This is a genomic window from Spirillospora sp. NPDC048823 (assembly GCF_043198445.1).
Taxonomy (GTDB): Bacteria; Actinomycetota; Actinomycetes; order Streptosporangiales; family Streptosporangiaceae; genus Spirillospora.
In genome coordinates this window covers 1-53,975 of the sequence record NZ_JBICUT010000023.1, presented here as the reverse complement: position 1 = coordinate 53,975, position 53,975 = coordinate 1, and the positions used below count along the sequence as shown (strand labels likewise).

Annotated in this window: 56 protein-coding genes (1 of these 56 running past the window's edge); 30 read left to right on the top strand and 26 right to left on the bottom strand. The window is 71.5% G+C overall.

Annotation, left to right across the window (positions count from 1 at the left end):
* Both ACGFK0_RS35170 and ACGFK0_RS35165 read right to left on the bottom strand, forming a co-directional pair.
* A protein-coding gene (locus ACGFK0_RS35170; RefSeq protein ID WP_392912836.1) for a DEAD/DEAH box helicase crosses the window boundary here: on the bottom strand, window positions 1-437 show its 5' end (the start). The gene continues 1,129 nt to the left of window position 1, outside the view; 437 of the gene's 1,566 nt are visible here — the first part of the coding sequence; its start codon is at window positions 435-437; its stop codon lies beyond the left edge, outside the window.
* Window positions 438-717: 280 nt separating this feature from the next.
* Window positions 718-921 carry a cold-shock protein gene (locus ACGFK0_RS35165; protein ID WP_024936225.1) on the bottom strand — a complete coding sequence of 68 codons (204 nt, stop codon included), beginning with the start codon at window positions 919-921 and terminating at the stop codon, window positions 718-720.
* Between the two features lie 256 nt (window positions 922-1,177).
* Between ACGFK0_RS35165 and ACGFK0_RS35160 the strand changes: the two genes are divergently transcribed.
* A complete protein-coding gene (locus ACGFK0_RS35160) occupies window positions 1,178-1,405 on the top strand; it encodes a hypothetical protein (protein ID WP_392912835.1) in 228 nt (75 codons plus the stop codon).
* A 151-nt stretch (window positions 1,406-1,556) separates the two neighbouring features.
* On the opposite strand, the gene ACGFK0_RS35155 is transcribed toward ACGFK0_RS35160, so the two are convergent.
* From ACGFK0_RS35155 to ACGFK0_RS35140, 4 genes are all read right to left on the bottom strand, one after another.
* On the bottom strand, window positions 1,557-2,177 hold the full coding sequence (locus ACGFK0_RS35155) for a GAF domain-containing protein (RefSeq protein WP_392912834.1): 621 nt from the start codon (window positions 2,175-2,177) through the stop codon (window positions 1,557-1,559).
* 41 nt (window positions 2,178-2,218) lie between these two features.
* Entirely contained in the window at window positions 2,219-2,605 is a 387-nt protein-coding gene (locus ACGFK0_RS35150) for an STAS domain-containing protein (protein WP_392912833.1), read from the bottom strand.
* A gap of 421 nt (window positions 2,606-3,026) precedes the next feature.
* Window positions 3,027-3,698 carry a response regulator gene (locus tag ACGFK0_RS35145; protein ID WP_392912832.1) on the bottom strand — a complete coding sequence of 224 codons (672 nt, stop codon included), beginning with the start codon at window positions 3,696-3,698 and terminating at the stop codon, window positions 3,027-3,029.
* The gene (locus ACGFK0_RS35140) at window positions 3,695-4,807 is read right to left on the bottom strand and encodes a sensor histidine kinase (protein WP_392912831.1); all 1,113 of its coding nucleotides are present in this window, start codon (window positions 4,805-4,807) and stop codon (window positions 3,695-3,697) included. The genes ACGFK0_RS35145 and ACGFK0_RS35140 overlap by 4 nt, the downstream gene beginning before the upstream one ends.
* A gap of 146 nt (window positions 4,808-4,953) precedes the next feature.
* Between ACGFK0_RS35140 and ACGFK0_RS35135 the strand changes: the two genes are divergently transcribed.
* Both ACGFK0_RS35135 and ACGFK0_RS35130 read left to right on the top strand, forming a co-directional pair.
* Window positions 4,954-5,910, top strand: a complete 957-nt coding sequence (locus tag ACGFK0_RS35135; protein WP_392912894.1) for an ABC transporter ATP-binding protein — start codon at window positions 4,954-4,956, stop codon at window positions 5,908-5,910.
* Window positions 5,907-6,668 carry an ABC transporter permease gene (locus ACGFK0_RS35130; RefSeq protein WP_392912829.1) on the top strand — a complete coding sequence of 254 codons (762 nt, stop codon included), beginning with the start codon at window positions 5,907-5,909 and terminating at the stop codon, window positions 6,666-6,668. Before ACGFK0_RS35135 ends, ACGFK0_RS35130 begins: the two co-directional genes overlap by 4 nt.
* A 59-nt stretch (window positions 6,669-6,727) precedes the next feature.
* Here ACGFK0_RS35130 and ACGFK0_RS35125 read toward each other — a convergent pair whose 3' ends face one another.
* Window positions 6,728-8,269: a methyltransferase domain-containing protein gene (locus tag ACGFK0_RS35125; protein ID WP_392912827.1), complete on the bottom strand. Its 1,542-nt coding sequence runs from the start codon at window positions 8,267-8,269 to the stop codon at window positions 6,728-6,730.
* A gap of 380 nt (window positions 8,270-8,649) precedes the next feature.
* Window positions 8,650-9,549, bottom strand: coding sequence for a helix-turn-helix domain-containing protein (locus ACGFK0_RS35120; RefSeq protein WP_392912826.1), 900 nt, complete (start codon window positions 9,547-9,549; stop codon window positions 8,650-8,652).
* A 98-nt stretch (window positions 9,550-9,647) separates the two neighbouring features.
* Between ACGFK0_RS35120 and ACGFK0_RS35115 the strand changes: the two genes are divergently transcribed.
* The 4 genes from ACGFK0_RS35115 to ACGFK0_RS35100 are packed head-to-tail and all read left to right on the top strand — an operon-like array spanning window position 9,648 to window position 12,427.
* On the top strand, window positions 9,648-10,253 hold the full coding sequence (locus ACGFK0_RS35115) for a UbiX family flavin prenyltransferase (RefSeq protein ID WP_392912825.1): 606 nt from the start codon (window positions 9,648-9,650) through the stop codon (window positions 10,251-10,253).
* A 16-nt stretch (window positions 10,254-10,269) separates the two neighbouring features.
* Entirely contained in the window at window positions 10,270-11,694 is a 1,425-nt protein-coding gene (locus ACGFK0_RS35110; RefSeq protein WP_392912824.1) for a non-oxidative hydroxyarylic acid decarboxylases subunit C, read from the top strand.
* A gap of 29 nt (window positions 11,695-11,723) precedes the next feature.
* Complete coding sequence (locus ACGFK0_RS35105) at window positions 11,724-11,969, top strand: non-oxidative hydroxyarylic acid decarboxylases subunit D (protein ID WP_392912823.1); 246 nt, start codon at window positions 11,724-11,726, stop codon at window positions 11,967-11,969.
* Complete coding sequence (locus ACGFK0_RS35100) at window positions 11,966-12,427, top strand: pyridoxamine 5'-phosphate oxidase family protein (RefSeq protein ID WP_392912822.1); 462 nt, start codon at window positions 11,966-11,968, stop codon at window positions 12,425-12,427. Before ACGFK0_RS35105 ends, ACGFK0_RS35100 begins: the two co-directional genes overlap by 4 nt.
* A gap of 27 nt (window positions 12,428-12,454) precedes the next feature.
* On the opposite strand, the gene ACGFK0_RS35095 is transcribed toward ACGFK0_RS35100, so the two are convergent.
* Window positions 12,455-12,949: a hypothetical protein gene (locus tag ACGFK0_RS35095; protein WP_392912821.1), complete on the bottom strand. Its 495-nt coding sequence runs from the start codon at window positions 12,947-12,949 to the stop codon at window positions 12,455-12,457.
* Between the two features lie 136 nt (window positions 12,950-13,085).
* Here ACGFK0_RS35095 and ACGFK0_RS35090 point away from each other — a divergent pair, with 136 nt between their 5' ends.
* Both ACGFK0_RS35090 and ACGFK0_RS35085 read left to right on the top strand, forming a co-directional pair.
* The gene (locus ACGFK0_RS35090; protein WP_392912820.1) at window positions 13,086-13,361 is read left to right on the top strand and encodes a hypothetical protein; all 276 of its coding nucleotides are present in this window, start codon (window positions 13,086-13,088) and stop codon (window positions 13,359-13,361) included.
* Window positions 13,362-13,842: 481 nt separating this feature from the next.
* Window positions 13,843-14,844, top strand: coding sequence for a glycoside hydrolase family 11 protein (locus tag ACGFK0_RS35085; protein WP_392912893.1), 1,002 nt, complete (start codon window positions 13,843-13,845; stop codon window positions 14,842-14,844).
* Window positions 14,845-14,917: 73 nt separating this feature from the next.
* Here ACGFK0_RS35085 and ACGFK0_RS35080 read toward each other — a convergent pair whose 3' ends face one another.
* The 3 genes from ACGFK0_RS35080 to ACGFK0_RS35070 form a co-directional block, all read right to left on the bottom strand.
* Window positions 14,918-16,171 carry a hypothetical protein gene (locus ACGFK0_RS35080; protein WP_392912819.1) on the bottom strand — a complete coding sequence of 418 codons (1,254 nt, stop codon included), beginning with the start codon at window positions 16,169-16,171 and terminating at the stop codon, window positions 14,918-14,920.
* Between the two features lie 184 nt (window positions 16,172-16,355).
* Window positions 16,356-17,501: an NDMA-dependent alcohol dehydrogenase gene (locus ACGFK0_RS35075; protein ID WP_392912818.1), complete on the bottom strand. Its 1,146-nt coding sequence runs from the start codon at window positions 17,499-17,501 to the stop codon at window positions 16,356-16,358.
* A 131-nt stretch (window positions 17,502-17,632) separates the two neighbouring features.
* Entirely contained in the window at window positions 17,633-18,106 is a 474-nt protein-coding gene (locus ACGFK0_RS35070) for a DUF5994 family protein (RefSeq protein WP_392912817.1), read from the bottom strand.
* A 213-nt stretch (window positions 18,107-18,319) separates the two neighbouring features.
* On the opposite strand from ACGFK0_RS35070, the gene ACGFK0_RS35065 reads away from it, so the two are divergent.
* The 4 genes from ACGFK0_RS35065 to ACGFK0_RS35050 all read left to right on the top strand — a co-directional run bounded on the left by ACGFK0_RS35065 (window position 18,320) and on the right by ACGFK0_RS35050 (window position 21,423).
* Window positions 18,320-18,580 (top strand): hypothetical protein, encoded by a 261-nt coding sequence (locus ACGFK0_RS35065; RefSeq protein WP_392912816.1) that lies wholly within the window; start codon window positions 18,320-18,322, stop codon window positions 18,578-18,580.
* A gap of 287 nt (window positions 18,581-18,867) precedes the next feature.
* Entirely contained in the window at window positions 18,868-20,034 is a 1,167-nt protein-coding gene (locus ACGFK0_RS35060; RefSeq protein WP_392912815.1) for an NAD-dependent epimerase/dehydratase family protein, read from the top strand.
* 16 nt (window positions 20,035-20,050) lie between these two features.
* Entirely contained in the window at window positions 20,051-20,818 is a 768-nt protein-coding gene (locus ACGFK0_RS35055) for a class I SAM-dependent methyltransferase (RefSeq protein WP_392912814.1), read from the top strand.
* Window positions 20,818-21,423, top strand: coding sequence for a GtrA family protein (locus ACGFK0_RS35050; protein WP_392912813.1), 606 nt, complete (start codon window positions 20,818-20,820; stop codon window positions 21,421-21,423). The genes ACGFK0_RS35055 and ACGFK0_RS35050 overlap by 1 nt, the downstream gene beginning before the upstream one ends.
* On the opposite strand, the gene ACGFK0_RS35045 is transcribed toward ACGFK0_RS35050, so the two are convergent.
* Complete coding sequence (locus ACGFK0_RS35045; RefSeq protein ID WP_392912812.1) at window positions 21,321-22,139, bottom strand: glycosyltransferase family 2 protein; 819 nt, start codon at window positions 22,137-22,139, stop codon at window positions 21,321-21,323. The genes ACGFK0_RS35050 and ACGFK0_RS35045 overlap by 103 nt on opposite strands.
* 29 nt (window positions 22,140-22,168) lie before the next feature.
* Complete coding sequence (locus ACGFK0_RS35040) at window positions 22,169-23,113, bottom strand: NAD-dependent epimerase/dehydratase family protein (protein ID WP_392912811.1); 945 nt, start codon at window positions 23,111-23,113, stop codon at window positions 22,169-22,171.
* A 128-nt stretch (window positions 23,114-23,241) separates the two neighbouring features.
* On the opposite strand from ACGFK0_RS35040, the gene ACGFK0_RS35035 reads away from it, so the two are divergent.
* Window positions 23,242-24,447, top strand: a complete 1,206-nt coding sequence (locus tag ACGFK0_RS35035) for a hypothetical protein (RefSeq protein ID WP_392912810.1) — start codon at window positions 23,242-23,244, stop codon at window positions 24,445-24,447.
* Here ACGFK0_RS35035 and ACGFK0_RS35030 read toward each other — a convergent pair.
* From ACGFK0_RS35030 to ACGFK0_RS35020, 3 genes are all read right to left on the bottom strand, one after another.
* The gene (locus tag ACGFK0_RS35030) at window positions 24,395-24,529 is read right to left on the bottom strand and encodes a hypothetical protein (RefSeq protein ID WP_392912809.1); all 135 of its coding nucleotides are present in this window, start codon (window positions 24,527-24,529) and stop codon (window positions 24,395-24,397) included. The genes ACGFK0_RS35035 and ACGFK0_RS35030 overlap by 53 nt on opposite strands.
* 27 nt (window positions 24,530-24,556) lie before the next feature.
* Window positions 24,557-26,089, bottom strand: coding sequence for a sodium-dependent transporter (locus ACGFK0_RS35025; protein ID WP_392912808.1), 1,533 nt, complete (start codon window positions 26,087-26,089; stop codon window positions 24,557-24,559).
* Window positions 26,090-26,264: 175 nt separating this feature from the next.
* Window positions 26,265-27,065, bottom strand: a complete 801-nt coding sequence (locus tag ACGFK0_RS35020) for a hypothetical protein (protein WP_392912807.1) — start codon at window positions 27,063-27,065, stop codon at window positions 26,265-26,267.
* 96 nt (window positions 27,066-27,161) lie between these two features.
* Here ACGFK0_RS35020 and ACGFK0_RS35015 point away from each other — a divergent pair, with 96 nt between their 5' ends.
* Window positions 27,162-27,953: a crotonase/enoyl-CoA hydratase family protein gene (locus tag ACGFK0_RS35015; protein ID WP_392912806.1), complete on the top strand. Its 792-nt coding sequence runs from the start codon at window positions 27,162-27,164 to the stop codon at window positions 27,951-27,953.
* On the top strand, window positions 27,950-29,500 hold the full coding sequence (locus tag ACGFK0_RS35010) for a class I adenylate-forming enzyme family protein (RefSeq protein ID WP_392912804.1): 1,551 nt from the start codon (window positions 27,950-27,952) through the stop codon (window positions 29,498-29,500). The genes ACGFK0_RS35015 and ACGFK0_RS35010 overlap by 4 nt, the downstream gene beginning before the upstream one ends.
* 19 nt (window positions 29,501-29,519) lie before the next feature.
* On the opposite strand, the gene ACGFK0_RS35005 is transcribed toward ACGFK0_RS35010, so the two are convergent.
* The gene (locus ACGFK0_RS35005) at window positions 29,520-30,533 is read right to left on the bottom strand and encodes a LacI family DNA-binding transcriptional regulator (RefSeq protein ID WP_392912803.1); all 1,014 of its coding nucleotides are present in this window, start codon (window positions 30,531-30,533) and stop codon (window positions 29,520-29,522) included.
* Between the two features lie 166 nt (window positions 30,534-30,699).
* Between ACGFK0_RS35005 and ACGFK0_RS35000 the strand changes: the two genes are divergently transcribed.
* Genes ACGFK0_RS35000 through ACGFK0_RS34980 form a run of 5 tightly spaced genes read left to right on the top strand, consistent with a single transcriptional unit; the run spans window position 30,700 to window position 36,505 of the window.
* Window positions 30,700-31,698 carry a zinc-binding dehydrogenase gene (locus ACGFK0_RS35000; RefSeq protein ID WP_392912802.1) on the top strand — a complete coding sequence of 333 codons (999 nt, stop codon included), beginning with the start codon at window positions 30,700-30,702 and terminating at the stop codon, window positions 31,696-31,698.
* Complete coding sequence (locus ACGFK0_RS34995) at window positions 31,695-32,273, top strand: TRAP transporter small permease (protein WP_392912801.1); 579 nt, start codon at window positions 31,695-31,697, stop codon at window positions 32,271-32,273. The genes ACGFK0_RS35000 and ACGFK0_RS34995 overlap by 4 nt, the downstream gene beginning before the upstream one ends.
* Window positions 32,270-33,544, top strand: a complete 1,275-nt coding sequence (locus ACGFK0_RS34990; protein WP_392912800.1) for a TRAP transporter large permease — start codon at window positions 32,270-32,272, stop codon at window positions 33,542-33,544. The genes ACGFK0_RS34995 and ACGFK0_RS34990 overlap by 4 nt, the downstream gene beginning before the upstream one ends.
* Before the next feature lie 59 nt (window positions 33,545-33,603).
* Window positions 33,604-34,611, top strand: coding sequence for a DctP family TRAP transporter solute-binding subunit (locus tag ACGFK0_RS34985; RefSeq protein ID WP_392912799.1), 1,008 nt, complete (start codon window positions 33,604-33,606; stop codon window positions 34,609-34,611).
* A gap of 40 nt (window positions 34,612-34,651) precedes the next feature.
* Entirely contained in the window at window positions 34,652-36,505 is a 1,854-nt protein-coding gene (locus ACGFK0_RS34980; RefSeq protein ID WP_392912798.1) for a bifunctional sugar phosphate isomerase/epimerase/4-hydroxyphenylpyruvate dioxygenase family protein, read from the top strand.
* A 54-nt stretch (window positions 36,506-36,559) separates the two neighbouring features.
* On the opposite strand, the gene ACGFK0_RS34975 is transcribed toward ACGFK0_RS34980, so the two are convergent.
* Complete coding sequence (locus ACGFK0_RS34975) at window positions 36,560-37,162, bottom strand: DNA-binding response regulator (protein WP_392912797.1); 603 nt, start codon at window positions 37,160-37,162, stop codon at window positions 36,560-36,562.
* Window positions 37,159-38,421 (bottom strand): sensor histidine kinase, encoded by a 1,263-nt coding sequence (locus ACGFK0_RS34970; protein WP_392912795.1) that lies wholly within the window; start codon window positions 38,419-38,421, stop codon window positions 37,159-37,161. Before ACGFK0_RS34970 ends, ACGFK0_RS34975 begins: the two co-directional genes overlap by 4 nt.
* 106 nt (window positions 38,422-38,527) lie before the next feature.
* Between ACGFK0_RS34970 and ACGFK0_RS34965 the strand changes: the two genes are divergently transcribed.
* On the top strand, window positions 38,528-38,950 hold the full coding sequence (locus tag ACGFK0_RS34965) for a hypothetical protein (protein ID WP_392912794.1): 423 nt from the start codon (window positions 38,528-38,530) through the stop codon (window positions 38,948-38,950).
* The gene (locus tag ACGFK0_RS34960) at window positions 38,943-39,539 is read left to right on the top strand and encodes a hypothetical protein (RefSeq protein ID WP_392912792.1); all 597 of its coding nucleotides are present in this window, start codon (window positions 38,943-38,945) and stop codon (window positions 39,537-39,539) included. The genes ACGFK0_RS34965 and ACGFK0_RS34960 overlap by 8 nt, the downstream gene beginning before the upstream one ends.
* 12 nt (window positions 39,540-39,551) lie before the next feature.
* Here the strand turns inward: ACGFK0_RS34960 and ACGFK0_RS34955 are convergent, their stop codons facing one another.
* The 3 genes from ACGFK0_RS34955 to ACGFK0_RS34945 all read right to left on the bottom strand — a co-directional run bounded on the left by ACGFK0_RS34955 (window position 39,552) and on the right by ACGFK0_RS34945 (window position 41,934).
* Window positions 39,552-40,127, bottom strand: coding sequence for a class I SAM-dependent methyltransferase (locus ACGFK0_RS34955; protein ID WP_392912892.1), 576 nt, complete (start codon window positions 40,125-40,127; stop codon window positions 39,552-39,554).
* A 103-nt stretch (window positions 40,128-40,230) separates the two neighbouring features.
* The gene (locus ACGFK0_RS34950) at window positions 40,231-40,569 is read right to left on the bottom strand and encodes a TraR/DksA family transcriptional regulator (RefSeq protein ID WP_392912791.1); all 339 of its coding nucleotides are present in this window, start codon (window positions 40,567-40,569) and stop codon (window positions 40,231-40,233) included.
* Window positions 40,570-40,941: 372 nt separating this feature from the next.
* Window positions 40,942-41,934, bottom strand: coding sequence for a LacI family DNA-binding transcriptional regulator (locus tag ACGFK0_RS34945; RefSeq protein WP_392912789.1), 993 nt, complete (start codon window positions 41,932-41,934; stop codon window positions 40,942-40,944).
* Window positions 41,935-42,166: 232 nt separating this feature from the next.
* Between ACGFK0_RS34945 and ACGFK0_RS34940 the strand changes: the two genes are divergently transcribed.
* Both ACGFK0_RS34940 and ACGFK0_RS34935 read left to right on the top strand, forming a co-directional pair.
* On the top strand, window positions 42,167-43,561 hold the full coding sequence (locus ACGFK0_RS34940) for a glycoside hydrolase family 16 protein (protein WP_392912788.1): 1,395 nt from the start codon (window positions 42,167-42,169) through the stop codon (window positions 43,559-43,561).
* Between the two features lie 180 nt (window positions 43,562-43,741).
* Window positions 43,742-45,286 (top strand): Nramp family divalent metal transporter, encoded by a 1,545-nt coding sequence (locus ACGFK0_RS34935; protein ID WP_392912787.1) that lies wholly within the window; start codon window positions 43,742-43,744, stop codon window positions 45,284-45,286.
* 147 nt (window positions 45,287-45,433) lie between these two features.
* Here the strand turns inward: ACGFK0_RS34935 and ACGFK0_RS34930 are convergent, their stop codons facing one another.
* Both ACGFK0_RS34930 and ACGFK0_RS34925 read right to left on the bottom strand, forming a co-directional pair.
* A complete protein-coding gene (locus tag ACGFK0_RS34930) occupies window positions 45,434-46,606 on the bottom strand; it encodes a sensor histidine kinase (RefSeq protein WP_392912786.1) in 1,173 nt (390 codons plus the stop codon).
* An 8-nt stretch (window positions 46,607-46,614) separates the two neighbouring features.
* Complete coding sequence (locus tag ACGFK0_RS34925) at window positions 46,615-47,271, bottom strand: response regulator transcription factor (protein WP_392912785.1); 657 nt, start codon at window positions 47,269-47,271, stop codon at window positions 46,615-46,617.
* 116 nt (window positions 47,272-47,387) lie between these two features.
* Between ACGFK0_RS34925 and ACGFK0_RS34920 the strand changes: the two genes are divergently transcribed.
* The 5 genes from ACGFK0_RS34920 to ACGFK0_RS34900 all read left to right on the top strand — a co-directional run bounded on the left by ACGFK0_RS34920 (window position 47,388) and on the right by ACGFK0_RS34900 (window position 52,377).
* A complete protein-coding gene (locus tag ACGFK0_RS34920) occupies window positions 47,388-47,897 on the top strand; it encodes a hypothetical protein (RefSeq protein WP_392912784.1) in 510 nt (169 codons plus the stop codon).
* Between the two features lie 12 nt (window positions 47,898-47,909).
* Window positions 47,910-49,076, top strand: a complete 1,167-nt coding sequence (locus tag ACGFK0_RS34915) for an efflux RND transporter periplasmic adaptor subunit (RefSeq protein ID WP_392912783.1) — start codon at window positions 47,910-47,912, stop codon at window positions 49,074-49,076.
* Between the two features lie 71 nt (window positions 49,077-49,147).
* On the top strand, window positions 49,148-49,819 hold the full coding sequence (locus ACGFK0_RS34910) for an ABC transporter ATP-binding protein (protein WP_392912782.1): 672 nt from the start codon (window positions 49,148-49,150) through the stop codon (window positions 49,817-49,819).
* A complete protein-coding gene (locus tag ACGFK0_RS34905; RefSeq protein ID WP_392912781.1) occupies window positions 49,816-51,018 on the top strand; it encodes an ABC transporter permease in 1,203 nt (400 codons plus the stop codon). Before ACGFK0_RS34910 ends, ACGFK0_RS34905 begins: the two co-directional genes overlap by 4 nt.
* Before the next feature lie 63 nt (window positions 51,019-51,081).
* Window positions 51,082-52,377, top strand: a complete 1,296-nt coding sequence (locus ACGFK0_RS34900) for a tetratricopeptide repeat protein (protein ID WP_392912780.1) — start codon at window positions 51,082-51,084, stop codon at window positions 52,375-52,377.
* Window positions 52,378-52,546: 169 nt separating this feature from the next.
* Here the strand turns inward: ACGFK0_RS34900 and ACGFK0_RS34895 are convergent, their stop codons facing one another.
* Window positions 52,547-53,833, bottom strand: coding sequence for a PucR family transcriptional regulator (locus tag ACGFK0_RS34895; protein WP_392912779.1), 1,287 nt, complete (start codon window positions 53,831-53,833; stop codon window positions 52,547-52,549).
* Window positions 53,834-53,975: the final 142 nt, after the last annotated feature.

Genomic DNA, 53,975 nt, shown 5'->3' with positions numbered 1-53,975 from the left:
GCGTCCGCGTACGGGGTGAGCGCACCGGTGACCTGCTGGGCGAGCTCCCGCGTGGGGGCGAGGACCAGGGCCAGGGGACGGTGGGGTTCGGCGCGGCGGCCGGCGATGCGGCTGAGCAGCGCCAGCCCGAAGGCGAGGGTCTTGCCGGAGCCGGTGCGGCCCCGGCCGAGGACGTCGCGTCCGGCGAGGGCGTTCGGCAGGGCCGTGGCCTGGATGGGGAAGGGGGCCGACACGCCTTCGCGGGCCAGGGCCTCCTGGATCGGCGCCGGCATCCGCAGTTCCGCGAACGACTCGATCGGCGGCAGCGGCGGGGTGGCGGTCACCGGGAGCGCGAACTCGGCGCCGGGCCGCTGTCCCTTCGCCGGACGGTGATGACCGGCGGCGGGACGGGACCGGGAAGATCGGCCGCGGGCGGCCGGAGGGGTACTGCGGGGCAATGTGGAGCCTTCCTCGAAGCGGTGCGTGTCGAGGAAGTGCTCCGCTGCGCGGGGCTCGCGGCCTTGGAAGCGGCCTGGCGAAGGATTCTCAAGAACGAACCGGGAAACGTCGTGCGGCGTTCGCGCCGTGCGCCGTGGATAGGAGCGCCGGCCCCGGGACGAACCGCGGCAGCGTGGTGAAGCGTGGCCGCGCGGTGAACCGCGGCCGGGAAAGCGATGCCGTCAGACACCGCACACGGCGGGCGGGCCCGGAAGGGCCTGCCCGCCGTGTCGTGGTCTATCAGGCGGGGACGATGTTCTCCGCCTGCAGGCCCTTCTGGCCCTGCGTGATGTCGAACGACACCTTCTGGCCTTCCTGAAGCTCACGGAAGCCCTGGGCCGCGATGTTGGAGTAGTGAGCGAAGACGTCGGCGCCGCCGCCGTCCTGCTCGATGAAGCCGAAGCCCTTTTCGGCGTTGAACCACTTAACAGTGCCTGTGGCCATGACAGTCTCCTTCTGGGGTCGGTCCCTGTCGCACACCTTGTGCGACGGGGGACGCCGCGATGGCCCATCCGGAAGATCCAGAACAACAAAAATGCGCCTGAGGTAGAACCGGCAGGCGCACACACAATGTCTATGGGAACCGCAACTCCTCACAGACTACCACGTGGTTCGCCGGACGGAACCGGAAACCACGAATTCCGTGCCGACCGTGGGGCCGGGCTCCCCACATGGCTCAGGTGGGCGCATACTGGCAGTAATGAAACCCACAGGACCCGCCAGGCGGCGACATCTGCCCACCAGCCCCTTCAAGCCCCCGCCCGCTGCGCCACCGACGAAGGAGTTCGCCCCTCACGACCAGGTCACCCACGACAAGTACGGGCTCGGACGCGTCGTCGAGGTCGAGGACGGCCGCGCCGTCCTCGTCGACTTCGGGACGCGGAAGGTCCGGATTCTCGCCCCGTACGCGAAGCTCTTCAAACTCTGAAATCCCCACCCGGACCCGTACGAAACCCGCGCGGCCGCGCCCATGTCCGTGAAATCCGGTGAGCGCCGCCGCGCACGGAAAGTCCCCACCGCGCCGGGGCTCACGCCGGCTCGGACAGGTTTCGAACGCCGTCATCCGGCCCCGATTCGCCTCACATCTGCGTGAACCGCGGCGGCGGGCGGAGCGGGCGGACGATGTGCGCGCCGCCGGCGGCGGGATCCGCCGGGGCGGTCGCACGGTGTCCCTCGGCCAGCTCGATCAGCCGGGCCGACATGTCGGCGAACAGGAGCAGCTGGCGGGCGGTGGCCGGGCTGAACGGCTGCGCGCCCGGATGCCCCAGGACGGCGAGCACCCCGCGGGTGTCCTCGCCCGTGTCCAGCGGCAGGATCAGGATCGGCCCGGCGGGCAGGGCGCTGAGCGTCTGGTCGGCGGCGATCCGCGCGGACAGCGCCCGGCGGGAGCTGAACGCCCGGCCGAGCATCGACCGGCCGCGCCGCACCATCAGGCCGCGGATCCGGTCGCCGTCGCTGCCGACCGCGACCTCGATCCGCAGCGTGTTGCCGTCCTCGACGGGCATGGCGATGAACGCCAGCGGCACGCGCGCCATCGTGCGCGCGTGCGTCGCCAGGAGGGTCAGCAGGTCGGGCAGGCGCGTCCCGTTCAGGACCGCCGTCATCAGGTCGAACGACGCCGCGAACCGCGCGTTGTCGTCCGCGCCGCGGGTGACCCCCGGGGGCCCCCACCCGATCGGCGGCAGCTCGTCGCCGGTCATGTCGTCATTCCGTTCTCCTCCTCCGGCCGGGGGCGCCGCGGTCAGGCCGCGGCCGATCGGGTGCCGGTGCGGGGGAGCCGCGCGGCGGTGACGGAGGAGCGGATCGTGAAGACGCGGGCGAGCCCGGTGAGGCGCAGCAGCCTGGCCATCTGCGGGCGCGGGGCGGCGAGGACCACGGTGGTGCCCTTCGGCTCCGTCCGGCGGCGCGCGTCGACGAGCAGGGCCAGGCCCGACGCGTCGCAGAACGTCACGCCCGCCAGGTCGATGACGACGTAGGGCCCGGTGTCCCGCAGCGCGGTGTGCAGGCGTTCACGCAGGGACGGTGTGGACGCGATGTCGAGTTCGCCGGCGATGGCGATGACGGTATGTTCCGCGAACCGTTCTCGGCTCAGCCGGGCCTCGGGGGAGGCGGTGGCGGTGGCGGGCATGCTGGATCTCCGATCCGGAGTGTGTGAGCGCCGGTCGCGGCCGAGGCCGGTCCGGACGGTGGCACGGGCGGTCGGCCCGTGGTGAGGAGCCTGCGGCGTCGGCGCCGCGGCTCCGGAGGTCAACGTGACGGCCACTCGGCGTCACGGGCGGCATCCGCTGCGGCCCCGGCGCGGGAATCGAACGTCCGCGTCCGGACGGGCTGGTGTTGCGGCGTCATGGGCGCCGACCTGTCTGGGCCCCCGAAGGGGACCGAGTAGCTGGGAACCAGGGGGACGCGGGCTTGGTCGCTCGCATCGAGAACCCCTCGTTCGCCACGAGTCTACGCCTTCCGGGGTTCGGGCGTCGGTGCGCGCGTTCCGGCGGGACCCGTCCGGCGGCCGTGCGTCGCTCGCCGGTTTCCCGCAGGTCGTCGACGACCTGTCAGTGATCCGGCGGGGTGTCGAGGAGGCCGTGGTGGAGCGCCTTCAGGACGGCGCGGGTGCGGTCGCGGACGCCGAGCTTGGCCAGAAGGCTGGACACGTGGTTCTTCACGGTGCCCTCCGCCAGGTGCAGGGCACCGGCGATCTCGCGGTTGGCGTAGCCGCCGGCCAGCAGGCGCAGGACGTCCTGTTCCCGTTCCGTGAGCGGCTGGGGCGGGAGGTCCTGGAGGTCCTGGAGGTCGTCCGGGTCCGGCAGGTGCCCGGTGGCCCGGATCAGGCGCTCGGTCAGCGCGGGCCGGACCAGCGTGCCGCCTCGCGCGAGGGTCCGGATGGCGCCGACGACCTGGTCGAGGGTGACGTCCTTGAGCAGGTAGCCGGACGCTCCGGCGCGCAGGGCCCGCAACACGAGTTCGTCGTCGTCGAAGGTGGTCAGGACGAGGGTGGGCACGGTGATGTTCCGCTCCCGCATGGCGGTGAGCGTGGCGATGCCGTCCCGGCGCGGCATCCGCAGGTCCAGCAGGAGCACGTCCGGCGGGTCGTCGCGGAGGACGGCCAGCGCCTCGTCGCCGTCGGCGGCCTCGGCGGTGACGGTCACTTCGGGCGACAGCTCCAGCAGGTGCCGGATCCCCTGGCGCACGAGCGTCTGGTCGTCGGCGACGCACACCCGGATCACGGCGCCGGGACCCTGGCGCTGACGGTGAAACCCGACCGGGTGTCGAACGACACGACGCCGTCGAGCTGCGCGATGCGTTCGCGTACCCCGGTCAGGCCGTTGCCCAGCCGCAGGAGCGAGGCGCCGCGCCCGTCATCGCGGGCGGTGAGGACGATCTCCCCGGTGCCGGCGCGCCCGACGTCGATCCACAGGTTCTCGGCCTCCGAATGGCGGATGGTGTTCGTGACGACCTCCTGGACGCAGCGGATCAGCGCGGCCGTGCACGCCTCGTCCGGGTCGGCGGAGTCGTCGACGCTCAGGTGCACGCGCGGGGCGGGCAGGTCCGCGACGATCTCCGTGAGCGCCTGGTGCAGGGACGGCGTGCGGGCGCGCAGTTCGCCGACGGCGGTGCGGACGTCGCCGAGCAGGTCCCTGGCGAGGCCGCGGGCGCGTTCCACGTGTCGTCCGGCCGGGGGCGTGCTGTGGTGCGCCGCGACCTCCAGTTCGAGGACGAGCGCGGTGAGCTGGTGGCCGACGAGATCGTGCAGCTCGCGGGCGATGCGGAGCCGCTCGGCGGACCGGCTCGACTCGGCCAGCAGCGCGGTCGCCGCGCGGAGTTCGGTGTTGGCAACGGCGAGGCGTTCGCGCGCCGCGGCCTCCCGCTGCTCACTCCGCACGGCCCACACCGTGCAGACCTGGAGCATCGTGTAGATCATCGCGGTCAGCGTCACGTCGGTGAGGGTGCCGTCCCGGAGCAGCGGCGCCGCCGCGGCCGCCGCGCTGTTCACCCCGAGCACCGCGAGCGTGGTGCGAGGTGAGGAGAAGTGGGCCGCGACCGCGGTGACGAACACCAGCAGGATCGAGAGCCAGCCGGCGCGCGCGCCCAGCAGCACCGTCGCGGCGGCCACCGGGACGAGGGCGAACAGCAGTGCCCGCCGGCCTGCCCGCCCCGGCGCGACGTCCAGCAGCGTCAGCGTGAACAGCGCGAGGAACCCCAGGTAGGCGACCCACCACAGCCAGGCCGGCCCGAGGGTGGGGTCCCCGTCGGCGAACAGCACCGGCGATCCGACCAGCAGGCAGACGGTCAGCGCGCTCACCGCGCCCCACGCTTCGAGATGGGACCTGGCCATGCGACGAAGGGTACGGGCATCGCGCCCGGGGCGGACCGTGCCGGAAGTCATGGCCGCGGGTCATGACCTCCGGCACGCGCGGACGCGTCCGGTGGCGGCTTAGCGTCTGCCGTGCCGGTACAGGCCGGCGGGGAGGGGACGTGGCGATGGCCGTGGTCGAGGTCGAGGGGCTGTGCAAGCGGTACGGGGAGACGGTCGCCGTCGACGACGTGTCGTTCGCCGTCGAGCGGGGAGAGATTTTCGGGATCATCGGCCCGAACGGCGCCGGCAAGACCACGCTCGTGGAATGCGTCGAGGGGGTGCGGCGGGCCGACCGGGGCCGGATCAGGGTGCTGGGTCTGGACCCGTTGCGGGACCGCGCGCGGCTCAGGCAGGTGATGGGGGCGCAACTCCAGGGCGGGGCGCTGCCGGAGAAGCTGCGGGTCGGTGAGGCGGTCGCCCTGTACCGGTCGTTCTACCCCGATGGCGCCGACCCCGGCCGGCTGCTGGACGAGTTGGGGCTGACGGCCAAGCGGAAGACGGCGTTCGAGAACCTGTCGGGTGGGCAGGCGCAGCGGCTGTCGATCGCGCTCGCGCTGGTCGGCAAGCCGCGGATCGCGGTGCTGGACGAGCTCACCACCGGTCTCGACCCGCAGGCGCGCAGGGGCGTCTGGGAGCTCATCGAGCAGATCCGGGACACCGGCGTGACGGTGCTGCTGGTCACGCACTTCATGGCCGAGGCCGAGAGGCTGTGCGACCGGGTCGCGGTCATCGACCGGGGGCGGCTGGCCGCGCTGGACACCCCCGGCGGGCTGATCGCACGGCTGGACTCCCCGCAGCGCGTCCGGTTCCGGGTGGCCGCGCCGTTCGACGCCGCCGTGCTGGCCGGGCTCGACGGGGTCGGCGAGGTGCGCACCGACCGCGGCGAGACCGTCGTCACCGGGACGGGGGACCTGCTGCACACGGTCGGTTCGGCGCTCGTCCGCCACGGCGTGGTCGCCACCGAGACCCGGCTCGAGAACGCCACGCTCGACGACGCGTTCCTCGCCCTGACCGGCCGGACGCCCGGCGATGGGCCTGACGAGGGGCCAGGCGAGGGGCCCGGCGAAGGGGATGCGGCATGACGACGTACCGGCCCTCCGCGCGGGCGTGGGCGCTGCTGGCCTGGACCGAGGCCAAACTGGTGACCAGGGACACCGCCGGGCTCGTCATCCCGCTCGTCCTGCCGATGCTGATCATGGTGATGTACGGGCTCGGCGCGGACGGTGCGGGAACCGAACGCTTCCGCGGCGTCCCGGCCTTCGACGCCCATGTCGTGCCGATGACGCTGGTGATGGTCGTGGCGCTCATCGGCATGGTGAACATGCCGGCGGTCCTCGCCGCCTACCGCAGGTCGGGTGTGCTGCGGCGGCTGGAGGTGACGCCCGCGCGTCCGGTGATGATCCTGGTCGCGCAGGTGGTGGCCGCGCTGGCCCAGGTGCTGGTCGGCGTCGTGCTCGCCCTGCTGGTGGCCCGGCTGGCCTTCGGCATGTCGATGCCCCGGGACCCGCTCATCGCGATCGACGTGTTCTGCCTGGTGACGGCGGCGATGTACGCGCTCGGCATGCTGGTGGCGGCGATCGCGCCCACCCCGAACGCGGCGGTCGCCATCGGCCTGGTGCTGTTCTTCGCGACGATGGCGCTCGGCGGCGGGTTCGGACCCCGGGAGAACCTCCCGGACGGGCTGGCCACGCTCGGCGAATATCTGCCGTACGGGGCGGGAGTGGAGGCGTTGAGCGCCACCTGGATGGGGGTGGCACCGGACCTGTGGCACCTCGCCGCCCTCGCCGGCGCGGCCGTACTGGCCGGTGCCGCGGCCGCCAAGGCGTTCTGCTGGGACTGACGGGGGCGGGGCATGGCGAGGCCGGGAGAGGAAACGCCCTCTCCCGGCCTCGTCCTCCGTCACGCCTTACAGCGGAAGATCCCCCATTTCAGGTGGCCGGACTCGCCACCCCGGACCCAGTGCCGCAGGCCCGCCTTCATGTGCTCGAGGTAGTCGCTGCTGATCTGCCCGGTGAACTCGGCCTCCCGCCGCTCGGTCTCCTGGAGCACCCGCCCGTAGTGGGTGGTGAGGTGCGTGGTGAGGTCGTCGAAGCTCGGCGTCATGCCGAGGCGGGCGATCTCGCGCTGGTAGAAGCCGGGTGACCCCATCGTGTCGAGGTGCAGGCGGTCGAGGATGGGCCGCAGGGCGTCCCGGGTGCAGTCGTCCGCCGCCATGGGATCGGTGAAGACGAAGTCACCGCCCGGCTTGAGCACGCGGGCGATCTCCTCCAGTGCCCGGATCCGGTCGCCGCCGTGCAGCAGCGCGTCCTGCGACCACACGACATGGAACGCGTTGTCGTTGAACGGGAGCGCCTCGAAGGAGCCGTCCACCACGTCGATCAGGTGGTCGAGTCCCTGTTCCTCGTTCATCGCGCGGTTCCGCGCGTTCTCCACCTCGCTGAGGTTGAGGCAGGTGACCCGGCAGCCGTAGGTGCGGGCGAGATGCCGGGCGGATCCGCCGTATCCCGCGCCGAGATCGACGACCTGCGTCTCCGGCGTCAGGTTCAGGCCGGACGCCATCCGCTGGACGGTGCGGTCGCTGGCCGCGTCGATCGTGTCGTCGTCCTCGTAGACGCCGACATGGATGTGCTGTCCGCCCCACACGGAGTGGTAGAAGGCGTCGGCGTCGCTGGAGTTGTAGTAGTCGCGGGCGGTGTTCACCGCGGTGGAGTAGGCGGTGTTCATGTCGTCTTCCCAGTACCGTTTCTCCGCCACATGGATGAAGAAGTCGGGGTCGTCGTCATTGTAGGTCGCCTGGAAGTCACCGTACGTGTCGATGCGCTGGAAGCCGACCTCGCGCATGAGCCGCCGCATGTAGTTCTTGCGCAGCGGATACATGTTGAGGCAGTACTCGCTGTTGTCCGGGAACCGGTACCGGAATCGCGCGAGTCCCTCGTCGACGTACTCCGGTTCGGCCAGCACCTCCTCACCGCAGTAGTAGTAGGAGTGCTGGCTGGAGAATCCGTTGTCCAGGATGGAGTCGTAGTTGCGCTGGTCGATGATGAGCACGCCGTCGTGCTTGAGCATGGCGTAGAACTCGGCCAGGGCCTTACGCCGGTCGCGTTCCGAGAACAGGTGGGTGAACGAGTTGCCCAGGCAGATGATCGCGTCGAACTCGCCGTGGACGTCACGGTTCAGGAAGCGCCAGTCGGCGTGCACCACGCGGAGGATGTGGCCGCCGAACGCGTAGCCGTTGTCGAACGCCTTGCGCAGCATCTCCGGGCTGCCGTCGACACTGACCGTGTCGAAGCCTTCCTGAAGGAGCCGGACCGAATGGAAGCCGGTACCGGTGGCGACGTCGAGTACCTTCTGGACGCCCCGCTCCCTGAGCTGGTCGATGAAGAAGCTGCCTTCGCTTTCGTAGCGCCTCTTCCAGTCGATGAGTTCGTCCCACTTCTCCACGAAGCCCTGGACGTACTCTTCCGTGTAGTGATCGGTGTCGCGAACCTCGGTCGGATTGTCCCCGAACTCTTGGCGCTGAATCGGAATGCCTCCTGTGGACGTGCCTCCTGGTGACCGTCCGCGGCCCTCGTGGAACGCACGGTGGTCACCACTGGTCGGTCATATCGTCACATTGTGTGACGAACTGGTGCGGACAGGACGGACAGGGCGAACGTTAGCCATGGGCACGGCCGGAAATAAGGGGTCACCGCGGTAGATCTTGCTAACACGCGGTGTGATCGTCGCCACATCGAGGCCGCGTACGCAGGAGATTCGGCGTCTCCGAGGACACCCTCAGCGCTCCTGAAAGGGGCGGCGGCAGACCGGCGCGGTGGAACGTCTCAGGGGGCGGTGCCGCGGGCCGCGGCGCGGAACGCCGTGGGGGTCATGCCCGTGCGTTGCTGGAAGAACGCGCTGAACGCCGTCGAGTAGGCGAAGCCGAGACGTTCGCCGATCCCGGACGGGGGCAGGTCGGTGTGGGACAGCAGGCGTTTGGCCTCCAGCAGGATCTGGTCGTCGATGAAGCGTTTGGCGCCGCATCCCGCCGCGGCGCGGGTCGCGCGGGTGAGGGTGCGCACGCTGTAGCCGAGCCGGGCGGCGTAGTCCGCGACCCGGTGGCTGGTGGCGAGGTCCTGGTCGACGGCCTCCTGGAAGCGCAGGAAGACCTCGTGGCCCGCGGCCCGGTCGCCGGGGCCGCCGTTCAGGTGGGTCAGCCGCAGCAGGATGACGGCGAGCAGATGCCGCATGACGTCGATGTGGGCTTCCAGCGGGAGTTCGGCGAGCCGCTCATGCTCGGTCCTGAGGAGGCTGAGGGTGGAGTCCAAGGCCCCTTTCTGCGTGCCTTCGGGCGTCACGGGACGCTGCGGGACGCGCCAGTCGAGTCCGACGGCGTCGCGGGTCGCGGCGTCAAGGAATTCCGGAGCGAACACGACCACCGTCCCCTCGGTCTCAGTGAGGTCGCTGATGTACCGGTGGATCTGGCCGGGGCGCATCCAGAACCAGCCCCCGGCGGGAACGCGGTGTTCGAGGAAGTCGGCAGAGCAACGGACCGCCCCTGCGTGCACGGCGATGAATTCATGGAATTCCGGTCGCCTGGGAGCGTAGATGTCGACCCCGTGGCCGCGGGCGCGCTCGACGAGCCGGGCGAAGTCCATCACCTCCACGCCGGGCGGAGCGCCGGCGGCGGGCCGGTAAGGGATGTGCGGAACCTCCGTGCGCCGAGGTTGTCCGTTTTTCTTCATCAGCTGTCCTTGATCTATTCCAGAAATTATCGGCGCCGGCCATAGCGTGATCAACGGCGATGGAAAAGGGTGACCGACATCTCAGGGAGTTGACCGCCATGCGGCTGATCGTCGGAATGACGGGTGCGACGGGCGCCGTCCTGGGCATCCGCATTCTGGAGAACCTCGCCCGGCTCCCGGACGTCGAGACGCACCTGGTGCTGTCCCGCTGGGCGAGGGCCACCATCGAACTGGAGACCGGGCTGTCGGTGCGGCAGGTCGCGGCCCTCGCCGACGAGACGTACGCACCGGACGACCAGGGCGCGGTCATCTCCTCCGGCTCATTCCGCACCGACGGGATGGTCATCGCGCCGTGCTCCATGAAGACCCTGGCGGCGATCCGCGCCGGATACGCCGAGGGACTGCTCGCCCGCGCCGCGGACGTGGTGCTCAAGGAGCGGCGCAGGCTCGTGCTGGTCCCCCGTGAGACGCCGCTCAGCGAGATCCACCTGGAGAACATGCTCGCCCTGGCTCGCATGGGTGCGCAGGTGGTGCCGCCCATGCCCGCCTTCTACAACCAGCCGGTGACGGCCGACGACATCGTCGACCACATCGCGGCCAGGGTCCTGGACCAGTTCGACCTGCCCGTTCCCGCGCGCCGCTGGGAGGGCATGCAGGCAGCCCGCGGGCGGCGGGCCGCTCGCGGGCTCAGCCAGACCGTCTGACCACTGAGGAGTAACCGTGCCCTACGACGATCTCCGGAGTTTTCTGGAAACCCTCGACCGGGAGGGGCAACTGCTGCGCATCACCGACCAGGTCATGCCCGAGCCCGACGTCGCCGCCGCGGCCAACGCCGCGTCCCGGATGGGCGACGACGCCCCCGCCCTCTTCTTCGACGACATCGCGGGATTCACCGACGCCCGTATCGCCATGAACGTCCACGGCTCCTGGGCCAACCACGCGCTCGCGCTGGAACTGCCCAAGGAAACCCGCGTCAAGGAACAGGTGAACGAGTTCAGCCGCCGCTGGGAAAGGTTCCCCGTCGCGCCCGAATGGCGCGATGACCCGCCGTGGGCCGAGAACTCCATGGACGGCGACGACGCGGACATCTTCAAGGTGCTCCCGCTGATCCGCCTCAACGACGGCGACGGCGGCTTCTACGTGGACAAGGCCTCGGTCGTCTCCAAGGACCCCGAGGACCCCGACGACAGCGGCAAGCAGAACGTCGGCGTCTACCGCATCGAGGTCAAGGGCACGCGCAGGCTCGCACTTCAGCCGGTCCCGATGCACGACATCGCCCAGCACCTGCGCAAGGCCGAGGAGGCCGGCGAGGACCTGCCGGTCGCCATCACCATCGGCAACGACCCCGTCGTCTCCATCGCGGCGTCCACCCCGATGCGCTACGACGAGAACGAGTACGAGCTGGCCGGCGCCCTGCGCGGCGCGCCCGCCCCGATCGCCGCGGCGCCGCTGACCGGCCTGCCGGTGCCGTGGGGAGCCGAAGTGGTGATCGAGGGCGTCATCGAAGGACGCGTACGCGAGATCGAGGGGCCGTTCGGCGAGTTCACCGGGCACTACTCGGGGGGACGCAACATGCCCGTCATCCGGATCGACCGAATCTCCCACCGCACCGGCCCGATCTTCGAGCACCTGTATCTCGGCATGCCGTGGACGGAGATCGACCACATGATCGCGGCCAACACCTCCGTTCCGCTGTACCAGCAGCTCAAAGCCGAGTTTCCCGAGGTGCGGGCGGTCAACGCCATGTACACCCACGGCCTGGTCGTCATCGTCTCCACCGCCAAGCGCTACGGCGGCTTCGCCAAGGCCGTCGGCCTGCGCGTGCTCAGCACGCCGCACGGCCTGGGATACGCCACCACGGTCATCGTCGTGGACGAGGACGTGGACCCGTTCGACCTGCCGCAGGTCATGTGGGCGGTGTCCACCAAGATGAACCCGGCGGGAGACCTGGTCCAGATCCCCAACATGCCCGTCCTGGGGCTCGCACCGCAGGCCACGACGCCGGGCATCACCGACAAACTCGTCATGGACGCCACCACCCCGGTCGCCCCCGACGTCCGCGGCAACTACGGCAACCAGGTCCGCGACCTCCCCGAGGCCGCCGAATGGCTCGTCCGCCTGCGTGAACTGGCCGCCCGCCGCTGACCCCCCCCCGACACAAAGAAGGTCCTGCGATGACCACCACGACCCCGAGTTGCCCGCGTTGCGCACACGAGACGATCGACCGGCTGTTCACCTCGCCCGTCCCCGGAATGTGGGACGTGCTTCAGTGCCGCCTGTGCCTGTACTGCTGGCGCACCACCGAGCCGGACCGCCGCACCCGGCGCGAGTGCTACCCCGAGAGCTTCAGGATGACCGCCGAGGACGTCGCCTCCGCCCCCGAGTTCCCGCCGGTCCCGCCGCTGAAGAACGTCCCGTGACCGGCGCGTTCGAGGAGGCGCTGGCCGCATGCACCGTCCTCAACCTCGCCTACGTCGCCGAGGACGGCGGCCCGCGGGTCTGCGCCGTCTTCTACGCCCCCGCCGCCGACGGCTCCCTGGTGTTCGTCAGTTCCCGCACGACCCGGCACGGCCGCGTCCTGGCCGCCGACCCGGACGGCACTCCGGTGGCCTTCACCGTCCAGGACGACCGCCAGACCTGGCAGACGCTGCGCGGCGTGCAGGGCCGCGGCGTCTGCCACCACTTGGAAGGCGCCGAACTCGCCGACGCCCGCACGACCTACACCGCGCGCTTTCCCTTCGTGGCGGTCGACGACCGCCTGGCCCGCGCCCTCGCGGCGGCCGGCCACTGGCGAATCCGCCCGACCCGGCTCCGCCTGATCGACAACTCCCAGGGCTTCGGCCACACGACCGAATGGCCCGCCCCCGATCCGCGATGAACGGCGCGGACCGCTCCGCCCGGCGCCCTACCCGGCGGCCCCGGATTCGCCGCCGGTGAGAAGCCCGCTCGCTGAGAGGAGCCTCATCCAGTTGTCCTTGTGCCGACCGCGCCTGTCATGCTCCGTGGCGGCACCCTTGCCCAGGACGGCCTCGACGAGCCGGGGATAGCCTTCGCCGAGAACGTGGTGGTTGAAGAACGCCACGATGTCGTCCGCGAAATCCTCGCTGTCAATCTGCTCTATCTCAACATTCTTGTAAAAGAAGATGTAGTCGTCCGGGTCGACGTAGTAGACGCTAGCATTGCTGAGGTCCAGGCGAATGGGGGCGCCGCCGTCGATTCTTTCGAGGACGTCCGGCGGAATTCCGTAACGTTCATGGCCGATCTCCAGGGGATCGCCCAGCGGGCAATGCTCATTGGACCTCCGCAACGCCCATTCGTGCGGACCGCGGATCTCATCGGGCTGCTTGAAGCAGATGTAGTTGCCGCCCAGCCGGTAGAACAGGCGGAACACCTCGGTCACCCCGGCGGGCAGTCGGCTAACCTACCTGCCCACGGCCGAGAATCGCCGCATCCTGACAAAGGCTACGCACAACCACGTTGTCGCCTACGACCTTTCCCGGCCGGTCGTCAACGGGGGCCTCCTCGAACGGGCGGCGGTGTTCCCCGCCGAGGGCGAACCGCACGGCCATGCGGCGTCCCCCGACGCCGACACCGCGATCGTCTCCGTTCACGGCGAGCGCACCGCCCCGGACGACTCCGACGAGCCCATGGATCTGGACTTCCACCGGAACCACCTGGTCGACACCCGGACCGGGCGGGTACTCGGCCCCCTCCCCTCCGAGTTCATCACCAGGGAGGACATCGTCCCCCTCGGAGACCGCTCGTGGCTGACCACCGGATCCGACGGCGGCTGGTACCGCCACACCATGTGAACGACGACCGTCGCCTCGGGAGCAAGGGCGGTCGAAACTTTCGGTACATCGGTGTGGAACGTGATCACCCGATCGAGTCCTCAATGGACAAGTTCGAGAGCGGTCGAGCAGTTGTAGGCCCTGAGCAGGGTCAATGCTTTCCATGATGAATTAGGGTCATCGAAATTTTTCGAAAAGTGTTGACACGTCTACCGGGCCGGTCCAACACTGTCGCCATCGACAGACCTAGTCCCCTGTCGATGCGGGCCAGGCGCCCGTGACAGTCCCCCGGTCGTCGGGCGCACGATGACCGGCCAACCCCCGCCACCCCACCCCACCCCCGCCTCCACCCTCGAAACCCGCCACGCAGCAGGACGCCGCGGCGGCTGCCGTCCGGCCATCGGCGGCCTCGCCGGGTCATGTCGCGCTGCCTGGCCACCCCCGCCAGCGTTCACGAGGAGGAAGAACGCACATGAGCATCACGCATCCGAAACCCGCGCGCATGAGCGCCGCCCCCGCCCGACCGAGGAGCCGCGGACGCGGCCGGCTCAGGGCGTTCATCGGCGCCGCCTCCGCCGTCGTGATGGTCGCGGCCCTGCCCGGTGTCGCCAACGCGGCCGTGACCACCAACCAGACCGGCAACCACGACGGCTACTTCTACTCGTTCTGGACCGACAGCCAGGGCACGGTCTCCATGGAACTGGGGTCCGGCGGCAACTACAGCACCTCGTGGAGCAACACCGGGAACTTCGTCGCCGGCAAGGGATGGAGCACCGGTGGACGCCGGACCGTGAACTACTCGGGCAGCTTCAACCCGTCCGGCAACTCGTACCTGACCCTCTACGGGTGGACGAGGAGCCCGCTCGTGGAGTACTACGTCGTCGACAACTGGGGCAGCTACCGGCCCACCGGGGACTACATGGGCACGGTCACCAGCGACGGCGGTACGTACGACATCTACAAGACGATGCGGTACAACCAGCCGTCCATCGAGGGCACCGCGACCTTCCCGCAGTTCTGGAGCGTCCGGCAGTCGAGGCGCACGGGCGGCACCATCACGTCCGGAAACCACTTCGACGCCTGGGCCAGTCATGGAATGAACCTGGGCAACCACGACTACATGATCCTCGCGACGGAGGGCTACCAGAGCAGCGGGAGCTCCAACATCACCGTGGGCGGCACCTCCGGCGGCGGCGGTGGCGGCGGCGGAGGCGGCGGCGGTGGGGGTGGCGGCAACAACGGCTGCACCGCGACCCTGTCCGCCGGTGAGCAGTGGAGCGACCGCTACAACCTCAACGTCTCGGTGTCCGGGTCCAGCAACTGGACCGTGACGATGAACGTCCCGTCCCCCGCCAAGACGATCGCCACCTGGAACATCGACGCCAGCTGGCCCAGCGCCCAGGTGCTGACGGCCAGGCCGAACGGCAGCGGCAACAACTTCGGCGTGACCATCCAGCACAACGGCAACTGGACGTGGCCGACGGTCTCCTGCAGCACGGGCTGACCCCGGCACGCACCTGTGGCGCGGCGGCTCGTGACCGCCGCGCCACAGCGCTGCCCGGCAGGGCTTCAGGAGGTCAGCACTTGACCCAGTAGCCGGTGCCGGTCTCCTTGATGGTGCTGGTGGTGAAGACGTTCCACAGCCCCAGGTTCTGGTCGGAACCGTTGGCGTAGGCGTAGCCCATGGAGTGGTGGGCTCTCCCGGCGGTGGTGTGGGCGTAGTTGGACGCGGTCACACACTCCGCGGGAGGCGTGGTGGGCGGTGTGGTCGGGGGTGTGGTGGGAGGCGTGGTGGGCGGGGTGGTGGCGCCGTCGCTCATGGCTCTGACCATGTTGACGACGGCCGTCATCTGCGGGCCGGTCTTGAGCGGGTACTGGGCGGACTGGTAGCCCCACCAGTCCCAGCAGCCGCGGGGGTTGCTCGTCCCGGACGCGGTGGCCTGCGGATACAGGACGATCATGGCGTTGGTGTCGGCGTACTCGTTGAGGTAGGCCTTGTCCATGAAGGTGTCGCCGATGTTGCCGTAGTACTGGTAGCAGCCGTGCAGTGCGACCATCAGCGTGCAGGACGCCTGCTCGCAGGCCTGCGGGACGTAGGCGAACCCTTCGTCGCCCATGCTGATGGAGGTGGCGTCGCCGCCGGGGACGTAGGCGTTCTGGTCGAACTGGAGCAGCCGTCCGGTCAGGGACGAGGCGGCGGGCTGCACCGCGCCGTACAGGTGGGTCAGCATGTCCCCGACGGCGTCGCCGCCGCAGTCGTTGATCCAGGGCGACTGGGTGACCGAGCAGGCGCCGGGGCCGATCGGGCTGATCCAGGCGTGCCCCGCGGGGGAGTCGTGGTCGTAGGCGACGTCGGCGCCCAGGTCGCGGTAGTAGGTGGCCAGGTCGTCGTTGACCGGCTCGGCGACGGTGGTGTCGGACGTGCCGTGGTACAGCCACACCGGGTCGCCCGGCAGGTTCTCCACGGGGTCGACGGTGCCGGCCGCGGCGCGGTCGCGGGTCAGTTGTTCGAGCTGGGCGGGGGTCTTGCGGGGCAGGTAGGTCGCCATGCACGCGTTGAGCGCGGTGCTCAGGCTGTTCTGCGCGCAGTCGTAGGCGCCGGCGGAGAAGATGCCGGCTCCCTGGAACACCGACGAGTAGGCGACGTGGAGCTGGTTGGCCATGAACCCGCCGGACGACACCCCGCTGACGTAGGTGCCGCTGATGTCGTACTTGGCGAGCGGGGCGCGGGTCGGCGGTGGGACGGCGGCGTGGACGATGGACAGCGAGGTGGTCGCCAGGGCCACGGCCGCGATCGCGGCCCAGATCCCCTGTCTGATTTTCAGACGCATGTGGACTCCTCGGACGGGGTGGTGCCCGTCATGGTCGAGGAGTCCTGTGACGCCCGCCACATGGCGTGGTGACACACTCACCTTGATCAACATGTGGGTGAGGTCACGGAGGGCGCGCCGCCCGGCGTTCCGGCGGGTCACGCCCGGCCCGCGCCGCTGCGCGGACCGGACGTCCCGGAACGGGTCAGTACTTGATCATTCCGCGGATGTTCTTGCCGTCCCGCATGTCCTGGTAGCCCTGGTTGACCTGGTCGAGGGTGTAGGTGTTGGTGACCAGTTCGTCCAGCTTGAGCTTGCCCTCGTCGTAGAGGCGCAGCAGGCGCGGGATGTCGCGGCGCGGGTTGGCGTTGCCGAAGATGCAGCCGACCAGTTCCTTGCGCTGCATCGCCAGGTCGAACAGGTTGAGCTTGACGTCCTCCTGGAGGATCGGCGCGACCGCGACGACGACGCCGCGGCCGCCCTTGGCGACCATGCTCATCATCGGGTTGATGAGGTCGCCGGTGGCGACGCCGGTCGTGAGGAGGGCCTTGTCGGCGTTGGCGCCCCAGGTGAGCTCCATGACCTTGGCGGCGGCCTCCTCCATGGACGCGGCGGAGTGGGTGGCGCCGAACTCGGTCGCCTTCTCCCGCTTCCAGTCGACCGGGTCGACGGCGATGACGTGGCGGGCGCCGGCCATGGCCGCTCCCTGCACGGCGTTCATGCCGATGCCGCCGAGGCCGATCACCACGACGCTCTCGCCCGCCTGCACCTTGGCCACGTTGACGGCCGCGCCCCAGCCGGTGGTCACGCCGCAGCCGACCAGCGCGGCCTTGTCGAGCGGGATCCAGTCGTCGATCTTGACGGCGGACGCCTCGTTGACCACGGTGTACGGCGCGAACGTGCCGGTGCAGCACATGGTGCCGAGGTCCTTGCCGCTCTTGGAGTGGTGCCGGGCGGTCATGTCGCTGATCTGCCGTCCGGCCAGCAGCACCGCGCCCATGTCGCAGAGGTGCTGGCGGCCCATGGCGCACGAGGGGCAGCGGCCGCAGGCAGGGACGAACGACAGAACGACGTGGTCGCCCTCCTGCAGGTTGGTGACGCCGGGGCCGACCGCGACGACCTCGCCGGCGCCCTCGTGGCCGCCGATGAGCGGGAACTGCTCCGCGCCCAGCAGTGCCGCGATCTCCTCGCTGAGCACCATGTCCCCGGTGACCACATGCTCGTCAGAATGACACAGGCCGGACGCGGCGAGCTTGATCTTGACCTCGCCCGCCTTGGGATCATCGAGCTCGATGTCCTCGATGCTCCAGTCGGTGTGCGGTTCCCACAGGATCGCTGCTCGAGTCTCCACTGATGCCTCCTGATGGACTGGAGCCGGTTGTGCTTCTTAGATACTAGAACTTGATTCGGGAAGCTAGGGGTGAACGGGTATCGATCCACCCCGGCCCGATCCGGTTTCGGCAGGTGAGGCCGCCCGCGGACTCAGTTTCGGGCGGTGGAGATGTCGCAGGAGGCGAGGATCTCCTGCGGCATCACGCCTTCCGTCTCCACGACGGACCTGGCCAGGGCGGCCTCTGCGGACGACGGCCTCGCCCCCGGCGGGACGACCAGCAGCAGGGTCGGGTCCGCGTGGCCGCGGGTGACCGCGATCATGTGGTCGAGGTTGGCCAGCCAGCCGACCCTGACCTCGCGTCCGAGGGCGGTGATGCGGAGGGGCACGTCGTCCCAGTCGTCGAAGTCGACGTTCACGCGGGTGATCTCGTCCGAGGGCTCCGCGAGGGCGGTCACCAGCGCGGTGAGCTCGTGGACGGCGGCGCGGGATCGCGGCCACCAGCCGCCGTCGATGATGCCGCGTCCCCGGCCACCCGGTGCCAGGCGCAACCGTGGCGGCACCGTCTCGTCATCGGGAAGCGCGGCCGTGGCGGGCGTGGTGGCGAACTGAGCGGAGCGGGCCATGCAGCGGGCCTCATTCTCGGTCCATGCGGTACCGGGTCGTGAACCGCCGGGGACGGCGCCGGCAAGACGGCCCGCGCGCGGAATGCCCTCGGCAACCGCCAGCTTACGCAACGGACACGTGAATCCGAACGCGTAGACTCCGGATATCCGGCAACGACGGCATCCCGCCCGCGGCTGACCCGCCACGCCGGCTCGCCCCCGAAGGGGGACGCCATGCCGCTCCCGGACCGCACCCGCCACGTCGACGGAGACCACCCCATCCGGGCGTCCCGGATGAGTCTCACCGGGCCCGTGTCGATCATCGCGGTCGCGCTCATCGTCTTCACGGTGTTCTGGGCGACGACGACCCCGCCCATGGCGGTGATCATGGCCATGGCCACCCTGGCGGCCGGAACGTTCCTGCTCGTCCTGGTCTTCGGGACCGGCCGGCTCCGCGGACGCACCCGGTCGCCGGAACTGTGGCGGCGCCGCTGACCCCGTAGTGCGGCGGAGCCTGGGCGACGCGCGGGGAACTGCCGGGGCCGTCGGCGCGTTACGGCTTCGACGCGACGCGGCCGCGCACGATGGCCGCAAGTTCGACATGGTCGATAGGGTGTCGGCCAGATGAGCCGGGAAGTCTTGTCGGCATGGTGGTTACGCACGGTCCAGTGGTGTCGGTGTGGGGAGACGATCGGCCCACCTCGCCACGTCCCGCAGGGGGGTGGACGCGATCGCGGTCTCGTCCGGCCCGCCGTGGCTTGAGGTAATTACAGGAGAGGTACATGCGTGTTCTAGTCCTCGGCGGCGATGGATATCTCGGCTGGCCGACCGCCCTGCATCTGTCGCAGTGCGGTCACCAGGTCGCCGTCGCCGACAACTTCGTCCGGCGGCAGTACGACTTCGAGCTCGGCGTCGAGAGCCTGGTGCCCATCGAGTCGCTGCAGACGCGGGTCGAGGCGTGGCGCGAGCTGACCGGTGAATCGATCGGCGTGTACGTCGGCGACCTGACGGACGCGGAGTTCACCTACGGGATGCTGCGCGAGTTCCGCCCGGAGGCCGTGGTGCACTTCGCGGAGCAGCGCGCGGCGCCGTACTCGATGATCGACCGCAAGCACGCCGTGTACACGCAGGTCAACAACGTCGTCGGCACGCTGAACCTGCTGTACGCGATCGGGGAGGTCGACCCCGACATCCATCTCGTCAAGCTCGGCACGATGGGCGAGTACGGCACACCCGAGATCGACATCGAAGAGGGCTGGCTGGAGGTCGAGCACAAGGGCCGCCGCGACCGGGTCCTGTACCCCAAGCGGCCCGGGTCGTTCTACCACCTGTCGAAGGTCCACGACAGCCACAACATCGAGTTCACCTGCCGGATCTGGGGGCTGCGGGCCACCGACCTCAACCAGGGCGTGGTCTACGGGCAGGCGACCCCCGAGACGATGCTGGACGACCGGCTCGCGACGCGATTCGACTACGACGCCGTCTTCGGCACGGTGCTCAACCGGTTCGTCATCCAGGCCGTCCTCGGGCACCCGCTGACGGTGTACGGCAGCGGCGGGCAGCGCCGCGGGATCATCGACATCCGCGACACCGTCCGGTGCGTCCAGCTGGCCTGCGAGAACCCCGCCGAGCGCGGCGAGTTCCGGGTGTTCAACCAGATGACCGAGGCGGCGTCCGTCCAGGAGATGGCCGACACCGTCGCCCGCTGCTTCCCCGGCGACGTCCAGATCGACCACCTCGACAACCCCCGCGTCGAGCGCGAGGAGCACTACTACAACGTGGTGCACACCCGGCTGCTCGATCTCGGCCTGTCCCCGCACCTGCTGTCCGATACCCTGATCACTTCGCTGTTCGACGTCGCCAAGCGGTACGCGGCCCGGGTGAAGCCCGAGGCGCTGCGTCCCAAGGTCAACTGGCGTGAGCAGGCCGGACCCGTTCAGGAAACGTGACACGGCTGGGAGCCTCATGAACGACTCGCAGGGCGCCTTCACCCGCGCCACCGGCCGCGGGCTCGGAGACCGGGACGCCGAGTCCGCGGGCGCGGACAAGCCCCGCTACCGGCGCTACCAGTTCGATCTGATCGCCCCGCACTGCGGCGCCGGTGTGCTGGAGGTCGGCGCGGGCCTGGGCGAGTTCTCGGCCCAGTTCACCGGGCTGGACCGTCTCGTGGTCACCGACGTCGACCCCGGCGCCGTGGCCGTGATGAAGGACCGGTTCGCCGGTGACGAGAAGATCGCCGGTGAGATCGAGGTCCAGGGGTTCGACCTGGACGCGGGCGATCGCCTGGACCGGCCGGTCGACTCGGTCGTGGCGATCAACGTGCTGGAGCATTTCGAGGACGACGCCGGCGTGCTCGCCTCGCTGGCGCGCTCGGTCGTTCCCGGCGGCACGATCGTCCTGTGGGTGCCCGGTTACCAGAGCCTGTACAGCGATTTCGACCGCAGGGTCGGGCATTTCCGCCGCTACACGCCCACGACGCTGCGGGACGCGATCCGGCGTGCCGGGCTTGAGTGCGAGCGGGTGCGGCCGGTGAACCTGCTCGGCGGCCTTGCCTGGTGGGCGGCCATGCGGCTCGGGCGGGCGGAGGCGCCGAACAGCGGAGCGGTCGGCGTGTACGACCGGGTGATCGTCCCGGTCACCCGGGTGCTGGACCGGCTCCTGCCGGTGCGCTTCGGCCAGTCGGTCCTGGCGGTCGCCCGTGTGCCGGCCGAGCCGGAGGCATCGCGGGATTGATGCACGCCGATTCCGCCTGGTCCCGGTCCAAGGCCCGGTCCGAGGACAAGCCCTGGCCCGAGGACGAGGCTCGACCCGAGGACGAGGCCCGGCCCCGGTCCCGCGGCCGGCGCGCCTTCCGGCTGATCTTCACGCGTTACACGATCGGCTCGGTGCTGGCGGCGGTGGCGAGCGAGGCGACGCTGCTGCTGACGTACGGGCCCGGGCTCCTCAGCCCGGGCGCCGCGTCCGTGGCCGCCTGGGGGGCGGGCGCGGGCCTGAACTACGTCCTCAACCGGCGGTGGGCGTGGGGACGGCGAGGACGCGCGTCCCTGTGGCGCGAGCTGGTGCCCTACTGGGGGATCGCCGTGGCCAGCATGGTCATCTCCGCCTGGGCGACGGGCGCGGCGGACCGCCTGGGCCCCCGGCTGTTCGACTCCGACGGCCTGAAGACGGCGTTCGTCGGCGGGGTCTTCCTCGCCGTCTACGGCCTGATGTTCGTGGTGAAGTTCGTCCTGTTCCACTACCTCGTCTTCGCGGGCGGCCCCGGCACCCGGCCCGGGGCCGGTGAGGCGGACGCGCCGCGGCGTTCCCGCCACCAGGTCCCGACGACGACCCGTGAGTAGCGGAAGCCGTACACGAGGTTGCCGCCCTTCTTGGTGGACCCGGCCGTGCGGAGCCGCATCGTCGCCGGCACCTCCCGCACCCGGTACCCCCTGGAGATGACGCCGATGAGCAGCTCGGACGACTGGTACTGCGGCTGCCGGAGGGTGACGGCGCCGGTGACCTCGGCCCTCATGGCCCGCATGCCGAACGAGGTGTCGGTGATGCGCTGCCCGGTCAGCCTGCTCACCAGCCAGGCGAAGACGTGAACGCCGACGCGGCGGACGCGGTCGTAGGTCTCCTGCCGGCCCAGCAGGCGCGACCCGGTGACGAAGTCGGCCTCGCCCTCCAGCACGGGGGCCAGCACCCGCGGGATCTGGGCGGAGTCGTACTGGCCGTCGGCGTCGGTGGTGACGATGAACTCGGCGCCGCCTTCGCGGGCGAGGCGGTAGCCCAGCCGCAGCGCGGCCCCCTGCCCGCGGTTGACCGGCACGTCGCAGACCATCGCGCCGTACTCGCGGGCGACGGTGGCGGTCTTGTCGGTCGCCCCGTCCACCACCACGATCACCGCGGTGGCGCGTCCGGCGACGGTTCCGGGGATCGAGCGCACGACCTCGCCGATGCCGCGTTCCTCGTCGTAGGCGGCGATGACGACCGCGATCGGCGGCAGCTTCGTGCCGTACTCGTCGGCGAAGTCCGCGACCGCCGCGTCGTCGACGGAACCTCCCGCGTCGTTCACGCCGCCTCCCGCGCGGTTCGGTGCCCCGGTCACGCGACCTCCACCGGTGCGAAATCGGGCCAGACGGTCGCCATCCCGGAGCGGAGGTCGTGGTGCGGCTCATAGCCCAGCGCGCGCGCCTCGGAGATGTCGAGGACGACCGCGGGCATCTCGCCCGCCTTGGCCGGCGTGTACTCGACGGGGATGGGCGCGCCGGTGACCGCCCGCGCCGTGTCGATCAGGTCGTTGACGCTCGTGGAGGAACCCGACCCGACGACGAGCGGGCCGGTGGGGCCGGTCCGCCACGCCAGCAGCACGGCCTGCACCACGTCGTCGACGTGCACGTAGTCGCGCAGCTGGGCGCCGTCGCCGTACACCTGGACGCCGCCGCCCGAGGCGGCGGCGCGCATCAGCCGCGGGACGAAGCTGTCCTTGTGCCGCATGCCCGGCCCGTACACGTTCGCGAAGCGCACCGCGCAGGTCTGCATCCCGTACACGCCGGTGTAGGCGCTGAGCAGCATCTCCGCCGCCGCCTTCGTCGCGCCGTAGGGGGTGAGCGGCCGCAGCGGCATCCGTTCGCTGATGGGGGTGCCGCCGACGTCGCCGGTCACGGCGTTGGTCGAGGCGAACACCACGCGCGGCACCTCACGTTCGCGGCACAGCTCCAGCAGGTCGGCGGTGGCCTCGACGTTCAGGCGGTAGACGCCGGCGGGGTCCTCCACCGACTGCAGCACCGAGGTCACCGCGGCCAGGTGGACCATGCCGTCCAGCCCGCGCGAGACGGCGGCGCGGCGCACCTCCGGGTCGCACAGGTCGCCGACCACCGACCGGACGGCGGGGTCGGGATGGGGCTGCCGATCTGCGACGACGACCTCCGCCCCAGCGTCCAGCAAGGCGGTGACCAGGCGGCCGCCGATGAATCCGGCACCCCCGGTCACCAGCACCCGCGCCCCGGTGAGGCCCGGGTCCTGCCCCGGAGCCGTCGTCCCTGTCATTTGCTCACCCGCCGTACGCTCGTGAAACTTCTGATCGCCGACCCTAACGGAACCTCGGCCGGGGTACCGACTCGAACCGGCGAGGCGCACCGGGTCCGGCATGGTGATCAACGGATGAGGGGCGACCGGTGATCCATGTTCTCGTGATGGGGCTGCCGCTGGTGGCCGGGCTCGCCCTCGGCGTGCTCGCCGCGCGGCGGCGGTGGGCGCCCCCGCTGTGGGCGGCCGTGGCCGTCGGGGCGGTGCTGCGGGCGGCGATGATGCTGATCGCCGCGCAGGACACCTGGCAGCCCTATGACCTGGCCGTGGACTTCCCCGCCACCGCCGACGCCGTGCTCGACGGCCGGGACCCGCTCTTCGAACTGCGCGAGGGCGGCTGGCATTTCCTGCCGCTGCTGGCCTATCTCCTCGCCGGAGTCCGGGCGCTGGGCGACCTGCTGGGGCTGCCGTGGGGGTTCACCGGACGCGTCGTTCCCGTCCTGGCCGATCTCGCTCTGATCCCGCTGGTGGCGAAACTGAGCACGGATCCGGATTCGCGGGTCCGCGCCCTCCGGGGCTTCCAGTACGCGTGCGCGCCGGTGGTGCTGATGGTGAGCGCCGTGCACGGCCAGTTCGGGCCCATCACGCTGGTGCTGGGCGCCGCGGCGCTCCTGGCCGCCCGCAACGGCGGGGTCCATCTGGCGGGTGTGCTCATCGGCCTTTCCGTCACCTCGGCCAACTGGTCGGTGCTGCTTCTGCCCGGTGTCCTGCTCGCCGTCCCCGGCCTGCGGCGCCGGCTCACCGTCCTCGGGTGGACGGCCGTGGTCCCCGTCGCGTTCCTGGTCAGCAGCGTCCCGGTCTTCGGCACCCCGATCGACCGGCTGCCCGCCACCCTGTCGGCGTCGCTGTCGGCGCGTCCGGTGGTGGGGGACTGGGGATGGACCGCGATCGTGACCGGTGGCGAGCAGGTGGTGTCCGCCGGGTACGGCACCGTCGGCACCCCGGTGCTCGCGCTGGCGCTGCTCGCCGCCGCCTGGTGGTGGCGCAAGGCGGACCCCGTCGCCCTGACCCTCGCGCTGCTGCTGGTCTTCCTCATCGTGACCTACCGGTTCGGCGCGCAGTACCTGATGTGGCCGATGCCGTACCTCATCATGCGCTGGGGCCGGGGCACCTGGCCCGTGATCGTCGTCACCGGCCTCTGGGCGGCCTTCGCCTACCTGTTCATGACGCGACTGACCCCGGCCCCGTGGCAGGACGCGCACGTCTGGTGGGCGCTGTCGTCGCTGGTGGTCATCGCGTTCCTCATCCGCGCACTCCCGGCCCGGCCCCTGCCCGCTTCTCCCGATCCTTCCTGACCGCCCAGAAGAGCAGCAGGATCAGCACCAGCACGTCGCCGCCGAGGAACACGACGGTCCACACCAGGACTTCGGTGTCCACGGGTTCTCCTTTCTCACCGGGCGGAACTCAGGAGGAGGTCTTGTCATCGCCGCCCTCGACCGCGCCTTCGGCCGCGCCGGAGGGCGGGACGGCCCCGGCGGGCGCCGGTGCGGTCATCGGCCCGCCGCCGATCCGGTCGGCGAAGACGTTGTTCAGCGCGTACAGGACGACGAACAGCAGGGTCCACTGCAGCAGCAGCGTGGCGACGCTGAACGTCGCGAAGGGGTTCCACCAGTCGTCGGGGGCGAACTCGTCGATCGCCCGGTAGACCCACCAGCCGATGACGAACGCGAACATCGCGGGGAACAGCCGGATCAGCCACGGCCACCAGGCCCGGATGCGGAAGTCGCTGTCGGCGTCCATCGCCGCCCGCGCCCGCTCCAGCCCGTACTTCATCATCGCGATCGCCGCCAGCAGGCCGCTGATCAGCAGCGCGACACCCCACACGAAGTCCTGGTTGGCGAAGAAGTCCAGGCTGAGCGCCGAGGGAATGCCGGCGACGGCGGTGACCGCGACCACCAGCCCGACCGCGCGCGTGCGGGTCACACCGGCGTCCATGACGTTGCGGGTGGCCAGCTCCGCCATCGCGATCAGGCTGGAGAGCCCCGCCATGACGAGCGCCAGGAAGAACAGCACACCGAAGAAGGCGCCGCCGGGCATCTCGGCGAACAGCTGGGGGAAGAAGACGAAGGCCAGGCCCTCGTTGCCCGCGGTGGCGCTGGCGATCTGCTGCGGCTCGCCCAGCGCGTACAGCGCGCCGATCACGGCGGTGCCGGCGAGCAGGGACGCCAGCAGGTTCCCCGCGCACACCGCCGTGGCGTTGAGCCCGAAGTCCTCCCGCCGCCGCATGTAGACCGCGTAGGTCAGGTAGAGGCCCCACCCGGCGCCGGTGGAGAAGGCCATCTGGGTGAACGCCTGGAGCCAGAGCTGGGCGTCGCCGAGCCGGTCCCACTCGGGGACGAAGAGGTGCCGCAGCCCCTCCTCCGCCCCGTCCAGCGTGAGCGCCCGGACCGCCAGCACGAGCAGGATCACGAACAGTGCGGGGATGGCCCACTTGAGGATCTGCTCGTAGCCGCGTTTGAGTCCGCGGGCGACGATGGCGCCCACCAGCCCGATGGCCAGCAGGTGGAACAGGATCGTCTGCCAGGGGGTGGAGGTGAACTCGTCCCACAGCGCTTGGGTGTCGCGCCCTTCGTCGAAGGTCCCGGTGAGCGAGTAGAGCAGGTAGCGCAGCGTCCACCCGCACACCACCGAGTAGTAGAACAGGATGCCGACGGTGACGAACCCCATGTAGGCGCCCATCCAGGCGAACCTGCGCCCCATGAAGTCGCGGAAGGCGCCCACCGTGCCGAGCCTGCTCTTGGAGCCCATGAAGGATTCGGCCATCAGGATCGGGACGGCCCACACCAGGTTCGCCACCACAAGGGCGACCAGGAAGGCGCCCCCGCCCCACTCGGCCGCCACCCGGGGGAACCGCCAAATGTTTCCGGTGCCGACGGCCATCCCGATCGCGGCGGCGACGAAGGTGATCCTGCTGCCGAACACTTCCTTGGCCGCCATCGGGGGCTTCCCTTCCACGATCCGGTTCCGCCGGTCCTGTGCCCCCGCTGCGACACGGCCGGATCCGTACCGGACGACGCCGCTCCTGCGACCATCACCCGAGAATCAGGTGGGTTCAAGGGAAAGAGTTGACAACGGCCGCGCGTCCGGCCGGGTCACTCTGGCCCGGGGGTCCTCAGTCCGGGTCGTCGGCGTCCAGGCCGAGGAGGCGTCCCCAGGTGGCTTGGGCGGTGTTCTGGTAGGCCGTGGTGACCGCGACCAGCCGGCGGTGGGGTTCGGGGTCGCAGAGCTCTTCGGGGAGCAGGGGGTCGTGCAGGATCGTGGCGATCGCCCGGCTGCCGAGCAGGAGGGACTCGTGGGCGAACTCCTCGGGGGTGAGGGTGCCGAGGTGGTCGCGGCTCCGGGTGAGCTCGTCCGCCGTCCGGGTGAGGCGGGCGATGAGGCCGCCGGTGTCCCAGAGGCCGCGAAGTTCCCGGTCGGTGGCCGGATCGAGCCGGTCGATCGCGAACACGACCGCCTCGGGGGCCATGCCGGTGCCGGTGAGCGTCCCGCGCAGCCCGTCCACGCCGCCGCGGAGGTTGTCGGGACGGACGTGCAGCGCGCCGCGCCAGGCGTGCAGTCCCAGGAGCTGCAGGGCCCGGTCGTGGTGGCGCAGGGCCGCGCGGTCGGTGCGGGCGGTGGCGGAGTTCTCGACCGCGGCCCAGCGTCCCGTCCACGGCACGCGGGAGGTGTGGCGGGTCGCCCACTGCTCGATGTGGGGGTAGGCGCGCAGCCGGTCGGGACGCGCGATGTAGACGCCGCGGCCGTCGCGTTCCAGCACGCCCTGCTCGTTCAGCCGTTTCGCGGCCATCCGGATGCTCGGCGCGCTCAACCCCACGATCTCCCCGCCCAGGCACAGCGTGGAGATCGAGAACCGGGTGCGCGGCCGGGCCGTCACCAGGTCCAGCAGGAATTTGCGGGCGGTCAGCTCGAGCACTTGTAACAACTCCTAGCCAGATTTTTCCACAGTGTGTTACAAATGGAAGAGGTCGTTTCACTGTAGGTCGTGTTCTGCGGACCGCGGGAGGTGCCGATGGCAGACGTGCGTGTCGAGGTGGCGGGCACGACCACCACGATCTGGATGGACCGTCCCGACCGGCGCAACGCCGTCGACCGGCGGATGGCCGCCGAGCTGCGCGAGGCGTTCGAGGCGTTCGAGGCCGACCCGGGGCAGCGCGTGGCGGTGCTCGCCGGGACCGGCGGGACGTTCTGCGCCGGAGCCGACCTGACCTCGGTGGGGGACCCCGAACGCAGCAACGAACTCGACCCCGCCGGTGGCGGAAGCGGCCCCATGGGCCCGACCCGGATGAAGCTCGGCAAGCCGCTCATCGCCGCCGTCAGCGGGTACGCCGTGGCGGGCGGGCTGGAGCTGGCCCTGCTCGCCGACCTGCGGATCGTGGAGCGCGACGCGGTACTGGGCGTCTTCTGCCGCCGCTGGGGCGTGCCGCTCATCGACGGCGGCACCGTCCGGCTGCCGCAGATCGTCGGCCTGGGCCGGGCGCTCGACCTGATCATGACGGGACGGCCCGTGGAGGCCGACGAGGCGCTCGCCATCGGCCTCGCCAACCGGGTCGTCGAAACCGGGCAGGCGGTCGACGCCGCACGGGAGCTGGCCGACCAGATCGCGGGCTTCCCGTTCGAATGCGTGCTCGCCGACCGTGCCTCCACCTACGCCGGCCTCGACCTGCCCCTCGCCGAGGCGCTGCGCGCCGAGGGGGCCGCCGGCGTTCCCATCGTCCAGCGTGAGGGCGTGGCCGGCGCCGCCCGCTTCGCCGCCGGAGCGGGCCGGCACGGCCGGTTCGCCCGAGAGGAGACCACCCCATGAGTCCCACCACCCGTGAGCTGATCGTCCGTGGCGCACGCCAGCACACCGATCGGGCCGCCGTGATATTCGGCGACGAGGAGCTGACGTTCGGCCAGGTCGACGAGCTCAGCAACCGGCTCGCCCACGCGCTGGCGCGGGAGGGCGCCGGCCACCACCGGCGCGTCGGCCTCCTGGTGAACAACAGCATGCTCAGCGTCCCGCTCGACTTCGCCTGCGTGAAGGGCGGGATCAACCGCGTTCCCCTCAACGCCCGGCTGTCGGTGGCCGAGCACGTCACCATGCTCACCGACACCCGGTGCGAACTCGTGGTGTTCGGCGCCGACCTGACCGAACGGGCCCGCGAGCTGGCCGCCGCGCTGCCCGGCGTGGCGTTCCTGGGCCTGGAGACAGGCCTGGACGGCGAACCGCCCCTCATGGAACGGGCCAAAAGCGCGCCCGCGCCCCTGCCCGACGTCGAGGTGGGCGCCGACGACGTGATCCTCACCCTGTTCACGTCCGGCACGACCGGGACCTTGAAGGCGGCGCAGCACACCCAGGCGTCCTACGCGGGCATCTGCCGGAACGTGCTGCTCAACCTCTTCCCGGCCACGCACGAGGACGCCATGCTGCACGCGGCGAGCCTCATCCACGCCAGCGGGGTGTTCGTGCTGCCGCTGTGGCTGCGCGGCGGCCGCACGGTCATCCTGCCCGGCTTCGCACCGGAGCCGTTCCTGCAGGCGATCACCCGCCATGGGGCCACGGCGATCAACCTGGTGCCGACCATGATCCAGATGCTGGTCGAGCACCCGGACTTCGCGACCGCCGACGTCTCCACGCTGCGCCGGGTCATCTACGGCGCCTCGCCCATGCCGCGTCCCGTCATCGAGCGCGCCATGGGCGTCTGGGGCCGGGACCGCTTCTGGCAGTACTACGGGCAGACCGAGATCCCGCTGTGCATCGCGGTGCTGCGTCCCGAGGACCACACCGGCGACCGGCTCGCCGCCTGCGGGCAGATCTCGACCGAGATCGAACTGCGGCTGCTGGACGAGGACGGCCGCGAAGTCCCGCAGGGCGAGCCGGGCGAGATCGTGGTGCGCGGCCCCTCGTCCGTCGCCGGGTACTTCGACGCCCCGGAGCTGACCGCGGAGACCTTCCGCGACGGCTGGGTCCACACCCGGGACGTCGGCGTCCTGGACGACGACGGCTTCCTGCACCTCAAGGACCGGACCTCCGACATGATCATCAGCGGCGGCTACAACGTCTACCCCCGCGAGGTCGAGGACGCCCTGCTGGAGCACCCGGCCGTGCGCGAGGCCGCGGTCGTCGGCACCCCCGACGAACGCTGGGTGGAGGCGGTCACCGCCGTCGTCGTCCTCGCCCCCGGGACGACCGCCGACGACGAGCTCCGCGAACGGCTGGTGGCGCACGTGACCGAACGGGTCGCCTCCTACAAGAAGCCCCGCAGGATCGTCTTCAGCGACGCCGTCCCCAAGACCGCCGTCGGCAAGCTCGACCGCAAGACCCTGCGCGCCCGCCTCGCCGCCGGCGACGCGCCCCCGAATCCCTGACCGGCCCGCGCTCCCAGGGTCAGCGGGGGGTGGGGCCGGTGGAGCGGCGGATGGCCAGGTGGGAGGGGAGGACGACCTGGTCGCGGGCCGGGCGGACGCCGTCGCGGTCGCGCATGGCCAGGAGCATGTCGACGGCGGTGCGGCCGGACTCCTCGAACTGGCCGGCGAGGGTGGTCAGCGGCGGAGAGCAGAAGTCCGCGCCGAAGATGTCGTCATAGCCGACGACGCTGATGTCCTCGGGCACGGCCACGCCCCGTTCGGCGCAGCGGCGCAGGACGCCGATGGCGAGCAGGTCGTTGTGCGCGACGGCGGCCGTGGCGCCCGTCCCGAGTGCGGCGTCGGCGGCGGCGGCGCCACCGGCCACGGTGGGGGGAAAGGGCCCGATGCGCCGGGCGGAGATGCCGTGCCGTCCGGCGGCGGCCGCCAGGGACTCCCAGCGGCGTGCGCCCAGCCAGGAGCGGGGCGGTCCGCCGAGGAAGACGATCGAGCGGTGGCCGAGCGAGGCGAGGTGTTCGACGATCTGGCGGGTGCCCTCGGCGTGGTCGACGATGACGCTGTGCACGCCGGCGACCTGCCGGCTGACCAGGGTGAGGCGGTGCCCGGCCGAGAGCTTCGTGATCTCCTCGTCGGACATGCGGCTCGCCGCGATGACGAACCCGTCGACGGACGGCCCGAGCCGTTCGATGTTGCGCGCCTCGACCTCGGGTGACTCCTCGGTGTCGCCGACGATGAGCGTGCAGCCCGCGGCGCGCGCCTGGTGCTCGGCGCCGCGGATGACGCCGAAGAAGTGGGGGTTGGTGATGTCGGAGACGAACAGTGCGAGGGTGTCGGTCCGGCCGGACGGCAGCGCCCTGGCCAGCGTGTTCGTGCGGTAGCCGAGCCGGGCCGCGACCTCGGCGACGCGGGCGGCGGTCGCCGCGTTGACGCGTCCGGGGTTGGACATCGCACGCGACACCGTGGAGGGCGACACCCCCGCCTCCTGCGCCACGTGGTAGATCGTCGGCCGCCCGCTGCCCGCTCGTCCCTCTGCCACTCGCCCACCCTCCGCTCGGCCCGCGCCGGCCTCAGTTTCCCATGATGGAAAGTTTTGGCAACCGCTTGCCATGGCTCGACCACTGATTTTAGGGTCAACGGCACATTCAAGAAATGTGGCGGGGGTCACAGCGGCCACCGCCACCCGTGCGCGAAGAACGGAACACATGCGGGCAATCGTCCTGACGGAACCCCGGCGCACCGAGGTCGTCGACTCCTGGGCGGAGCCGGACCCCGGACCCCACGACGTGGTCGTCGCGATGAGCGCGGTCGGCCTGTGCGGATCGGACCTCGCCGTCCACGACGGCACCCGTCCCACGCCCGCCCTGCCCTGGGTGCCGGGCCACGAGGGCGGCGGACGCATCGTCGCCGTGGGCCCGGCCGTCCACGACCGGCATGTCGGACAGCATGTGGTGGTCGAGCCCAACTACTGCTGCTTCTCCTGCTCCCCGTGCCTGCGCGGCCTCACCTCCGGCTGCGAGCGCAGGCTCAGTCCCGGCATCACGGTCCCCGGACTGCTCGCCGAACGGGTCGCCGTCCCCGCGCGGTTCGCCTGGCCGCTGCCGTCCCCGGTAGGCGCGGAGACCATGGCGTGCGTCGAGCCGTTCGCGGTCGCCCGGTCGGCGGTGCGGCGCGCCGGTGTGGGCCCCGGTACCGAGTGCCTGGTCGTCGGCGCCGGGTCACAGGGCCTCCTCACCTGCCTGTCGCTCCTGGAGGCCGGAGCCGGCGTGTTCGTCACCGACCCCCGGGCCGACCGGGTCGCGTTCGCCGAGCGGATCGGGGCCCGGTCCGTCGCGCCCGACGACGAACGTCATTTCCCGTTCGTCTTCGACACCGCCGGAGTCCCCGCCGCCTGGGAGACGTCCGCCCACAAGGTCGCGACCGGCGGGACCGTCATGGTGATCGGCATGAGCAGTGAGCCGGTCGGGCTGTCGACGATGGAGCTGACGCGGCGGCAGCTCCAGGTGCGCGGCACCCTCATCTACGACCACCCGGACGACTTCGCCGCGACCGTCGCGGCGGTCGCCGGCGCGGCTGCCCGGCTGGCCGGGCTGCTGCGGCCGGGCCTGCCCCCGCGGCAGGCCGAGCGTGCCTTCGCCGAGGCCCGGACGGAGCCCGGCAAGTCCTGGATCGACCTGTCCGACTGGGGGGAGGACCACCGATGACCCCTGCCACCACCGTGCCCCCGGGCCGCCGGCCCGGCCGCGTCCTTCGGGCGCTGTCCCTGGCCGAGGCGATCACCGGCAGCGTCCTGCTGGCGGTGATCGGCGTCCTGATGCTGCTCCAGGCCGCGCAGCGCTATCTGCCCGCCGGCGGCTGGGTCTGGACCGGTGAACTCGCGCGGTTCAGCTTCGTCTGGCTCACCTTCGCGATGTCGGGCTACCTCGCGGCACGCGACAGCCACATCACCTTGAAACTGGTCGACATCGTGGCCGGGCCCCGGCTGCTGCGCATCGTCCGCGCCGCCGCCAACATCACCGTCGCGATCGTCTGCCTCAACCTCCTCTACGAGGCGTGGGTCCTGGTCACGGCCGGCGACTCACAGGCCTCGCCCGCGCTCGGCATGCCGATGCGCTTGTTCTACGCCATTCCGCTCGCCGGACTGCTCCTCACCACCGTCCGCTCGATCGTCGCCGTCTTCCGGCCGGAACCCGAGGCGGACGACACCGACGAGACGGACGCGACCGCCGAAGGCGGCCAGAGCGGTCCCGACAACCGAGAGGACCAGCAGCCGACATGAGCATGGTGCTACTCGGCGCGGCCATCGCCGCCCTCCTGCTGTTGCGCGTCCCCGTCGCGTTCGCGCTGCTCGGCCCGTGCCTCACCTACGTCTCCCTGGAGGGCTACTCGGCGGGGCTGAGCGTCCGGCAGGCCACCGAGGCGGTCAACAGCTTCCCCCTGCTGGCCGTCCCGCTGTTCATCCTCCTCGGCGTCGTCGCCAACCACGCCGGCATCGCCGACCGGCTGTTCGAGTTCGCGCTCGCCGCCGTCGGACGGGTCAGGGGCAGCCTCGGCTACGTCAACATCGGCGTGAGCCTCGGGTTCTCCTGGATGAGCGGTTCGGCGCTCGCCGACGCCGCCGGCCTCGGCAAGGTCGAGGTCCCCGCGATGGTCCGCAACGGCTACACGCCGCGGTTCGCCGTCGGCATCAGCGCCTCCTCCAGCCTGATCGGGCCGGTCATGCCGCCGAGCATCCCCGCGGTCGTCTACGCCGGCATCGCCGGAGTCTCGACCGGGGCGCTGTTCGCCGCCTCGGTCACCCCCGCGTTCCTCATGGCCGCGGGCCTGGCCGTCATGGTCTACGTCCTGGTGCGCCGCCGGAGCGATCTGCGCGGCGACCCCTTCTCCTGGGCGACGCTGCGCCGCACGGGCCTGCGCGTCCTCGGCCCGCTGGGCGCCCCGGTGATCATCTTGGGCGGCATCCTCGGCGGGGTGTTCACCCCGACCGAGGCCGCGGCGGTGGGGGCCGCCTACGTTCTCGTCCTCGGCGCCGCCTACCGCCGCATCACCTGGCGGGACCTGTTCGGCATCGCCCGGGAGACCGCCGCGACCACGGCGTCGATCACCCTGATCGTCGGCGCGTCCGGGCTGCTCGCCTGGATCCTCGCCCGGGAGCGGATCCCCCAGCGGGTCTCCGAGGCGATGCTCGGGCTCACCGACAACCCCCTCGTCTTCCTGCTGCTGGTCAACGCTCTGATGATCCTGCTGGGCGCCATCCTGGAGGGCATCTCGGTCCTGGTGATCACGGTCCCGATCCTGCTGCCGATCGCCGCCGAGTTCGGCGTCGACCCGATGCACTTCGGCGTGATCATCATCATGAACCTGATGATCGGCCTGCTCACACCGCCGATCGGCGCGGTGCTGTACGTCATGAGCCCCGTCGCGCGGATGCCGGTCCACGAGGTCTTCCGCGGGACCCTTCCGTTCCTGCTCCCGCTCCTGGCCGTGCTGATGCTGGTGACCTTCGTCCCCGGGATCGTCACCTTCCTGCCCCGGCTGCTCGGCCTGTAGCGACCCGGGCCGGCACCACCCACGACCCGACACCCCCCACCCCGTGAGGAGCAAGGCAGATGCCGAGAACACCCCACAAGACGCTGCTGGCCCTGACCGCCACGGCCGTCCTGGCGACCGGCTGCAGCGCGATGAACAGCGGCGACGGCGGAGGAACCGTCACCCTGTCCTTCGCCAACAGCTACACCGACAACCATCCGCACACCCGCTGCGGCATCAAGGCCGTCGCCGACGCGGTCAACGGCCAGGACATCGGCGTCAAGGTCGAGACGTTCCCCAACAGCCAGCTCGGCAACGACGACACGCGCTTCACCTCCGTCAGGTCCGGCGACCTCGACATGGACGTGCAGGGCTCGTCCGCGCTGGCCGGGAGCTACGCCCCCATCGGCGTCCTGGACATGGCCTACGCGTTCAACGGGCCGGACCACCTGTTCACCTTCTTCGACGGGCAGGAGGGCACCGGCCTGAAGGCGGAGTTCGCCAAGGCGACCGGCGCCCGCGTGCTGGACGTCTGGTACTTCGGGATGCGGCACTTCACCGCCAACAAGCCGATCCGCAAGCCCGAGGACCTCAAGGGCCTGCGCATGCGGTTCCCCGACTCCAAGATCTACCTGGAGAACGCCAAGGCGGTCGGCGCCACCCCCACCGCCGTCGCGTTCGAGGAGCTGTACCTCAGCCTCCAGCGCAAGACCATCGACGGGCAGGAGAACCCGATCCCGACGATCGCGGAGAAGAGCCTGGACGAGGTCCAGACCCATGTCAGCCTGACCGGACACCAGACCGGCTCCCAGCTCATCGTCATCAACGAGGAAAGCTGGAAGAAGCTCGGTCCCGAGCAGCAGAAGGCCCTCCAGAAGGCCGTCTCGGACACCCGCGCCGCCAACCGGAAGTGCATCGAGCAGGACGAGGCGAAGATCCTCGCCGAGTGGAAGGGCAAGGGCGAGCCCGCGATCGTCGAGGACGTCGACCGCAACGCGTTCGCCACGAAGGCCAGGGCGTACTTCGGCGCGAACCTCGAAGGCGAGCAGGCCGGGCTGTTCAAGACGATCCGCTCCACCGCCCCCTGACCGGCGAACCGGGCCCTGCGCGGGAATGGAGGGAAGGACCATGCGACGGTCGATCGCGACGGTGTGCCTGTCGGGCACGCTCGAAGACAAGCTGAGCGCGGCCGCGGCCGCCGGATTCGACGGCGTCGAGATCTTCGAGAACGACCTCCTCGCCTGCCCGCTCAGCCCCGAGCAGGTCGCCGAACGCTGCGCCGGCCTCGGCCTGACCGTCGAGCTCTACCAGCCGTTCCGCGACTTCGAGGCCGTCCCGGAGGAGTTGCACCGGCGCAACCTGCGCAGGGCCGGGCACAAGTTCGCGCTGGCGCGGCGCCTCGGCGCCGGCACCGTCCTGGTGTGCTCGTCGGTCGCGTCCGAGGCCGTCGACGACGACGCCCTCGCCGCCCGGCACCTGCGCGCCCTCGCCGAGGTCGCCGCCGACCACGGGGTCCGGGTCGCCTACGAGGCGCTGGCCTGGGGGAGGTTCGTCCGGACGTGGGAGCGTTCGGCGGACCTCGTCCTGCGGGCCGACCATCCCGCGCTGGGGCTGTGCCTCGACAGTTTCCACGTGCTGTCACGCGGCGGCGACATCACGGGCATTACGGAGTTCCCCGCCGAGAAGCTCTTCTTCCTCCAGCTCGCCGACGCCCCGCACCTGCGCATGGACGTGCTCCAGTGGAGCCGCCACCACCGGCTCTTCCCGGGGCAGGGCGCCTTCGACCTCGTCGGCTTCACCTCGCGGGTGCTCGCGGCCGGCTACCCCGGCCCGCTGTCGCTGGAGGTCTTCAACGACGTGTTCCGGCAGGCACCCCCCGGCCGCGCGGCCGTGGACGCGATGCGTTCGCTGATCGTGCTGGAGGAGGGACTCGTCCGCCGCGACCCCGCGGCGGCCGCCCGCCGGGGCCTGCCCGCGCCGGTCCCGGCGGCGTCCGCGCCCGAAGGTTTCGCCTTCGTGGAACTGGCGGCCGACGCCGAGTCCGGCACCGAGATGGCCAGGACCCTCGCCGCCACCGGTTTCGCGCACATCGGGCAGCACCGGTCCAAACCGGTACAGCTCTGGCAGCAGGGCGACGCCCGGGTCCTGCTCAACACCACCGGCACGGCCCGGGCCGCGATCGGCGCGTTCGCCGTCGAGACCGGCGATCCCGGACGCTCGGCCCGGCGCGCCACCGCGCTGCTGGCCCCCGCCCTGCCGCGGACCCGCGGTGCGGCGGAGGCCGACCTGACCTCGGTGGCCGCCCCCGACGGCACCGCCGTCTTCTTCTGCCGGACCGGCGCCCCGGACGGCTGGCTCGGCGACTTCATCCTCTCCGGCATGCCGGGACCGGCCGAGGCCGGCATCACCGCCATCGACCACCTCGCCCTGTCGCAGCCCTTCGACGCGTTCGACGAGGCGACCCTCTTCTACCGCTCGCTGTTCGGTCTCGCGCCCGAGCACGACGCCGAACTCGCCGCGCCCTTCGGGCTCGTCCGCAGCCGGGCCGTCACCGACCCCGGCCGCAGGCTGCGCCTCCTGCTCGACGGGACCGTGCTGCGCCGCGGCTCCTGGGCTCCGGCCGTCCCCGACCCCCAGCACGTGGCCTTCCGCACCGACGACATCTTCCGCACCGCACAGGTCCTGCGCGGCCGTGGCGCCCCGCTGCTGGACGTCCCCGGCAACTATTACGACGACCTGGACGCCCGCCTCGCACCCGACCCGGCCCTGCTCACCGCCCTGCGCGAGCACGGCGTCTTCTACGACCGGGACGGCGACGCCGAGTACTTCCACCTCTGCACGGAGATCCTGGGGTCGCGGGTCTTCCTCGAATTCGTCCAGCGCTCCTCCGGCCATACCGGCTACGGCACCGCCAACGCACCCGTCCGCATGGCCGCCCACCGCGCCGCCCACACCCGAAAGCGCGCGGCCCGGAGCCCGTGACGCCGGGGACCGCGACCAGGGACCGCGACCAGGGGCCGCGACCATGGGCCGTGATCAGATCCAGCCCTCTTCCCAGGCGCGGTGCGCGGCGGCATGCCGCGAGTTCGCACCCAGTTTCGCCATGGCCGACGACAGGTAATTGCGGACCGTGCCGGGAGCGAGGTGCACCTCGGCGGCGATCTCGCTGACCGGCGCTCCCGTCCGGGACGCGCGCAGCACCTCCAACTCCCGCCCGGAGAGCGGGCAGTCGCTCTCGGTCAGCGCGGACGCGGCGATGTCGGGGTCGACGTAGCGGCGGCCCGCGGCGACGTCCCGGACGATCTCGGCGAGCCGGGAAGCGGGCGTCGTCTTCGGCACGAACCCCTGGACCCCGGCGGCCAGCGCGCGGCGCAGCACCCCCGGCCGGGCGTGCCGGGTGACGAGGATGATCCGGGTCGGCAGCTCGGCGCGGATGAGCCCGGCGGCGTGCAGCCCGTCCGCCGGCGGCATCTCCAGGTCGAGCACCGCGATGTCGGGACGGTGTAGGCGGGCCAGCTCGACGGCGTCGGTCCCGGTCGCCGCCTCCGCGACCACGGTCAGGTCGTCCTCCAGCTCCAGAAGGGCCGCGAGCGCGCCGCGCAGCAGGTCCTCGTCGTCGGCGATCAGCAGCCGGATCATCGGTCGCCCGCCTCCGCGTGCAGCGGCAGCGAGCCGGTCAGCTCGAACCACTCGCCGTCGTGTTCCCAGGTCAGCCTGCCGCCGACCTGTTCCAGCCGGTCGGCGAGGGTGCGCAGGCCGGTGCCGGTTCCCGTTCCGGGCGTGTCCACCGCCCCATCGTTGCGCACCCGCAGCCGGGCCGTGCCGTCCGCCACCCGGTAGCCGATCGCGGCGCCGCGCGCCCGGCTGTGCCGCAGCATGTTCGTGGTCGCCTCCCGCATCACCAGTCCCAGCAGGTGCCGGCAGGCGTCCGGCAGCTCGCCTGCCCCCGGGTCGTGTCCCGGTTCCACGCGGGTCTCGATGCCGGCGGCCGACAGCACCTTGGCCGCGTTGGCGAGTTCCTCGTCCAGTGTGGTGCGCCGGTACCCCTGCACCACGGCCCGGGTGTCGCTCAGCGCGTCGACGGCCAGCTGATGCACCTCCGTCATCTGTTCCGCGGCCCGCGCCGCGTCGGTGCCGGCGAGCCGCGCGGCCAGCTCGCTCTTGAGCGCGATGACCTGCAGGTGATGGCCCTGGATGTCGTGCAGGTCGGCGGCGAAGCGCAGCCGCTCGTCCTTGACGGCCAGCTCCGCGGCCATTCGGCGGCCCTGGTTCAGCCGGTCGGCGACGTCCCACGCCCACAGTGCCCCGAGCGTCGTCCACGCCGTGAAGGCGACCATCCCGGCCGGGAATCCCGTCGCGAACCGCCACCCGTCGCCGGTGGCGCCGCCCGCCAGCCCGCCGATCGCCGCGGCGGCGACGATCCCGGCGGCGATGAGGAGCCGCCGCCGCTCCGGCGGCAGGAACGTCGCGGTGACCGACACCATCACCGCCGGCGCCAGCGACCACAGCCGCTGGCCGGGCAGCGCCAGCGGAATCACCGCGAGCGGCACCGCGGCCGCCCACCCGGCGGTGAGCCACGCCACCGGCGGCCGGGGCAGTTCGGAGTCCCCGCCCCCCTCCGCATCGGTGGACGGCAGCCGCCGGCCGAACAACACGACCATCGCCACGATCAGGAGGAGCAGTGCCGCCGCGGCCGAGGCACGCCCCGGGACGCTCAGCTCGGGATGCGTGATCCAGTCCTCGGCGAACATGACCACGAAGATCGCGAACGTCGCGGTCAGGCTCCACCGGACGTGCCTGCGGAAACGCTCAAGGCCCGGCTCGCGACCCACCGCGGCCCCGTCCGGGCGGCGCACACCGGATCCGGGCGGCGCATGACGAATGTCATCGGATCCCATGACGATTTCCTGCTCTCCCGTGCGGTTCCGGCACTGACGGCTGTTCCGGGCGTCCACCAGGCTTGGACGCGAAGATACCCAACCCCCGTATAGAAGGGACCCGGTCATGACGACACCCACCACCGGTCGCCCGCAGGCGATCGCCTGGCGGCACCTCCTCCGCCACTACCTGGAAATGATCGCAGCGATGTTCGTCGGGATGGCCGTCCTCGGCATCGCCGTGCGGGGCGCCCTGGCCCTCACCGGGCTGGAGTTCCCCGGCGGCGACGAGTGGGCCTCCGTGGAGATGGCCGCCGAGATGTCCGTCGGAATGGTCGTGTGGATGCGCTACCGCGGCCACGGCTGGGCGAGCTCCCTGGAGATGACGGCCGCCATGTTCGCGCCGCTCGCCCTGCTGTTCCCGCTGCTGTGGTTGAGCGTGATCGCGGGCGGCTCGCTGATGCTTCTGGAACACGTCCTGATGCTGCCTGCGATGTTCCTGCTCATGCTCCGCCGCCGCACCGAGTACGGGAGCGCGGCCCATGTCTGAGCTCGGCACCGCCGCGCCCGGTGCGGAAGCGCGGCCCACGTCAAGAATCGGCACCGCCGCCCGGTATCTCTGGCCGACGGCCCTCGCCGTCGCGATGAGCGCCGCCACCTGGGGCGGCGGCGGCGACACCGGCGAGCAGGTCACGTCCCTCGCGCAGGCGTTCATACTGCTGCCCCTGCTTTACCTGCTGGTCGCGAAGTTCCATTGGCGCCGGGGGACGTGGGCGGTGCTCGCCGTCCTCCTCGTCGCCTTCACCGCCTTGGAGGCGGTGGACGTCGTCGACCCGGCCGGGGTCGCCGCGGCCGTGGCCCTGGCCGTCCTCGTCTGGGGCGCCGCCGACGGGCGCCTGTTCCGGTCGGGTGAGCTCCAGGCACAGGCACTCGCCATGATCGGCTTCGGCGCCGTGGCGCTGGCCGGCCTGATCATCGACCCGGAGGCGGGCCGCTACGTCGTGGCGGCCGGCTGGTTCCTGCACGGCATCTGGGACCTCGTCCACCTCAGGCTCGACAAGGTCGTGCTCCGCTCGTACGCCCTATGGTGCGCCGTGATCGACGTCCTCATCGCCGCCCAACTCATCCTCTTCGTGTGACACCGGCCAAGGTCACCGCAGGCGGAGGCGGTACCACTGCGGTGAGGTCCTGTTCATCGGCCAGCCCAGCCCCTTGGTGTCCGCGGGCTGGACGTCGAGCAGTTCCCAGTCCGGGAACGCGGCCTCGACCTCCGCCTGGGACACCCCGCCCACCCGGGCGCGCAGCCGGGTGCGGCCGAAGGCGAGCATGAGCAGCGTCGAGCCGGGGTTGGCCAGCGCGGAGACGCCCCGCCCCTCGGCCCGCTGCTGCTCGGCGTCGAAACCCTGGAAGCAGCCGACGTCGAGGAAGAAGTCGAACGTCCCGAGGCCGGCCGGCGGCAGGTTCGTCACGTCCCCCACGACATAGGTGACGCCCTCCACCGCCTGGCGTCCGGCCGCTTCGATCGCGGCCGGCACGTAGTCGACGCCGACCGCCTCCCAGCCTCTGCGTCCGAGTTCGGGGGTGAACTGGCCGCGACCGCAGCCGAGGTCGAGGGCCCGGCCGAGCGGGCGGGGCCGCTCGGTCTCCTCGCGGTCGAGCAGCGCGGCGATACTCGCCGCCGCGGCTTTTCCGTAGCGCTCCCAGGGGGTGACGCCGAAGCGATACATGCGGGCGTAGTTCGTCACGTTTCCGACCGTCTCATGGTGGAACCCAGCGCCCGCACCGGGGTCGGCGAACCGGCGGAGGACCCCGCGCAACGTGTGATGCGGGTCAGGTGCTTGCGCAGGCGATGCAGGTACGGGCGGCCGGCCGTGCGGCCAGGCGTTCCTCCCCGACCGGGCCGCCGCAGCGTTCGCAGATGCCGTAGGTACCGTCACCGAGGCGGCGGAGCGCGTCGTCAAGGTCGGCAAGATGCGCGCGGGACCGGCTCAGCGACGCCTGGATCCGGGCGCGTTCGAAGGCGATGGTGGCGCCTTCCGGGTCGTGCTCGTCATCCACCCCGGTCTGCGCCGACGCCTCGACGATGCCGTCCCAGTCGCCGCTCAGCGATGCCACGAGTTCCACGGTGGCGGCGCGATCCGCGATCAGGCGTTCCTCCGCTATGGTCACCTGACTGTCAACGCCCGCCGCGCCGCACGCGATTCCGATGCCGGTCAGAGCGGGTACTGCGGGGGCTCGCCGCGCATGGTGATCCAGCGGTCTCGGTGAACGCCTCGATGTTCGCCGTGGCGCCGCCGAAGCGGCACCCGTGCCGGAGATCGCCCGGCCGGGCACCCCGGCCGCCTCGTAGCACTCCTCGGCCGCGACGTGCAGCGCGAAACCCGGCGATGCCGGGGACCGCTCCGACCTCGCGGATGTTCCAGCCGCTGATCTCCTCGGCGTGCTGCCGCACAGGTCGAACGGGCCACCCCCTGGCCTCTCCTCGCCACCATTCCCGCCTGATCCGCGAACCGCCCGGCGCGCGCGGGGCCGGCGGCCGGCTCAGGTGGAGTCACGCACGATGAGCTCGGTCGGGAAGATCACCGGCTCGGCCTGATGGTCGACCCCGGTGAGCAGCATCCGGACGATGGCCTTGGCGACCTCGGCGATGGGCTGGCGGACGGTGGTCAGCGGCGGATCGGTGTACCGGGCGGCGTCGATGTCGTCGAAGCCGACGACGGCGACGTCGTCAGGGACGCGACGGCCCGCCTTCCGCAGCGCGTGCAGCGCTCCGGTCGCCATCAGGTCGCTCGCGGCGAACACCGCGTCGAGACCCGGGTCGTCCTCCAGGAGCTGGTCCATCGCGGCCGCCCCCGACTCACGGGTGAAGTCCCCTATGGCGGCCAGGGACCGGCGGCCGGTTCCGGAGAGGAGCTCGCGGTAGCCGGCCAGCCGGTCCAGCCCCGCGGACATGTCGAGCGGGCCGGTGATGGTGGCGATGCGCCGCCGCCCCTTCGCCAGGAGGTGTTCCACCGCGGTCCGTGCGCCCGCGACGTTGTCGACGTCGCAGTACGGCGGCTTGGCCGTGGACACAGGCCGCCCGTGCGACACCACGGGTACGCCCGTCCGCAGGAGAGCCGCGGGCAGGGGATCCGCGCCGTGCTGGGAGAGCAGGATGACCCCGTCCACATGGCGGCCCGTGACGTACCGCTCGACCCTCGCCTGGCCCGCCGGCGAGGAGGGGATCATGAGGACGACCTGTTTGTCGGCGGCCTCCAGTTCCTGGCTCACGGTACGGACGACCAGAGAGAAGAAGGGGTCGTCGGAGAACACGCGGGCGAGCGGCTCGGAGACGACCAGCCCGATCGATCCGGTGCGCTGGGTCACCAGGCTGCGGGCCGCCGAGTTGGGGATGTAACCGAGTTCCTCGACGGCGCGCAGGACGACCGCGCGGATCCGGGGGTTCACGGTGTCCGAGCCGTTGACCACACGCGACACCGTGGCCCGGGAGACCCCGGCCCTGGCCGCCACGGCCTCCAGCGTGGGACGTTTCATGCCGCCTCCCCACCGGGTCAACGTGCGCATGTGCCAAGAGAGCGATTTCTTTAATGATCCTCCAATTGACGGCGAAACGCCATGTTCGCTGCTAGATGCACCATTGCGTGCGCGGGGCTGTGAGAGAGCGCTCTCTTGCCTATTGACGGACCGTTCCGGGCGGGTGACATTGACCCCACCAGAGGGCAGGCACCCCGCGCCTGCTCCACCCCCACTCTGGGGGCCCCCCGCCATGACCTCACCGAGACATCCCCGGCTCTGGCGCAGGTCCGTTCTCGCCGTCCTCGCCGCCGCGCTTCCGGTGGCGATCGCCACCGCCGTGACGCCGCCGCCGGCCGGCGCGTCCGTTCCGCCGCCCCCGGAGGGCTGGAGCCAGGTCTGGAGCGACGACTTCGACGGTTCGGCCGGCTCGCTCCCCTCGTCCGCGAACTGGATCATCGATACCGGTCACGGCTACCCCGGAGGCCCGGGCAACTGGGGCACGGGGGAGATCCAGAACTACACCGCCGACCCCGCCAACGTCAGCCTGGACGGCAGCGGCAACCTGCGGATCACCCCGCTCAGGACCGCGTCGGGCGGGTGGACGTCGGCCCGCATCGAGACGCGCCGCGCCGACTTCAAGCCCGCCGACGGACGCGTCCTGCGCATCGAGGGACGGATCCAGATGCCCGACGTCACCGGCGCCCCGGCCCTGGGCTACTGGCCCGCGTTCTGGGCCCTGGGCTCCCCCTACCGGGGCAACTACTGGAACTGGCCGTCGATCGGCGAGTTCGACATCATGGAGAACGTCAACGGGATCAACTCGGTCTGGGCCGTCCTGCACTGCGGCGTAAGCTCCGGCGGCCCGTGCAACGAGACGACCGGGCTCGGCGCCAGTCGCGCCTGCCCCGGCACGTCCTGCCAGGCGGGCATGCACACCTACCGCTTCGAGTGGGACCGCAGCGTCAGCCCCAACCAGCTGCGCTGGTACGTGGACGGCCAGCCGTTCCACAGCATCAGCCAGAACCAGCTCGACGCCACCACGTGGGCGAACATGACCGGGCACGGCGGCTACTTCCTGCTGCTCAACGTGGCCATGGGCGGCGCGTTCCCCAACGGCGTCGCCGGGCACGCCACCCCCACCGCGGACACCGTCTCCGGACGCCCCATGGTCGTCGACTACGTCGCGGTCTGGCAGAGCGGCGACTCCAGCACCCCGCCCCCGACGGGCGGCGAGGTCGACGCTCGCTCCACCATCCAGGCGGAGAGCCGTCAGGCCCAGTCGGGCACGCAGCTCGAAACCACCACCGACACCGGAGGCGGCCAGAACGTCAGCCACATCGACAACGGCAACTGGCTTCGCTACGACGACGTCGACTTCGGCGGCACCCCGGCCACGCAGTTCCGGGCCAGGGTCGCCTCGGGTGCGCCGGCCGGGGTCAGCGGCCTGGTGCAGGTGCGGCTGGACAGCCCGACCGGCCAGGTGATCGGCGAGTTCGCCGTAGCGAACACCGGCGGCTGGCAGAACTGGCGGACGGTACCCGCCAACATCGCGGGCGTGACCGGCGCCCACACCGTCTACATCACCTTCAGCAGCGGCCAACCGGCCGACTTCGTCAACCTCAACTGGTTCACCTTCGCCGACTGACCGGCCGTCCGCGCCCGCACCTGGCCGGCAGGTGCGGGCGCGGGCGTGTCCGACCGGTGGTGGCTCGCACGGGGAACCCGTTTCAATCGCCGCCGGCGGGCTCTTGCAGAGGGCGCATCCTTGGCGGATCATGCGGGCAGCCGAGGAATGTCGGGGGCATGATCCACCGGGAGGTGCCCCATGACCGAGACCCCCGAGCCGATGGGCGGGGTTCCCGAGGACGGGCCGGCGGAGGCCGCCGTGGCCGGGACGTACAAGCTGGGGGTGAGCCGCCCCGACCTGCCGGTCACCGATCTGCCCACCCCCGAGGAGGTCTTCGGCGTCCGCCGGATCGGTCCCAAGGAGCTGGTCAAGTACGCGCTCGGCCCGAGCCTGATCGCGCTGGGCATCTCCATCGGCAGCGGTGAGTGGCTGCTGGGCCCGCAGGCGGTCGGCCAGTTCGGGTTCGAGGGCGTCGGCTGGATCATCCTGGTCTCCGCGCTGCTGCAGACCCTCTACAACATCGAGTGCTCGCGGTACGTGGTCGCGACCGGTGAGGTGCCGGTGGTGGGCTGGGGACGCGTCCCGCCCGGCTGGTTCCTGTGGGTGCCGGCATCGGTGTTCCTCATCCTCTTCGCGTTCATCGCCGGCGGCTGGGCGGCCTCGGCGGGGGAGGGGCTGTACGCCCTCGTCCACGCCGAAACCGCGCCCGAAGGCGCCGAGGAACCGCGGATCTGGGCGATCGCGCTGCTGGTGGTGGTGTTCCTGATGGCCGCCGCGGCCCGCCGGGTCTCCCGGACGCTGGAGCTGGTCAACTGGGTGCTGATCGGCGCGATCCTGTTCACGCTGCTGCTGCTGTGCGTCTTCCTGGTGCCGCCCGGAATCTGGTGGGACGGCATCACCGGCTTCGTCACCCCCGCGGCGCCGCCGGAGGGCATCACCGCCACCCAGATCGGAGGGCTGGCCGGGTTCACCGCGCTGGCGTCCGGGCTGAACTGGTACGTGATGGGCCACTACCGGGACAAGGGCTACGGCATGGGCCACCGGGCCGGGTTCATCGCGGGCCTGCGGGGCCGGCGCGTCGAGGTCCTGCCCAGCGGCGTGACCTTCCCCGACGACGAGAAGAACCGGGGGCTGTGGAAGCGCTGGTACCGGCTGCTGCTCACCGACATGTGGGCGATCTTCTTCGCCGGCGCGATCATCGGCATGCTGCTGCCGACCCTCCTGATGGCCCACGCGGTCGAGATCTCCGGCCAGGAGGTCACCCAGGAGAACGTGCCGACCTTCGTGGCCGCCGCGCTGGACGCCGAGTACGGCCGCTGGCTGTTCTACATCGCGCTGATCGTGGGCGTGCTGGTGCTGTTCACCACCCAGCTCGGCATCTTCGAGGCGATGGTGCGCGTCACCACCGACGCCGCGCACGCCACCAGCCCCAGGCTGCGCGTGCTGCTGGAAGGCGACCCGCGGCGCTTCTACTACCCGTTCATGCTGCTGCTACTGGTGATCATCGGGGTCATCCTGCACTTCGCGCTGCCGGTCAGCCTGGTGCAGTGGTCGGCGAACATGTCCAACCTGGGTGCGCTGATCTTCCCGTTCATGCTCATCTACCTCAACAGCAGGCTGCCCCGGCCGGCCCGGCCCCGCCCGTGGCACTACGTCATCCTGGTGTTGAACTTCCTGTTCTTCGGGTTCTTCTTCATCAACTTCATCGCCGACTTCATCGGCGACCCGCTCGTCACCTTCTGATCACGTGATTCGCCGGCCCCGGCGCGCCGACATCGTCATCGAGCGAGACGGGTCGCGTCGGCCGGCCATGCGCCCGTAGCGGTGGCGACGCCCGCCACCCGCACGGCGGAGACGAACGCAGGTGAGCCGCGCGCCGTCCCCCGCTGATCAGGTGTCCGCGGCGGGGAAGGCGGCCTGGACGACGAGACCGCCGTCCTGGCGCGGGACCGCGCTGAGGGTTCCGCCGTGCGCGATCGCGATCGCGTGGGCGATGGACAGGCCGAGCCCGTGGTGCCCGTCGCCGCGCGCGGACCGGTCCAGCCGCTGGAACGGTTCGAGCAGCCGGGCCACCTGCTCGGGCGGGACGACCGGCCCGGTGTTGCTCACGCTGACCACGGCCTGCCCGTCCCGCGTTCCGGTCGCCACGTCGACGCTCCCTCCGGGCACGTTGTACCGCATGGCGTTGTCGACGAGGTTGGCCACGAGGCGCTCGACCAGGGCGGGATCGCCCGCGGTCGCGGCGGGTGCGATCCGCGGGTACAGGCGTGGCCCGCCCGCGGGTGGCTCCGGCCCGCCCGCGGGTGTCTCCGGCCGGGTCGCCAGCACCTGCTCGGTGAGCGCGGCGAGGTCCACCGGGACGCGGCCGTCCAGCCCCCGCTCGCTGATCGCCAGCGTGAGCAGGGACTCCAGCAGGTTCCCCTGCTGATCGCTGATCGTCAGGATCCGCTCGAAGGTCGCGCGGAACGCCTCAAGGGTCGGCCGGCGTTCGGTGAGCGTCTCCTCCAGCAGTGCGCGTTCGAGCGTGAGCGGGGTGCGGAGTTCGTGCGCGGCGTTGGCGACGAAGCGCTTCTGCGCGTCGAGCGCCGTCTCCAGGCGTCCGAGCAGGCCGTCCACGGTGTCGGCGAGGTCCTTGAGCTCGTCGCGGGGGCCGGTGAGGGCCAGCCGCTCGTGCACGTTGCGCGCCGAGATGTGCTGCACGGTGGTGGTCATCGTGCGCAGCGGGCGCAGTACCCGTCCCGCGACGAACCAGCCGAGCAACAGGGAGACCACCAGCATGATCGCCAGTGCGATCCCGGCCTGGACGAGGAACTCCTGCGCCTGCGTCTGGGTCTGCTGCTCCCTCCATGCGCGCACCGAATCGGCCGACTCGAGGGGCGTGCCGGGCAGCCGGAACGCACAGTCCTCCGCCGCCTTGTCGAAGCACGGCACTCTCACCTTGAAGACCGCGTTCCTCTGGACGAGCAGGAACGTGATCGCCAGCAGGACCGCGCCGGAGACGGTGAACAACGTCCCGTACAGCAGCGTGAGGCGCATCCGGACCGTCCGCGGCACCTTGCGCATGAGCGGCCTCATATCCGGTAACCGCTCTGCGGGACGGTCTCGATCACCGGCGGGGATCCCAGCTTGGCCCGGAGGCGGTTGATCGTCGCCTTGACCGTCGTGGTGAACGGGTCCGCCGCCTCGTCCCAGACGCGTTCCAGCAGTTCCTCGGCGGAGACGACGCGTCCCCCCGCGGCGAGCAGGTACTCCAGCACCGCCAGCTCCTTCGGGCTCAGCGCCAGGCGCAGCCCCGAGCGGGTGACGACCCGCTGGGCCGGGTCGAGCCGCAGGTCGCCGTGCTCCAGGATCGGCGGCAGCGCCGGCTGCGCCCGCCGCCCCAGGGCGCGGATCCGCGCGACGAGTTCGGCGTACGCGAACGGCTTCGGCAGGTAGTCGTCGGCGCCCAGGCTGAGCCCCTCGACCCGGTCGGCGATCGTGCCCGACGCGGTGAGCATCAGGACCCGGGTCCGGCGGGACGGCGCGGCCACCAGCGCGCGGCAGACGTCGTCGCCGTGCACCCCGGGAAGGTCGCGGTCCAGCACGACCACGTCGTAGTCGGTCAGCGCCGTGCGGTCGAGCGCGGCCTGGCCGTCGAGGGCGACGTCCACCGCCATCCCCTCGCGGTGCAGGACGCGGACCACGGAATCCGCCAACTCCGCGTGATCTTCGGCCACCAGCACTCTCATCACCGATCAGACTCCCCGATCCGCGGTCACAGCCGGGTCACAGCCTCGCGCACCGCCATGTGACCGCCCCCTCCCTAGAAATGACCTCGCAAGCGATATCCGTCGGAAGGGGAACGATGAACAGGGCTTCTGTGTTGCTGGCCGCCTCCGCCGCCGTCCTCGCCGTGGCCGGCGCCGGATGCGGCGGCTCCGGCGACTCGAAGACCGGCTCGTCCGGCGCGAACTCGTCCGGCGCGAAGGCGAGCGCCACGGCGGACCAGGGGATCAAGCACGCGCAGTGCATGCGTGAGAACGGCCTCCCGGGCTACCCCGACCCCGGCCAGACCCCGGGCGCGAACTTCCCGGGGCGCGACTCCGCGGCGTTCCGGAAGGCGCGGCGGGCGTGCCAGTCGCTGGAGCCGCCCCAGCTTCAGCCCGGTACGCCGGAGAACGCCGAGCTCCAGCGGAAGATGCTGAAGTGGACCCAGTGCATGCGGGAGAACGGCGTCCCGAACTTCCCTGACCCGCAGAACGGGCGCATCCAGGTGGAACGGGGCACCATCGACAACAAGTCACCGCAGTTCCGGAGGGCCGTGGAGGCCTGCCGCCCTCTCGAAGCCGGTGGTGCCAAGGGCACCGGCGGCTGAGGCGGGGACTCGATGAACCTCAGAGTGACCGAACGGGACGTGGAGACGCGGGACGCGCCCGCCCGGCTCCGGCCGCGGCGCAGCCGCCGCAGAATGATCGGCGGCGGTGCCGTGCTCGCGGTCGTGGCCGCGGTCGGTGCGGCGGTCGCCGTGCCGGGCTCGTCCGGTGACGGCGGCGCGGCCGAGACGACGGCCGGCGGCGGCACGTCGCTCGTGGCGGTCCAGAAGGGCCCGCTCTCCTCGCAGGTCGGCCAGACCGGGACGCTCTCGTACGCGGGCGGCGCCGGCGGGGCCCCGTACCCGGTGGTCAACCAGGCGAAGGGGACCTACACCTGGGTGCCGGTGGCGGGCGCCCAGATCGGCTGCGGCGAGACGCTCTACAAGGTCGACCAGGAGCCGGTGATCCTGATCTGCGGGAGCACGCCCGCGTACCGGGACCTGGCCGTGGGCGATGACGGCAAGGACGTCCGGGCGCTGAACAAGACCCTGGTGGACGGGGGCCACGCCGGCCGATCCGGACCCGATCCCGATTCCGGCCACTTCGGATGGGCGACCGCGGCGGCCCTGGAGAAACTCCAGGACGAGCGCGGCGCCGACGTGACCGGCAGGCTGGACCTCGGCCAGGCGGTGTTCCTGCCCGGCCCGCTGCGGATCAGCAAGGTGACGGCCGGGAACGGCACGGGCGCGGCCCGGGGCCGTCCGATCATGGAGGCGTCGTCGGACCGCCGCGAGGTGGTCGTGAACCTCGATCCCTCCCAGCAGTCGGACGTCGAGAAGGGCGATCCGGCGCAGATCACGCTGCCGGACAACCGGACCACGCCGGGCGTGGTCAGCCGGATCGGCGCGGTCGCGGCGCCCTCCGGCAAGGACGACTCCGACACGCAGCCCGCGACGCTCCCGGTCCACATCACGCTCAAGCGCCCGAAGGACGCCGGGACGCTCGACCAGGCGCCGGTCCAGGTGCAGATCACCACGGACGGCGTCAAGGACGCGCTCAGCGTGCCGGTGACCGCGCTCGTCGGCCGGGCCGGCGGGGGATACGAAGTCGAGGTCGCGGCGGGGGACGGCCGGACCCGCTTCGTGGCGGTCACGCTCGGATTGTTCGACCACGCCAACGGGCGGGTCCAGGTCTCTGGCGCCCTGTCGGCCGGCGACCGAGTGGTGGTGCCGTCGACATGAACGGGACGAGTCGTTCAGGGGCACGGCCCCCGGACCCCGGGAGCGCACCGAATGTCATCGAACTGGAGCGGGTGACCAAGACGTACGGTTCGGAGCCTCCCGTCCACGCGCTGCGCGGGGTGAGCTTCACCGTCCGCCGCGGGGAACTGGTCTCGATCGCCGGCCCGTCGGGGTCGGGCAAGTCCACGCTGCTGCACATCCTCGGCACCCTCGACCGGCCCAGCGAGGGCACGGTGCGGATCGACGGGGAGGACGTCGCGACGCTCACCGACCGCCGGCTCGCCGCCCTCCGGGCACGCAGCATCGGCTTCGTCTTCCAGCAGTTCTTCCTGTCCGAGCACGCCACCGTCCTGGAGAACGTCGCCGACGGCCTGCTGTACGGCGGCGCGGGACGGGCCGAGCGGCGTGAGCGCGCCGCCGAGGCGCTCAGCCGGGTCGGGCTGGAGGACCGGGCGGGCTTCCGTCCGGGCACGCTCTCGGGCGGCCAGCGCCAGCGCGTGGCGATCGCCCGCGCCCTGGTCGGCCGCCCGGCCATCGTGCTCGCCGACGAGCCGACGGGAAACCTCGACAGCCGGACGGGCGCGGCCATCATCGAGCTGCTGCACGAGCTCAACGCCGGCGGGGCGACCATCCTCATGATCACGCACGACGGCGGGCTGGCGGCCCGGATGCCCCGCCGGCTGCACGTCCTCGACGGGCGGATCGTCGCCGGCGACCCGGCGCGTTCGATGGAGGGCGTATGAGGCTGTCCGACCAGATGCGCGTGGCCGGCGCCGGGATCCGGGCGCGCCTCCTGCGGGCCGCCCTGTCCGCGCTCGGGATAGCGATCGGGACCGCGGCGATCGTCGCGGTGCTCGGCCTGTCCGCGTCGTCCCAGGCGGGGCTCCTCGCCCAGATCGACGAGCTGGGCACGAACCTCCTGACCGCCAACACCGGCACATCCGTCACCGGTGGGACGGCGCGGCTTCCGGTCGCCGCGCCGCAGCGGATCTCCCACCTGCCCGATGTCGAGGACGTGGCGCACGTCGGTGTCATCGACGACGCGAACGTGTACCGCAGCCCGCTGATCCCGGCGATCAACACCAACGCCCTGAAGGTGGAGGCGGCCAGCCTCAACCTCCCCGACGTGGTCGGAACCGGCGTGGCGCAGGGCCGCTGGCTGAACACGGCGACCGAGTGCCGGCCGGTCACGGTGCTCGGCGCGCTCGCCGCGGAGCGCCTCGGGATCGACCGCGTCCATCCGGGGCAGCGGATCTGGCTGAAGAACCAGTGGTTCTACGTCGCGGGCATCCTCAAGCCCGCGGCGCTGTCGACCGACATCGACACCAGCGCCCTGATCGGCTATCCGGCCGCGGAGCGCTACCTCGGCTACACGGCCGTCGACAAGGGCGAGCCGGTGGCCGGACCCCCGACGACGGTGTACGTGCGGGCCCGTACCGACAAGGTGAACTCGGTGCAGGGGGTGCTCGCGCAGACCGCGAACCCGGAGTCACCCGGCGACGTCGACGTCAGCCAGCCGTCCGACGCGCTCACGGCGCGAGCCGCCGCGGAGGGCGCGTTCAACAGCCTGTTCCTCGGGCTCGGGCTGGTGGCGCTGATCGTGGGCGCGATCGGGGTCGCGAACATCATGATCATCTCGGTGCTGGAACGGCGCTCGGAGATCGGGCTGCGCCGGGCGCTCGGTGCGACCCGGGGCCATATCCGCACCCAGTTCCTGTCCGAGGCGGTCATGCTCGCGCTGCTCGGCGGGGTGGCCGGAGTCGCCGCCGGAGCGCTGGCCACCGCGGTCTACGCGAACACGAAGGGCTGGGCGGTGGTCATCCCGGCCCAGGCGTGGGCCGGGGGGATCGGCGCCGCGATCGTGATCGGCGCGATCGCCGGCCTGCTGCCGGCCCTGCGAGCGGCCCGCCTCTCACCCACCGAGGCGCTGCGGACTCTGTGAGCGTCCACCACCGCCGGCACGCATGGAACTGCCGCGGAAAACGATGATGAAAAGGAGAAGGCCATGACGACTGACGGACAATGGGACCGGCGTTCGGTGCTTCGGAGTGCGGCCGTGGTGGCCGGCGCCGCCGCGGCGGTGCCGCTGCTCGGCGAGGCGGCCGCCGCGCGGACCGGCACCGATGACGCGGACGCGCTGTTCAAGGCCGGAAGGTTCGAGGAGGCCGGCCGCGCCTACGAGAAAGTCCTGAAGCACAACCCCGAAGACCTGCATGCGGCCCGCCGGCGCGGCTATGTCGGGCTGCTGAGCAACAGGTTCCCCGAGGCCGAGAAGTATCTGACCATGGCCCTCGGACTGGCGCCCGGCGACAAGGACACCAACCGGCTCATGGCCGACTGCCACCTCCGGCAGGACCGGCTCTCCCTCTCCGCTCCCCACTGGAAAGCGGCCGGCAATGACGTCTTCGCCACCTGGTTCAGCGCGGTCCGCGGCGAGCCGTACCAGGTCCACGGCGACATCGCGCGACTGCCGTTCCGGCAGCTGGACCCGTCACCGCTGGTCGAGGGCTCGGCCAACGGCGGACCGCCCAAGCCCTACCTGCCCTACACCGGCGCCCCATGGCTGGGCCTTTCCATGGAAACGGCCGAGGAAGCCGGGCTGACCCATGTGGCCAAGCAGCAGATCGACTTCCTGGACGGCAAGGCATGGCAGTACTTCGGGGTGCTGGACTCCTTCAGGCTGGACGGCATCGACCTGCGCAACGTCCCCGTCGTGTGGTCGGAGACCGACCAGGCGTCGCCCGGAGGGGCCGACGGCGGCCTGATCGGCACGTGGGTCCTCTACCACCTGCTGACGACCTTCGACTATGCGGGCCGGTCGCTGATCCTGCGCCGCCGCACCCCCGAAGCGTCCCGCAGGGCACGCGCCGACGCCGCGCGGGCAGGCGCCGAGCCCCTGCCGCTGTGGCTGGCCCGTGAGCACATGACGCACAGCACGGGAAGCGTCGCCGGCTCCGGCGACCGGGTGGTGGGCCTGGCCATCGGCGGAACCAGCGAGAACACCGTGGTCATGTCCGAGGAGACGGCCAAGCGGCTGGGGGTCCGCATCGACTACGACCGCCCGCTGGAGACCTTCGCCCACAGCCACCCGGTCGTCACCTACCCCTGCTACCCGGAGGAGAGCCGCCTCGGCGGCGCCTCCGCCCAGGGCGCCTACAGCCTGGTGAACCCCGGCCAGGCGCCCGCCCGCAACGGATTCGACGTCCTGGCCACGTTCTTCCACTCCTTCTACAAGCCGTACAACATCACCCTCGACTTCGCCGCAATGAACGTCTACATCGCGCGCGGCAAGGCCGCCTGACCACCCGCGCCCGCACGGCTCGGAGCAGGAGATGGGAGAAGAACGGCCGGGTGCGCAAGTTCACGGTGCGCCACACCGGCGGCCGGCCAAAGGGATCACCGCTGTGCCGCCTCTCCCGTCCTGCGAGGCCTGCCCCGGCCGGGGCGCGGGGCGGACGGAGACCAGTGGATCACGCCGTCCTTCTGGTCGCGGGGGTGGCGGCCCGGTCGTTGCGGGGCTCGTCCGGCAGAAGCCGCCAGGCGTGCAGCGCCATGAGGTAGTCCAGTGCGTGCGCGGGGTTGTACAGCTCGGGGCCTAACAGGTCGTTGAGCTGGCGGATGCGGTTGCGGACGGTCTGCGGGTGGGTCTGCAGGCGGGCGGCCGTGCTGTTGCCGTTGAAGCCGCACTCGAAGTAGGCGAGCAGCGTGTCAGCGAGCCGTTCCCGCTGGGCGGGGCGCAGCCGCCGGAGCGGAGCGAGTTTCCGGTCTGCGAGGCTGCGGGCCAGTTCCGGGTTCTGGAGGAGCAGCAGTGTCGGGACGTGCTCACTCAGGTGCACCGGCGTCCGGGTGCGCAGCGTCGCGGACGGGAGCAGTTCCAGGCAACGGTGGGCCAGCCGCAGCGACAGGGCGGTGCGGGTGATTTCGACCGTTGGGCCGACGACCGACGGGTGGTCGCCGAGCATCGACTGCAGCACCGCGCGCCGGCCCGGTCCCGCCGGGTCCGGGAAGATCAGGCACGGGACGTCCAGGTGCAGCCCGCTGAGTACGTCGGCGGGCAGGAACCCGGGCGGTGCGCTCGGCCTGCGGCGGTCCACGGCGATCGCCGCGACCGTCTGGGGCAGCGGCCAGTTCGCGTGCGCGGCGGCGTCCTTGAGCGCGTGCGGCTCGGGAGACGGGTGCAGCAGCAGTTCGACGAGGCGGCGCCGTTCCGGCCCGGCCGGGCCGGTGTCCCGCTTCTCCGCCGCGAGTCGTCCGGCGGCGGCGGCCTGGTGGAGCCTGTCGGTGTAGGTCAGGCCGAGCCGGACGAGCGTCCCGCCGCGCCGGGGGGTGAGGGCGGTGCGGTACCGGACGGTCTCCGCGGCGAGGCGCTCGGCGACGGCGCCGGTCGCCGCCGACAGCGCCGCCCGCAGATCTTCGGGGCTGCGGCCGTCCTCCGCCTCGGTCTCGCCGAGCCGCCGGAAGAGGCCGAGTACCTGCGGCGGGGGCTCGTCGGGCGGGCCCGCCGGGTTCAGGAAAGCGTTGATCGCGGCGGTGATGGCCTCGCGCAGCAGGTCACGGTCGTCCGGCCGGCGGCCCCATGCGTAGGCGAGGACCTGGGCGCGCGCGGTGTCCGCCGCCTCCGCCGCGATGTCCGGGACCAGCCGCCGCAGCCGCCGCGTCATCTCCCGTTCGGTGATGCGAACGGACAGCGCCCGATCCGGTGATGCGGGCGCGGTCATCGGCAGGGCGTCTGCCGGCAGGTAGTCGGTGGGGGGCATGGCGTGGCCTTCCGTGCCGCCCGCGGTCTGGCCGGTCGGCGCGCTGGGGCCGGGCCGCGGGCGGCGGTTTGGGGTGGGTGGGGAAGGTGCCTGTGCGGGTGTGTGTGGGGGTTGGGGTCAGGGGTGTGGGGGTTTTGGTGTG

What these genes read in the sequence shown, in the direction of transcription:
- ACGFK0_RS34930 (WP_392912786.1), bottom strand. Translation starts at nt 46,606, where the DNA reads ATGCGCAAGGTGCCGCGGACGGTCCGGATGCGCCTCACGCTGCTGTAC.
- ACGFK0_RS34920 (WP_392912784.1), top strand. Translation starts at nt 47,388, where the DNA reads ATGAACAGGGCTTCTGTGTTGCTGGCCGCCTCCGCCGCCGTCCTCGCC.
- ACGFK0_RS34965 (WP_392912794.1), top strand. Translation starts at nt 38,528, where the DNA reads ATGACGACACCCACCACCGGTCGCCCGCAGGCGATCGCCTGGCGGCAC.
- ACGFK0_RS34895 (WP_392912779.1), bottom strand. Translation starts at nt 53,833, where the DNA reads ATGCCCCCCACCGACTACCTGCCGGCAGACGCCCTGCCGATGACCGCG.
- ACGFK0_RS34905 (WP_392912781.1), top strand. Translation starts at nt 49,816, where the DNA reads ATGAGGCTGTCCGACCAGATGCGCGTGGCCGGCGCCGGGATCCGGGCG.
- ACGFK0_RS35065 (WP_392912816.1), top strand. Translation starts at nt 18,320, where the DNA reads ATGCCGCTCCCGGACCGCACCCGCCACGTCGACGGAGACCACCCCATC.
- ACGFK0_RS34925 (WP_392912785.1), bottom strand. Translation starts at nt 47,271, where the DNA reads ATGAGAGTGCTGGTGGCCGAAGATCACGCGGAGTTGGCGGATTCCGTG.
- ACGFK0_RS35155 (WP_392912834.1), bottom strand. Translation starts at nt 2,177, where the DNA reads ATGACCGGCGACGAGCTGCCGCCGATCGGGTGGGGGCCCCCGGGGGTC.
- ACGFK0_RS35040 (WP_392912811.1), bottom strand. Translation starts at nt 23,113, where the DNA reads ATGACAGGGACGACGGCTCCGGGGCAGGACCCGGGCCTCACCGGGGCG.
- ACGFK0_RS35135 (WP_392912894.1), top strand. Translation starts at nt 4,954, where the DNA reads ATGGCCGTGGTCGAGGTCGAGGGGCTGTGCAAGCGGTACGGGGAGACG.
- ACGFK0_RS34940 (WP_392912788.1), top strand. Translation starts at nt 42,167, where the DNA reads ATGACCTCACCGAGACATCCCCGGCTCTGGCGCAGGTCCGTTCTCGCC.
- ACGFK0_RS35165 (WP_024936225.1), bottom strand. Translation starts at nt 921, where the DNA reads ATGGCCACAGGCACTGTTAAGTGGTTCAACGCCGAAAAGGGCTTCGGC.
- ACGFK0_RS35025 (WP_392912808.1), bottom strand. Translation starts at nt 26,089, where the DNA reads ATGGCGGCCAAGGAAGTGTTCGGCAGCAGGATCACCTTCGTCGCCGCC.
- ACGFK0_RS35105 (WP_392912823.1), top strand. Translation starts at nt 11,724, where the DNA reads ATGACCACCACGACCCCGAGTTGCCCGCGTTGCGCACACGAGACGATC.
- ACGFK0_RS35120 (WP_392912826.1), bottom strand. Translation starts at nt 9,549, where the DNA reads ATGAAGAAAAACGGACAACCTCGGCGCACGGAGGTTCCGCACATCCCT.
- ACGFK0_RS35150 (WP_392912833.1), bottom strand. Translation starts at nt 2,605, where the DNA reads ATGCCCGCCACCGCCACCGCCTCCCCCGAGGCCCGGCTGAGCCGAGAA.
- ACGFK0_RS34955 (WP_392912892.1), bottom strand. Translation starts at nt 40,127, where the DNA reads ATGTATCGCTTCGGCGTCACCCCCTGGGAGCGCTACGGAAAAGCCGCG.
- ACGFK0_RS35070 (WP_392912817.1), bottom strand. Translation starts at nt 18,106, where the DNA reads ATGGCCCGCTCCGCTCAGTTCGCCACCACGCCCGCCACGGCCGCGCTT.
- ACGFK0_RS34980 (WP_392912798.1), top strand. Translation starts at nt 34,652, where the DNA reads ATGCGACGGTCGATCGCGACGGTGTGCCTGTCGGGCACGCTCGAAGAC.
- ACGFK0_RS35160 (WP_392912835.1), top strand. Translation starts at nt 1,178, where the DNA reads ATGAAACCCACAGGACCCGCCAGGCGGCGACATCTGCCCACCAGCCCC.
- ACGFK0_RS34915 (WP_392912783.1), top strand. Translation starts at nt 47,910, where the DNA reads ATGAACCTCAGAGTGACCGAACGGGACGTGGAGACGCGGGACGCGCCC.
- ACGFK0_RS34945 (WP_392912789.1), bottom strand. Translation starts at nt 41,934, where the DNA reads ATGAAACGTCCCACGCTGGAGGCCGTGGCGGCCAGGGCCGGGGTCTCC.
- ACGFK0_RS34990 (WP_392912800.1), top strand. Translation starts at nt 32,270, where the DNA reads ATGAGCATGGTGCTACTCGGCGCGGCCATCGCCGCCCTCCTGCTGTTG.
- ACGFK0_RS35115 (WP_392912825.1), top strand. Translation starts at nt 9,648, where the DNA reads ATGCGGCTGATCGTCGGAATGACGGGTGCGACGGGCGCCGTCCTGGGC.
- ACGFK0_RS35055 (WP_392912814.1), top strand. Translation starts at nt 20,051, where the DNA reads ATGAACGACTCGCAGGGCGCCTTCACCCGCGCCACCGGCCGCGGGCTC.
- ACGFK0_RS34960 (WP_392912792.1), top strand. Translation starts at nt 38,943, where the DNA reads ATGTCTGAGCTCGGCACCGCCGCGCCCGGTGCGGAAGCGCGGCCCACG.
- ACGFK0_RS34935 (WP_392912787.1), top strand. Translation starts at nt 43,742, where the DNA reads ATGACCGAGACCCCCGAGCCGATGGGCGGGGTTCCCGAGGACGGGCCG.
- ACGFK0_RS35085 (WP_392912893.1), top strand. Translation starts at nt 13,843, where the DNA reads ATGAGCGCCGCCCCCGCCCGACCGAGGAGCCGCGGACGCGGCCGGCTC.
- ACGFK0_RS35080 (WP_392912819.1), bottom strand. Translation starts at nt 16,171, where the DNA reads ATGCGTCTGAAAATCAGACAGGGGATCTGGGCCGCGATCGCGGCCGTG.
- ACGFK0_RS34975 (WP_392912797.1), bottom strand. Translation starts at nt 37,162, where the DNA reads ATGATCCGGCTGCTGATCGCCGACGACGAGGACCTGCTGCGCGGCGCG.
- ACGFK0_RS35000 (WP_392912802.1), top strand. Translation starts at nt 30,700, where the DNA reads ATGCGGGCAATCGTCCTGACGGAACCCCGGCGCACCGAGGTCGTCGAC.
- ACGFK0_RS35060 (WP_392912815.1), top strand. Translation starts at nt 18,868, where the DNA reads ATGCGTGTTCTAGTCCTCGGCGGCGATGGATATCTCGGCTGGCCGACC.
- ACGFK0_RS35010 (WP_392912804.1), top strand. Translation starts at nt 27,950, where the DNA reads ATGAGTCCCACCACCCGTGAGCTGATCGTCCGTGGCGCACGCCAGCAC.
- ACGFK0_RS34900 (WP_392912780.1), top strand. Translation starts at nt 51,082, where the DNA reads ATGACGACTGACGGACAATGGGACCGGCGTTCGGTGCTTCGGAGTGCG.
- ACGFK0_RS34985 (WP_392912799.1), top strand. Translation starts at nt 33,604, where the DNA reads ATGCCGAGAACACCCCACAAGACGCTGCTGGCCCTGACCGCCACGGCC.
- ACGFK0_RS35050 (WP_392912813.1), top strand. Translation starts at nt 20,818, where the DNA reads ATGCACGCCGATTCCGCCTGGTCCCGGTCCAAGGCCCGGTCCGAGGAC.
- ACGFK0_RS35130 (WP_392912829.1), top strand. Translation starts at nt 5,907, where the DNA reads ATGACGACGTACCGGCCCTCCGCGCGGGCGTGGGCGCTGCTGGCCTGG.
- ACGFK0_RS34995 (WP_392912801.1), top strand. Translation starts at nt 31,695, where the DNA reads ATGACCCCTGCCACCACCGTGCCCCCGGGCCGCCGGCCCGGCCGCGTC.
- ACGFK0_RS34970 (WP_392912795.1), bottom strand. Translation starts at nt 38,421, where the DNA reads ATGGGATCCGATGACATTCGTCATGCGCCGCCCGGATCCGGTGTGCGC.
- ACGFK0_RS35015 (WP_392912806.1), top strand. Translation starts at nt 27,162, where the DNA reads ATGGCAGACGTGCGTGTCGAGGTGGCGGGCACGACCACCACGATCTGG.
- ACGFK0_RS35140 (WP_392912831.1), bottom strand. Translation starts at nt 4,807, where the DNA reads ATGGCCAGGTCCCATCTCGAAGCGTGGGGCGCGGTGAGCGCGCTGACC.